Source organism: Mesorhizobium sp. CO1-1-8 (genome assembly GCF_020164875.1).
GTDB lineage: Bacteria > Pseudomonadota > Alphaproteobacteria > Rhizobiales > Rhizobiaceae > Mesorhizobium.
Genome location: NZ_JAIUGZ010000013.1, coordinates 112,968 through 170,324 on the forward strand (window position 1 = coordinate 112,968; position 57,357 = coordinate 170,324).

General features: G+C 63.0%; 51 protein-coding genes (2 of these 51 running past the window's edge). 24 read left to right on the forward strand and 27 right to left on the reverse strand.

From position 1 onward, the window contains the following. Positions 1–233 carry the final stretch of a N(2)-acetyl-L-2,4-diaminobutanoate deacetylase DoeB gene (gene doeB / locus LB558_RS24010; protein WP_224699820.1) on the forward strand. It extends 766 nt beyond the left edge of the window, so the window shows 233 of its 999 coding nt (coding positions 767–999); the start codon falls outside the window, past its left edge; its stop codon occupies positions 231–233. A gap of 307 nt (positions 234–540) precedes the next feature. Here the strand turns inward: doeB and LB558_RS24015 are convergent, their stop codons facing one another. The 4 genes from LB558_RS24015 to LB558_RS24030 all read right to left on the reverse strand — a co-directional run bounded on the left by LB558_RS24015 (position 541) and on the right by LB558_RS24030 (position 4,801). Next, on the reverse strand, positions 541–1,017 hold the full coding sequence (locus tag LB558_RS24015) for a hypothetical protein (protein ID WP_224699821.1): 477 nt from the start codon (positions 1,015–1,017) through the stop codon (positions 541–543). Continuing rightward, positions 1,010–2,125, reverse strand: coding sequence for a P1 family peptidase (locus LB558_RS24020; protein WP_224699822.1), 1,116 nt, complete (start codon positions 2,123–2,125; stop codon positions 1,010–1,012). Before LB558_RS24020 ends, LB558_RS24015 begins: the two co-directional genes overlap by 8 nt. A gap of 4 nt (positions 2,126–2,129) precedes the next feature. After that, on the reverse strand, positions 2,130–3,761 hold the full coding sequence (gene xseA / locus LB558_RS24025) for an exodeoxyribonuclease VII large subunit (RefSeq protein ID WP_224699823.1): 1,632 nt from the start codon (positions 3,759–3,761) through the stop codon (positions 2,130–2,132). An 83-nt stretch (positions 3,762–3,844) separates the two neighbouring features. Next, on the reverse strand, positions 3,845–4,801 hold the full coding sequence (locus LB558_RS24030; protein WP_013530338.1) for a LysR substrate-binding domain-containing protein: 957 nt from the start codon (positions 4,799–4,801) through the stop codon (positions 3,845–3,847). A 178-nt stretch (positions 4,802–4,979) separates the two neighbouring features. On the opposite strand from LB558_RS24030, the gene LB558_RS24035 reads away from it, so the two are divergent. Next, positions 4,980–5,270: a DUF1127 domain-containing protein gene (locus LB558_RS24035; protein WP_023809037.1), complete on the forward strand. Its 291-nt coding sequence runs from the start codon at positions 4,980–4,982 to the stop codon at positions 5,268–5,270. 172 nt (positions 5,271–5,442) lie between these two features. On the opposite strand, the gene LB558_RS24040 is transcribed toward LB558_RS24035, so the two are convergent. From LB558_RS24040 to LB558_RS24055, 4 genes are all read right to left on the reverse strand, one after another. Next, positions 5,443–6,486 carry a DUF937 domain-containing protein gene (locus LB558_RS24040; protein WP_224699824.1) on the reverse strand — a complete coding sequence of 348 codons (1,044 nt, stop codon included), beginning with the start codon at positions 6,484–6,486 and terminating at the stop codon, positions 5,443–5,445. A gap of 100 nt (positions 6,487–6,586) precedes the next feature. Beyond that, positions 6,587–7,960, reverse strand: coding sequence for a glutamate--cysteine ligase (locus LB558_RS24045; protein WP_224699825.1), 1,374 nt, complete (start codon positions 7,958–7,960; stop codon positions 6,587–6,589). A gap of 245 nt (positions 7,961–8,205) precedes the next feature. After that, complete coding sequence (locus LB558_RS24050) at positions 8,206–8,940, reverse strand: 16S rRNA (uracil(1498)-N(3))-methyltransferase (protein ID WP_224699877.1); 735 nt, start codon at positions 8,938–8,940, stop codon at positions 8,206–8,208. A gap of 31 nt (positions 8,941–8,971) precedes the next feature. Then, a complete protein-coding gene (locus LB558_RS24055; protein ID WP_224699826.1) occupies positions 8,972–9,619 on the reverse strand; it encodes a hypothetical protein in 648 nt (215 codons plus the stop codon). 87 nt (positions 9,620–9,706) lie between these two features. On the opposite strand from LB558_RS24055, the gene LB558_RS24060 reads away from it, so the two are divergent. Next, positions 9,707–10,405, forward strand: coding sequence for a type 1 glutamine amidotransferase (locus tag LB558_RS24060; protein WP_224699878.1), 699 nt, complete (start codon positions 9,707–9,709; stop codon positions 10,403–10,405). 293 nt (positions 10,406–10,698) lie between these two features. Continuing rightward, the gene (locus LB558_RS32960; protein WP_013893872.1) at positions 10,699–10,830 is read left to right on the forward strand and encodes a hypothetical protein; all 132 of its coding nucleotides are present in this window, start codon (positions 10,699–10,701) and stop codon (positions 10,828–10,830) included. 38 nt (positions 10,831–10,868) lie between these two features. On the opposite strand, the gene LB558_RS24065 is transcribed toward LB558_RS32960, so the two are convergent. Genes LB558_RS24065 through LB558_RS24075 form a run of 3 tightly spaced genes read right to left on the reverse strand, consistent with a single transcriptional unit; the run spans position 10,869 to position 13,638 of the window. Next, entirely contained in the window at positions 10,869–11,642 is a 774-nt protein-coding gene (locus tag LB558_RS24065) for a metallophosphoesterase (RefSeq protein ID WP_224699827.1), read from the reverse strand. Positions 11,643–11,678: 36 nt separating this feature from the next. Next, positions 11,679–12,815, reverse strand: a complete 1,137-nt coding sequence (locus tag LB558_RS24070; protein WP_224699828.1) for an alpha-hydroxy acid oxidase — start codon at positions 12,813–12,815, stop codon at positions 11,679–11,681. A gap of 19 nt (positions 12,816–12,834) precedes the next feature. Beyond that, entirely contained in the window at positions 12,835–13,638 is an 804-nt protein-coding gene (locus LB558_RS24075) for an FCD domain-containing protein (protein ID WP_224699829.1), read from the reverse strand. A gap of 202 nt (positions 13,639–13,840) precedes the next feature. Between LB558_RS24075 and LB558_RS24080 the strand changes: the two genes are divergently transcribed. The 4 genes from LB558_RS24080 to glcF all read left to right on the forward strand — a co-directional run bounded on the left by LB558_RS24080 (position 13,841) and on the right by glcF (position 19,635). Further along, positions 13,841–15,163 carry a DUF3422 family protein gene (locus LB558_RS24080; protein ID WP_224699830.1) on the forward strand — a complete coding sequence of 441 codons (1,323 nt, stop codon included), beginning with the start codon at positions 13,841–13,843 and terminating at the stop codon, positions 15,161–15,163. 207 nt (positions 15,164–15,370) lie between these two features. Beyond that, positions 15,371–16,867 (forward strand): FAD-linked oxidase C-terminal domain-containing protein, encoded by a 1,497-nt coding sequence (locus LB558_RS24085; protein ID WP_224699831.1) that lies wholly within the window; start codon positions 15,371–15,373, stop codon positions 16,865–16,867. Positions 16,868–17,093: 226 nt separating this feature from the next. After that, complete coding sequence (gene glcE / locus LB558_RS24090; protein WP_224699832.1) at positions 17,094–18,299, forward strand: glycolate oxidase subunit GlcE; 1,206 nt, start codon at positions 17,094–17,096, stop codon at positions 18,297–18,299. Positions 18,300–18,309: 10 nt separating this feature from the next. Next, positions 18,310–19,635 carry a glycolate oxidase subunit GlcF gene (gene glcF, locus LB558_RS24095; RefSeq protein ID WP_224699833.1) on the forward strand — a complete coding sequence of 442 codons (1,326 nt, stop codon included), beginning with the start codon at positions 18,310–18,312 and terminating at the stop codon, positions 19,633–19,635. Positions 19,636–19,649: 14 nt separating this feature from the next. Here glcF and LB558_RS24100 read toward each other — a convergent pair whose 3' ends face one another. Together LB558_RS24100 and LB558_RS24105 are read right to left on the reverse strand one after the other, a co-directional pair. Continuing rightward, positions 19,650–20,570 carry a bifunctional 5,10-methylenetetrahydrofolate dehydrogenase/5,10-methenyltetrahydrofolate cyclohydrolase gene (locus LB558_RS24100; RefSeq protein WP_224699834.1) on the reverse strand — a complete coding sequence of 307 codons (921 nt, stop codon included), beginning with the start codon at positions 20,568–20,570 and terminating at the stop codon, positions 19,650–19,652. Positions 20,571–20,842: 272 nt separating this feature from the next. Next, positions 20,843–21,580, reverse strand: coding sequence for a L,D-transpeptidase (locus tag LB558_RS24105; RefSeq protein ID WP_224699835.1), 738 nt, complete (start codon positions 21,578–21,580; stop codon positions 20,843–20,845). Positions 21,581–21,794: 214 nt separating this feature from the next. Here LB558_RS24105 and LB558_RS24110 point away from each other — a divergent pair, with 214 nt between their 5' ends. Continuing rightward, positions 21,795–22,433 (forward strand): DNA-3-methyladenine glycosylase I, encoded by a 639-nt coding sequence (locus LB558_RS24110; protein ID WP_224699836.1) that lies wholly within the window; start codon positions 21,795–21,797, stop codon positions 22,431–22,433. Between the two features lie 2 nt (positions 22,434–22,435). Here LB558_RS24110 and LB558_RS24115 read toward each other — a convergent pair whose 3' ends face one another. Next, on the reverse strand, positions 22,436–22,690 hold the full coding sequence (locus tag LB558_RS24115; protein WP_224699837.1) for a hypothetical protein: 255 nt from the start codon (positions 22,688–22,690) through the stop codon (positions 22,436–22,438). A 247-nt stretch (positions 22,691–22,937) separates the two neighbouring features. Between LB558_RS24115 and hisS the strand changes: the two genes are divergently transcribed. The 5 genes from hisS (at position 22,938) to LB558_RS24140 (ending at position 29,876) form a co-directional block, all read left to right on the forward strand. Next, the gene (gene hisS, locus LB558_RS24120; RefSeq protein WP_224699838.1) at positions 22,938–24,503 is read left to right on the forward strand and encodes a histidine--tRNA ligase; all 1,566 of its coding nucleotides are present in this window, start codon (positions 22,938–22,940) and stop codon (positions 24,501–24,503) included. A gap of 79 nt (positions 24,504–24,582) precedes the next feature. After that, complete coding sequence (locus tag LB558_RS24125) at positions 24,583–25,704, forward strand: ATP phosphoribosyltransferase regulatory subunit (protein WP_224699839.1); 1,122 nt, start codon at positions 24,583–24,585, stop codon at positions 25,702–25,704. After that, positions 25,701–26,399 (forward strand): ATP phosphoribosyltransferase, encoded by a 699-nt coding sequence (hisG, locus tag LB558_RS24130; RefSeq protein WP_224699840.1) that lies wholly within the window; start codon positions 25,701–25,703, stop codon positions 26,397–26,399. The genes LB558_RS24125 and hisG overlap by 4 nt, the downstream gene beginning before the upstream one ends. A 419-nt stretch (positions 26,400–26,818) precedes the next feature. Continuing rightward, positions 26,819–28,591, forward strand: coding sequence for an AMP-binding protein (locus LB558_RS24135; protein ID WP_224699841.1), 1,773 nt, complete (start codon positions 26,819–26,821; stop codon positions 28,589–28,591). Positions 28,592–28,772: 181 nt separating this feature from the next. Beyond that, complete coding sequence (locus LB558_RS24140; protein WP_224699842.1) at positions 28,773–29,876, forward strand: calcium:proton antiporter; 1,104 nt, start codon at positions 28,773–28,775, stop codon at positions 29,874–29,876. Between the two features lie 384 nt (positions 29,877–30,260). On the opposite strand, the gene LB558_RS24145 is transcribed toward LB558_RS24140, so the two are convergent. Together LB558_RS24145 and LB558_RS24150 are read right to left on the reverse strand one after the other, a co-directional pair. Beyond that, positions 30,261–31,313 (reverse strand): sensor histidine kinase, encoded by a 1,053-nt coding sequence (locus LB558_RS24145; protein WP_224699843.1) that lies wholly within the window; start codon positions 31,311–31,313, stop codon positions 30,261–30,263. Next, on the reverse strand, positions 31,310–32,749 hold the full coding sequence (locus LB558_RS24150) for an ATPase domain-containing protein (RefSeq protein WP_224699844.1): 1,440 nt from the start codon (positions 32,747–32,749) through the stop codon (positions 31,310–31,312). Before LB558_RS24150 ends, LB558_RS24145 begins: the two co-directional genes overlap by 4 nt. A gap of 296 nt (positions 32,750–33,045) precedes the next feature. Between LB558_RS24150 and LB558_RS24155 the strand changes: the two genes are divergently transcribed. Then, positions 33,046–34,956, forward strand: coding sequence for a PAS domain-containing sensor histidine kinase (locus LB558_RS24155; RefSeq protein WP_224699879.1), 1,911 nt, complete (start codon positions 33,046–33,048; stop codon positions 34,954–34,956). Here LB558_RS24155 and LB558_RS24160 read toward each other — a convergent pair. After that, entirely contained in the window at positions 34,927–35,130 is a 204-nt protein-coding gene (locus LB558_RS24160) for a hypothetical protein (RefSeq protein ID WP_224699845.1), read from the reverse strand. The two genes, LB558_RS24155 and LB558_RS24160, sit on opposite strands and share 30 nt — an antisense overlap. A gap of 19 nt (positions 35,131–35,149) precedes the next feature. Continuing rightward, complete coding sequence (locus LB558_RS24165) at positions 35,150–35,827, reverse strand: MIP family channel protein (protein ID WP_013530368.1); 678 nt, start codon at positions 35,825–35,827, stop codon at positions 35,150–35,152. 318 nt (positions 35,828–36,145) lie between these two features. Here LB558_RS24165 and LB558_RS24170 point away from each other — a divergent pair, with 318 nt between their 5' ends. The 4 genes from LB558_RS24170 to guaA all read left to right on the forward strand — a co-directional run bounded on the left by LB558_RS24170 (position 36,146) and on the right by guaA (position 40,457). Then, on the forward strand, positions 36,146–37,435 hold the full coding sequence (locus LB558_RS24170; RefSeq protein WP_224699846.1) for an RsmB/NOP family class I SAM-dependent RNA methyltransferase: 1,290 nt from the start codon (positions 36,146–36,148) through the stop codon (positions 37,433–37,435). A 140-nt stretch (positions 37,436–37,575) separates the two neighbouring features. Further along, positions 37,576–38,034: a PaaI family thioesterase gene (locus LB558_RS24175; RefSeq protein WP_013530371.1), complete on the forward strand. Its 459-nt coding sequence runs from the start codon at positions 37,576–37,578 to the stop codon at positions 38,032–38,034. A gap of 136 nt (positions 38,035–38,170) precedes the next feature. After that, positions 38,171–38,839, forward strand: a complete 669-nt coding sequence (locus LB558_RS24180) for a 5'-methylthioadenosine/S-adenosylhomocysteine nucleosidase (protein WP_224699847.1) — start codon at positions 38,171–38,173, stop codon at positions 38,837–38,839. A 55-nt stretch (positions 38,840–38,894) separates the two neighbouring features. Further along, positions 38,895–40,457, forward strand: a complete 1,563-nt coding sequence (gene guaA / locus LB558_RS24185) for a glutamine-hydrolyzing GMP synthase (protein WP_027035553.1) — start codon at positions 38,895–38,897, stop codon at positions 40,455–40,457. Positions 40,458–40,642: 185 nt separating this feature from the next. Here the strand turns inward: guaA and LB558_RS24190 are convergent, their stop codons facing one another. From LB558_RS24190 to LB558_RS24230, 8 genes are all read right to left on the reverse strand, one after another. Further along, positions 40,643–41,719: an ABC transporter ATP-binding protein gene (locus LB558_RS24190; RefSeq protein ID WP_224699848.1), complete on the reverse strand. Its 1,077-nt coding sequence runs from the start codon at positions 41,717–41,719 to the stop codon at positions 40,643–40,645. Beyond that, positions 41,716–42,516, reverse strand: coding sequence for an ABC transporter permease (locus LB558_RS24195; RefSeq protein WP_224699849.1), 801 nt, complete (start codon positions 42,514–42,516; stop codon positions 41,716–41,718). The genes LB558_RS24190 and LB558_RS24195 overlap by 4 nt, the downstream gene beginning before the upstream one ends. Before the next feature lies 1 nt (position 42,517). Then, positions 42,518–43,378, reverse strand: a complete 861-nt coding sequence (locus tag LB558_RS24200; protein ID WP_412033496.1) for an ABC transporter permease — start codon at positions 43,376–43,378, stop codon at positions 42,518–42,520. A gap of 68 nt (positions 43,379–43,446) precedes the next feature. Further along, positions 43,447–44,451: an ABC transporter substrate-binding protein gene (locus LB558_RS24205; RefSeq protein WP_224699851.1), complete on the reverse strand. Its 1,005-nt coding sequence runs from the start codon at positions 44,449–44,451 to the stop codon at positions 43,447–43,449. Positions 44,452–44,533: 82 nt separating this feature from the next. After that, positions 44,534–46,009 carry an aldehyde dehydrogenase gene (locus LB558_RS24210; protein ID WP_224699852.1) on the reverse strand — a complete coding sequence of 492 codons (1,476 nt, stop codon included), beginning with the start codon at positions 46,007–46,009 and terminating at the stop codon, positions 44,534–44,536. Next, a complete protein-coding gene (locus tag LB558_RS24215) occupies positions 46,009–47,058 on the reverse strand; it encodes an LLM class flavin-dependent oxidoreductase (protein WP_224699853.1) in 1,050 nt (349 codons plus the stop codon). The genes LB558_RS24210 and LB558_RS24215 overlap by 1 nt, the downstream gene beginning before the upstream one ends. Before the next feature lie 5 nt (positions 47,059–47,063). Next, complete coding sequence (locus tag LB558_RS33070) at positions 47,064–48,860, reverse strand: alpha/beta fold hydrolase (protein ID WP_318011671.1); 1,797 nt, start codon at positions 48,858–48,860, stop codon at positions 47,064–47,066. Further along, on the reverse strand, positions 48,853–49,440 hold the full coding sequence (locus LB558_RS24230; RefSeq protein WP_224699854.1) for an amino acid synthesis family protein: 588 nt from the start codon (positions 49,438–49,440) through the stop codon (positions 48,853–48,855). Before LB558_RS24230 ends, LB558_RS33070 begins: the two co-directional genes overlap by 8 nt. Before the next feature lie 138 nt (positions 49,441–49,578). Here LB558_RS24230 and LB558_RS24235 point away from each other — a divergent pair, with 138 nt between their 5' ends. The 3 genes from LB558_RS24235 to LB558_RS24245 all read left to right on the forward strand — a co-directional run bounded on the left by LB558_RS24235 (position 49,579) and on the right by LB558_RS24245 (position 53,751). Further along, on the forward strand, positions 49,579–50,250 hold the full coding sequence (locus LB558_RS24235) for a GntR family transcriptional regulator (protein WP_224699855.1): 672 nt from the start codon (positions 49,579–49,581) through the stop codon (positions 50,248–50,250). Between the two features lie 176 nt (positions 50,251–50,426). Then, complete coding sequence (locus LB558_RS24240) at positions 50,427–51,191, forward strand: DeoR/GlpR family DNA-binding transcription regulator (protein WP_224699856.1); 765 nt, start codon at positions 50,427–50,429, stop codon at positions 51,189–51,191. Positions 51,192–51,273: 82 nt separating this feature from the next. Next, positions 51,274–53,751: a GcvT family protein gene (locus LB558_RS24245; protein WP_224699857.1), complete on the forward strand. Its 2,478-nt coding sequence runs from the start codon at positions 51,274–51,276 to the stop codon at positions 53,749–53,751. On the opposite strand, the gene LB558_RS24250 is transcribed toward LB558_RS24245, so the two are convergent. Then, positions 53,748–54,617 (reverse strand): LysR substrate-binding domain-containing protein, encoded by an 870-nt coding sequence (locus tag LB558_RS24250; protein ID WP_224699858.1) that lies wholly within the window; start codon positions 54,615–54,617, stop codon positions 53,748–53,750. The two genes, LB558_RS24245 and LB558_RS24250, sit on opposite strands and share 4 nt — an antisense overlap. 150 nt (positions 54,618–54,767) lie before the next feature. Here LB558_RS24250 and LB558_RS24255 point away from each other — a divergent pair, with 150 nt between their 5' ends. Then, complete coding sequence (locus LB558_RS24255) at positions 54,768–56,468, forward strand: Na/Pi cotransporter family protein (protein ID WP_224699859.1); 1,701 nt, start codon at positions 54,768–54,770, stop codon at positions 56,466–56,468. 136 nt (positions 56,469–56,604) lie between these two features. After that, positions 56,605–57,357 carry the 5' portion of a 2-aminoethylphosphonate--pyruvate transaminase gene (locus LB558_RS24260; protein ID WP_224699860.1) on the forward strand. 447 nt of this gene lie beyond the right edge of the window, so 753 of the gene's 1,200 nt are visible here — the first part of the coding sequence; its start codon is at positions 56,605–56,607; the stop codon falls past the right edge of the window.

Here is a 57,357-nt window from a genome sequence, read left to right on the forward strand (position 1 = left end):
CGTCGGGCGATTGTTTCTCGTTCGCCGAAGATGACGGCATGATCGAAACCATGGTCGACCTCGGCGAGCCCGTCGAAGAAGGCGCGGTGCTGGCACGCATTCACTCCACCGGCCGCACCGGCATCGCCCCGCAGGAAATCCGGGCAAAGATGTCTGGCATGCTGGCGGCGCGGCATTTCCCCGGGCTGGTCAAGGCCGGCGACTGCGCGGCGGTGGTGGCTGTGCACGTCTGAGCGGTTCCGCCGAAGCTTGCTCCACCCGGCTCGGTCCCTTCGTCACTTGCTCTGCGTCCGTTGCGGCCCCTTCGGCGCGGCGCAAAGAAGCAGGATGGCGAGCGGAGTCGACATTGCAGGAGGATGTCACTATATAGCGGCGGCTTCGACCTGCGCGCCCGAGGGCAGCACCTCGAAGCAACTGTGAATGTGTAGTGTGTTGTGCCATCTATTGTGACGGAAATCGGCTCGGAAACCGGAAAAAGCAAATAGAAACAGTGGCGCAGCGCTGGGTGTGACCCAGCCAACGGTACCGACCCCTCCAGAATCAGAAAATGCTCTTGACCCCTCGATTTCCTATGGCTCTGTGGACCTTGGACGGCATTGGCTTGCCGGCTGACCGCGACTCGGCTGGAATGGGGACATGCATCCTTTGCGGGATGTCGACGTTTATGATTACCAACCGGCTTTGCGGCCAGGGAACAGCAGTATGAGTGAACACGCCATCGAATTCTTGCGGGGATGGATCGGCGAAAAGGTCCATTGCCAGTCCTCCCAGGCAAGGATCGACAAGCAGGCCGAGACCTTGGCCAAGGAGTGCGCCGCCGAGGCGGCCGAGGTCGGCATTCCGTTGGAGGATATCCAGGAAGAAGTCGGCGATATCCAGGAACTTATCGCATCCCGGCTTGAGGAAGCGGCCGAGGCCGAGGAAAGCCAGCAGGCCCCCAGAAAAGCCGCGGAATGATCGCATAGCGGCGACGTTGTTCAGCGCGGGCTTCTGGCCCGCGTTTTTGTCTTCAGCCAAACTTCTCCTTCAGCCACGTCTTCGGCAGCGCCGGCACGAAATTCCCGTCGCGTCCGGTCATATCGTCATTGGCGACCAGTGCGTTGAGGATTGCTTCCTCCACGGTCTGGATCACCGCATCGAAAAACGGATCGATGTCGGTGTCCGGAATAAAATCGGCGTTCGCGATGCGGCCGGATGGCGCCAGCGCCGCGCTCGCATTGGCGGTCGAGAAGGCGATGAAAATGTCGCCCGAGCTGTGATAGCCGAAGCCGCCGGTCATAGCGACGCCAAGCGGCACCCGTCGGGCCAGTCGCTTCATCTGATGCGGCAGGAACGGTGCGTCGGTGGCGACGACGGCAATGATTGAACCCTTTTCTGCACGCGGTGTGCCTTCGCGGACCGCCGGTTCGACGAGTTCCGGCCCGGCGCGCAGGCCGCGAATGATAATATTGCGCCGTTTTCCAAAATTGGACTGCACGAAGGCGCCGACGGTGTAGGCATGGCCTTGCCATTCGACGATGCGCGATGCCGTGCCGGAGCCGGCCTTGAAGCCGAAGGTGATCATGCCGGTACCGCCACCGACGCTGCCTTCTTCGATCGGTCCGGCGGCGGCACCGTCGAGGGCCTGCGCAACATGCTCTGACGTCAAATGGTGGCCGTTGATGTCGTTGAGGAAACCGTCATAGGTCTCCGCCGCCACCGGCAGCCCCCAGCCGCTGTCGAGCGCCGCCGGCAGCACGCTTTGCATCCAGCGCAGCGTGCCGTCGCGTGAGACACCGCAGGAATGTGTGTTGGTGATGGTGATCGGGAAGTTGAAAGCGCCGGTTTCCTCGACGATGTGCGAGCCGGTCAGTTCGCCGTTTCCGTTCTGGCTGAAGATGCCGGCGAAGACCGGGGTGGCGAGGTCGGCGAGCGGTCTGGGCAGGATCGCGGTCACGCCGGTGCGCACCGGTCCCTCGCCGACGACAAGCGCGCCATCGCCCGAAATCAGAGTCGCATAGCCGACCGCGACGCCGGGCACATCGGTGATCGCGTTAAACGGTCCGGGCCGCCCATCGAAGCCGATGCCGAAATTTCGCGCGCGCGGTTTGCCTGAGGGCGTTGTCAGATGCGGATTGTCGGTCATGATGTCAAAATAGGGATCCCTGATTGCCAGGCTCTTTGGCCTTGGCCGTCGGCTTGGCCACGGCTTTCGGTTTTGCCGTGCCGCTGATTGCCACCGCATCGGCGGTGCCGTCGGCGAACTCGAGCGAAAGCGCCATTCCCGACGCCACGTCGGCAGCCTGCTTGACGACGGCGCCATCCGCATCTCTCACCAGCGCAAAGCCGCGGGCCAGGACGGCCTTGTGCGACAGCGACGCCATCAACCTGTCGGACTGGACGACGCGGCCGCGCAGGCGCTCCAGCCTGAGCACCACTGCTTGCGTGCCGCGTCTTGTCAAAGCTGTCAGCAAATCCCTCTGCACGCGTTGCCGCCGTGCCGTCGGCTCGATCGTGATGCGGCCTTGCAGCATGGCCAGTTGCTGCTTGTGCCGCTGCAGCGATGCCTTGGCACATTTTGGCAATTGATCCGCCGCTCGGTTAAGCTCCGCACGCCGGGCTCTTGCCAACGCGCGCAGTGCCCCTTGTGCTCGCAAAAGATTGCGTTCGTTGGTGCGCCGCGCCTCTGCAATGCGCTGCGACAGCATTGCTGGTGTCAGTTTTACGGCAAAAAACCTTGCACGCTTGCGTTCGGTGGAGACCAACAGGCCCCTGCCGAGCCTGGATGTCGCCTCATCGAGACGCCGGCGCGGCAGCGCCAGCAATTGATCGGGCGAGGGCAGAGCCCGGGCGGCGGCACGGGCGGCCTGCCGCTTGCGTTCGAAATTGCGCACGACCGCCGCTTTCAGCCGCGCACCGAGGCTGGCCAGCGTTGCTTCGAGGTCCGCCTTCACCGGCACGGCAATTTCGGCCGCACCCGTCGGCGTCGGCGCCCGCACGTCGGCAACGAGGTCGATCAGCGTCCAGTCGGTCTCGTGGCCGACAGCCGAGATCACCGGAATGCCGGAAGCGGCAACCGCGCGGGCGAGCGCCTCGTCGTCGAACCCCCAGAGGTCTTCGAGGCTGCCGCCGCCACGCGCCACGATCAGCAGATCGGGACGCTGGATGGCGCCATCCCATGCCAGCGCGTTGAAGCCGTTGACCGCCGCAGCCACTTCCGTGCCTGACGTCTCGCCCTGAACACGCACCGGCCAGACCAGGATGTGCAGCGGAAAGCGGTCCTTGATACGGTGGATGATGTCGCGGATGACGGACCCTGTCGGCGAGGTAACGACGCCGATGACGCGCGGCATGAATGGCAGCAACCGCTTGCGGCCGGTATCGAACAGCCCCTCGGCCTGTAGCCGCCGCTTGCGCTCTTCCAGCAGCGCCATCAGGGCGCCGGCGCCGGCAGGCTCCAGATTGTCGATGACGATCTGGTAGTTGGACTTGCCGGGATAGGTGGTGAGCTTGCCGGTGGCGATCACCTCCATGCCCTCTTCGGGACGGAATTTCAGCCGGCTCATCGTGCCTTTCCACACGACGGCGTCGAGCCGCGCGCGGTCGTCCTTCAGCGCGAAATAGGCATGACCTGAGGAATGCGGCCCGCGATAGCCTGATATTTCGCCGCGCACCCGCACATTGCCGAAAACGTCCTCGACCGTGCGCTTCAGCGCGCCGGAAATCTCGCTAACCGTATATTCGGCGGCGTTGGTGCGTGATTCGGATGCTGCTTCGCTCATCGGTCGATTGGGGAACGGTTGGGCGCCCGCGTCAAGGCGGTTGGGTCGGACCAGCCGTTCATAATCCGCATACCTGACGCTGCCTACCAGCCGGGCAGAATCTGGTTTGGCTTGGTTCGCCGCAGCTTGGTGAAGGCGAGTGCCGCGAAATCGAATGTCCCGGGGTCTTCGCCGACCGGCACGGAGATATTGTCCAGGCTTTCCGAAATATGGCGGGCGAGCGCATCGACGATCTCCGGCCGCGACGTCTGGCCGCGCATGATGCCAATGCGGCAATCGGGAAGGGCGCCAAAGCCGTCGGCTTCGCCCAGCACCCGCATACCGGGCCGCAGCGCGCATTCCGGCAGCACCGAGATCGCCAGGCCGGAAAGCACCGCGGCGGTGATGACGGTGGCCGAGAAACTGGTGAACAGGATACGATAGTCGCGATTCTGCTGGTCGAGCACATCGACGGCGGCGCGCCGCCAGATGCAGTTCGGCCGGCCAAAGGCCATTGGCAGCGTTTCCTGCTCGTGCGTCGCGTGGTTGGCCGAGGTGACCCACAGCAGCGGTTCGCGCCGCACCACCTCCGACTGGCCGCGTACGTCGTTGTGCGTCACCAGCGCCAGGTCGAGATTGCCGCGCTTGATATGTTCGACCAGCCCCGGCGTCGGTTCGCAGATGACGGTGAGTTCGACGCGCGGATTGGAGCGCGTGAACCGCGCCATGATCTCGGGCAGGAAACGGTCGGCATAGTCGTCGGGCGTGCCGATACGGATCGTGCCTTCGAGCCGCCGGTCATCGAAGGCGGCCAGGGTCTCGCGGTTGAGATAGAGCAGCCGACGCGCATAGGAAAGCAGCTTGTCGCCTTCCTCGGTCAGCCTGTTGGTGCGCCCGTCCTTTTCGAACAGCGGCTTGCCGATCCGTTCTTCGAGCCGGCGCATCTGCATCGAAACCGCCGACTGGGTCCGGTGCACCTCTTCGGCCGCCCTGGTGAAGCTGCCGGTATCGGCAATCGAGATGAAAGTCTGCAATTGATCGAGATCGAGCGGCGATTTCATCGACATGATCCATCACTAGTGTTGATGGTAAAGATTAGAAACATTCGTTGGATTAATCAATCGGCCGCTGGCAAATTGGCATTGTCCACATGAAGGCATGTGAATCGAAGCCGGAACGGCCGCTGTCGCCAGCGCCGATCGCAAGGCTTTGTTCGTTCGAGTCTGAAGGAGACCGACAATGACCACGTTTGATTTCGCCACCGAGACCTCGCGCATCACCTCGCGTCCGGCCGTTGCGACTCGCGTGGCCAACACTGTCTCCAACGTCTACCGTGCCTGGAAAAACCGCCGCGCCTTCTACCGCCTTGGCGAGATGTCGGACGCTGAACTCGCCGACATCGGCCTGACGCGCGCCGACCTGCACGTCGCCATCGACGTGCCGTTTGGCCGCGACCCGACGGCGATGCTGCGCGAAATCGCCAGCGATCGCGTCGAAACGATCGAGGACATCGCCCGCAAGGTGGCCTGATCTGTCGCTTGTCGTTCGTTCAGGTTGTCGTGAACCTTTTCGGGGTTCGACGCGACTGACGAGTATGCAGGCTCCCACTCCCTGCCGGATCCCCCCGGCCCGCCTGCACTCTGCCCGGTCCTCCCAGGACCGGGCCTTTCTTTTCTTGGCCGGGATGGCGCTTGTTGTCGGCCTAGCGCCGGTCCATGTCCCGCTTGAACTGGTCGAAGATCGTCTCCACGCCCTTCTGGTAGTCGTCACGCTGCTGGGCGCCGGTCTCGAACATCTTGCCGAACAGGTCGTCGAACGGGTTTTTCGGCCTGCCGCTCGGATTGGCCTGTGGCTGAGGTGCCTGACGCTGCTGTGGGGGCGCTTGAGGCTGTTGCGGCGCCGGCTGTCCGCCAGGGATGCCGCCTAATCCACCGCCACCTTGCCGCAGCATCTCCTCGAAGATTTTCCCCAGCGGATTGTTTCCGTAGGGGCTTTGTGTCTGCTGAGGCTGCGGCTGCGCCCGCCCTTGCGGCTGCGGCGCGCCACCGCCGAACATGTCCTGCAGCACCTTGCCGAGCGGGTTGTCGCCGTAGGGATTGGGCGCCGGTTGCGGCTGGCTTTGCGGCTGTGGCTGAGCAGCGCCGCCGCCGAATATGTCCTGCAACACCTTGCCGAGCGGGTTGTCCGTCGGGTTCTGGGGCTGCGGCGCCTGGCGCGGCTGCGGCGCCGGAGCCTGCATGCCGCCGCCTTGCCGCATCATCTGCTCGATGATCTCGCCGAGCGGATTGTTGCCGCCGCCGCCAAACCCGCCGGCGGCCTGCATCTGATTTGTCGTCTGCTTGAACAGTCCGCCCATGACCATCGAGGCGATCGCCGGCAGCATCTGCTGCAGGATCTGCTGATTGACGCCGCTGGCTTGCGCCGCCTGGCTGGCCACGGCGCGCGACAGGTCCTTCGAACCGAACAGGTGCCCGAGGATGCCGTTGCCCTCATCAACGCCCTGCGGCGAGAAGGCCCGGGTTGCGTCCTCGAAATACTTGGCGTGCTGGCCGCTGGCCATCGCCGTCATGAAGGCACCGAGCCCGTAAGGGTCGGCGGTGTTGCGCTGCAGCCCTTGCGAAAAGGCCGGCAGCAATGCGGCGACCGCGGCTTGCGTCTGCTGCATCGAAAGCCCGTATTGTTGGGCAAGGGCCTGCATGCCATTGCCGTTCTGGGCCTGTGTCAGCATGTCGAACAAGGTGGGCATCGGCGTCTCCTCCGGAAATCCTCGCCGAAGAAGCCTAGTTTGTTTCCACCTCCGATTGAAGCGACTTTTGCCGGCCGGTCAGCTTTGCCAAATCCGAGGGTCAATAGGCGTATTCCATGAAAACCGGCTCGATCGAACCGCCCCAGCGTGTGTGATAGGCCGACAGCATCTCCTCGGCGCTGGTGGTGCCGCGCGCCACGACTTCGTCTAATGTGTTGAGGAAGGAGGTCTCGTCGTAGCCGTCGCGGTTCTTCTTGCCACGGTTCTTTAGCCCCATGCGCGAAATGACCAGCACGTCACGGGCGATTTCGCGCAATGTGGTGTTGCGGAAGGGCGCGGAAATGCCTTGTTCCGGCACCGCGTTGCGCATCGCCAGCGTTTCTTCATAGGTCCAGCTCGACGTCAGTGCCTCGGCGGCATCGAGTGCGGCCTCATCATAAAGCAATCCGACCCAGAAGGCCGGCAGCGCGCAGATGCGCCGCCATGGCCCGCCATCGGCGCCGCGCATCTCAAGGAAGCGCTTCAGCCGCACGTCCGGGAACAGCGTCGACAGATGGTTCGCCCAGTCGCCCATTGTCGGCAGCCCGTCGGGTACTTCATTGCGCGCGGCCCCGGCCATGAACTGGCGGAAGGTGATGTGCGTCATGTCGTGATAGCGGTCGTCGCGGATGACGAAATACATCGGCACGTCGAGCGCCCATTCGACATAATCGGCGAAGCCGAAATCGGGCGAAAAGCAGAATTCGAGCAGGCCCGAGCGCTGGTTGTCGGTGTCGCGCCAGATGTCGCCGCGCCAGCTCTGCAAGCCGTTCGGGTGGCTTTCGGTGAAAGGCGAATTGGCGAACAATGCCGTCGACAGCGGCTGCAGCTTCAACGACACCTGCATCTTGCGGCGCATGTCGGCCTCGCTCTCGAAGTCGAGGTTCACCTGGATCGTGCAGGTGCGGTACATCATGTCGAGGCCCTTGGTGCCGACCTTGGGCATGTAGCGCGTCATGATCTCGTAGCGCGATTTCGGCATCTTCGGCGTCTCGGCCAGCGACCATTTCGGGCTGCCGCCGAGGCCGAGGAAACGGATGCCCATCGGCTCGGCGATCTCGCGCACCTGCGCAAGGTGGGCGTTGCCCTCGCGGCAGGTCTGGTGGATCGTCTCCAGCGGTGCGCCGGAAAGCTCGAACTGGCCGCCGGGTTCCAGCGAAATCGCACCTTGGCCGGTCGGTTCGACCAGGCCGATAATGCGGCCGTCATCGACGATCGGATCCCAGCCGAGCTTTGACTGCATGCCTTCGAGAATGGCGCGGATGCCGCGTTCGCCGCCATAGGGGACCGGTGCATTGCCGTCGACATAGAAGGGGAATTTCTCGTGCTCGGTGCCGATGCGCCATTTGTCGCGCGGCTTGTTGCCTTCGGCCAGGTGCTCGACGAGTTCGTCGACACCTTCGATCGGGCGGAAATCGGTCGTATCGCGCGCCATCTATGAACCCTCTGCACATGACCCCGAAAATCGGCTTTCGACTTTCGCTGGGGATCATGCGCCCCAATGGAATGCTACAGTGTCCCTTGCACGTGCGAAAGGCGGCGGGCGCTGTAGGACGATCGGACGATCGCCGGCGCTAAATGGACGAAATGTCAGCAGACGATCAAGCGAAAAATCCTGAGCCACAGGTCAACAGGAATTGAACGTGGCAGCGCTGCCCATTCCTTGCAAGAGGCCAGGTCTTACCAGTCGCCGACTGTCGCCTGCATCACCGCGAGCGCGGCCACCGCCGCCGTATCGGCGCGCAGGATACGCGGGCCGAGCGGAATGGCGGTGACGAAGGGCAGGGCGCGCAGCATCTTGCGCTCGTCGTCGGAAAAGCCGCCCTCCGGCCCGACCAGCAGCCCAAGCTTCTTTTCCTTCACCGCCTGCAGCGCGGCCAGCGGATTGTTGGTCGAGGCGTCCTCGTCGCAGAAGATCAGCCGCCGCTCCTTGTCCCAGCCGGTCAGCAGGCGGTCGAATTTTTCCGCTTCGCGCACCTCCGGCACCGCCAGTATGCCGCATTGCTCGGCGGCTTCTACGACATTGGCGCGCAGGCGATCGATCGAAGGCTTGGCCACTTGCGTGTGCTGGGTGATGACCGGCTGCAGGATGCCGGCGCCCATCTCGACCGCCTTCTGCACGAGATAGTCGAGCCGGCCCTGCTTCAGCGGCGCAAAGCAGTAGACGAGATCGGGCAGCGGTGGCTGCGGCCGTTGCAGCGCCGACACCTTCAGCCGCACCGCCCTTTTTGTCTTCGCCGCAATGGCCGCCGACCACTCGCCGTCGCGGCCATTGAAAACCAGGATTTCGGCGCCTTCGCCAAGCCGCAGCACATGCAGGAGATAGTGGCTCTGCTGTTGGCCGGCGTCGAACTCGACATCCGGCGCGAGATCGTCGGGCACGAACAGACGTTGCATCTTGTAATTGGCGCGCATCGCCGAGGAATGAGCGAGCCTGCCGCCGGCGTCAAGCCTCGGCGGTCGGATGCCACACCGGCCGAAAGCCATGCCGCAGCGCGGCAAGCGTTGTGGCCGGCGTCAGCAGCGACAGCGTCTTGCCATTGGGCATGCCGAAATCGTTGGGTTGCTCATATCCGGCAAACGACCAGCGCAGCGTCTTGCCCCGACGCAGAGCATAGACGGTGCCACCATCCGCAACCATGGCGCCGTCGGGCAGGCCGGCAAGGTCTTCAAGAGCAACCCTTGGCGGCCTGCCGCCCGACGCCAGCCGCTCCTTGTGCAGCCGCTTGTCGACCTGCGGCGCGCGCGGTTCGGCAATGTCGAAAGCTTCGCCGAAGCAGCTGACGAACTCCCTGGCCCGTTCGCGCTGGCAAAAGAAGCAGGGGCGATGCCCGGCAGCCAATGCGGTCACCTCATCGAGGAAGAACAGTTCGGTCCAGCCCGCTTTGCCGCCCGTCCGGTTGCGGCCCATCGGTTCGCGCCGCACATCGCGGAATTGGCAGACGCAGATGATCCAGGCCTGAAGCGCCCAGCGCTTTTTCTTGAGTGTCTTCGTCTCGGGATCGTGGAGGATGCCGCGATTGCCGGTGAACAGCCCGCGCTCGGGCACGGCGTGGATGGCGCCGAACGGATCGACCCGGTTCTGCAGTGGCATAGCTTTCTCTCCGAACGCGCATCTTGGCTGCAATGCTGACGACATGGTATCGCTCGTCGCATCATTTTCATGTCAGCAGGGTTTTTCATGCGGGTGCTGGTGGTCCAGAACTACGACAATACCGGCCTTGGCCAAGTCGGCGCAGCACTTGCGGAAGCGGGTGCCGATCTCGACCTGCGCCTCCCTTACAAAGGCGATCCCCTGCCGGATGACGCGACCGGGCATGATGCCATGATCGTGCTCGGCGGCGGCCAGAACGCGCTGGCCGACGATGAGTACCCCTATTTCCCGGCCCTGCTCGAATTGACCCGCGATTTCGCCGGCAAGGATCGCGCCGTGCTCGGCATCTGCCTGGGCAGCCAGCTAGTCGCCCGTGCCTTCGGCGGCGAGAACCGCATTGGCGGCGCCAATGAGTTCGGCTGGCACGGCGTGTCGCTGACGGCGGACGCCAAGGCCGATCCGGTGCTGGGCGCGCTGCCGGAGAAATTCCCGATCTTCCAGTGGCATGACGACACCTTCGTGCTGCCCGAGGCCGCCGTGCGGCTTGCCGGCAACGATGTCGCCGAGAACCAGGCATTTCGCGTCGGCCGCGCCGTCTACGGTTTCCAGTTTCACTTCGAGGCCGACCGGCCGATGGTCAAGGATTGGAGCACATCCTTTGCCCCGACCATCGCCGCTCGCCATCCCGACTGGGCCGGCAAGCTCGATGGCGAAATGGCCCGCAACGGGCCCGATGCGGATGCCGTTGGCCTCGCCATTGCCCGTGCATGGGTAGCAACCATCTGAGCGTTGGTCTCTCCGTGTCCTTCAGCGTGACATAATTGGCACGCGGCGGTGAAACCGCCTGGGAAAAACCGTTTCATTCTTGGCTTGTGTCCGCCCGCCATCCTAGAAGGCTCGCGCTCTGCATCTTCCATGCAACGGCTATGAACCTTTTGTGTGACCCGCGCGACACACCGTTGATACAGAACATGCCTAGAAGCGCAAAATCGTCGAAACTTTGAAGCGAATTCTCCGTTTCAACGCATTGGTAACCGCCTGGTGCACAGATGCAGAAAGCTCAACAAGAGATGACCTCCGTGAAAGCAGCGCTTCTGTCCTTTGCCATGTTGTCCGCCATCGTGCTGTGCGGTCTCGGCATCTATGCCGCCGACGCAGCCAACAACCACAACGCCGTCGACGGTTACGGCGTCACCGCCTCGCTGCGCTAAAGCGGGAAGCGTCTTTCGCGTCCTCCGACGCGCGACGCTCAAGCTTCCTTGATCGTCATTGTCAGGATGCGTTTGTCCGCGCCGTCGACCACGAGCGCGCTCAGCATGCCTGATTGCCAGGCAAGCGTGTCGACATTGACGCGGTTGGCCATCACTTCCGCCTCGGGCACTGGCGTGTGGCCGTGCACCACGATCTTCGGATAGAGGTCGGGGTGGTTGTGGAAGACGTCGCGGATCCAGATCAGGTCCTGCGGGTTTTGCTTCTCCAGGGGAGTGCCCGGCCTGATGCCAGCATGGCAGAACAAGAAGTCCCCGAAAGTCACGGAGAACGGCAGCGATCGCAGGAAGTCGATGTGGCTTTGCGGCACGGCCTCGACCAGGGCCTGATGTCCTTTGCGCACGGCCGATTCGGCCTTGCCGAACCACACGCTTGTGCCTTCACTGATCGCCACGCCGTAAGACTGTGCCGTCTGGATGCCGCCGAACCGGATGAAAAGCCCTTCCGGGTCAGGGATCTTGAGAAAATCGAGAAAGCCGATGTCGTGGTTGCCGGCCAGCATCAGGTGGCGAGGGTCGCGCTCTCGCGCTTCGATCAGGAAATCGATGACGCCCTTTGAGTCCGGCCCGCGGTCGACATAGTCGCCAAGATGGATGACGCGCCAGTCGGCAGGCGCCTCCTGCTCGATCTCGGCCCTGATGCGCCGATGCATGGCGGCCAGCAGGTCGAGCCGGCCGTGGACGTCGCCGATCGCGTAAAGACGCACACCTTCCGGCCCATGCGCATCGAGAAAATGGATGCCGGGTTCTGCCAATTTTTTGGTGCCTCCCTGGTCAGGCGGTCACGGGACTTAGCGCCGGAGCTGGTCCTTGCCCATGTCGGTGACAAGACGCTTTCCGCACAGCGCCAGCGTGATGTCCATCTCCTTGCGGATGATTTCCAACGCCTTGGTAACCCCTTCCTTGCCAAGCGCACCCAGGCCGTAAAGAAATGGCCGGCCGATATAGGTTCCCTTGGCACCGAGGCAAAGCGCCTTCAGCACATCCTGGCCGGAGCGGATGCCGCCATCCATATGCACTTCGATCGTGTCGCCGACCGCGTCGGCAATCTCTTCCAGCACACCGATCGACGACGACGCACCATCGAGCTGGCGCCCGCCATGGTTGGAAACGATGATCGCGTCGGCGCCGGTCTTGGCCGCCATCAGCGCGTCCTCCTTGTCGAGAATGCCCTTCAGGATCAGCTTGCCGCCCCAGCGCTCCTTTATCCAGGCGACGTCCTTCCACGACAGATGCGGGTCGAACTGCTCCGTCGTCCACGATGCCAGCGAGGCCATGTTGCCGACGCCCTTGGCGTGGCCGACAATGTTGCGGAAGGTCCGCCGCTTCGTGCCGGCCATGGCGGCGCACCAGCGCGGGCGGATGGCCATGTCGACGATGTTCGTCAGCGTCAGCTTGGGCGGCGCCGAAAGCCCGTTGCGGATGTCCTTGTGGCGCTGACCGAGAATCTGCAGGTCGAGCGTCAGCACGAGCGCCGAGCACTTGGCCGCCTTTGCCCTGTCGATCAGGTTGAGCACGAAATCCTTGTCACGCAGCACATAGAGCTGAAACCAGAACGGCTTCGTGGTTACCGAGGCGACATCCTCGATCGAGCAGATGCTCATCGTCGACAAGGTAAACGGCACCCCGAATTCCTCCGCCGCCTGCGCCGCCAGCATCTCGCCATTGGCGTGCTGCATGCCGGTCATGCCGGTTGGCGCCAATGCCACCGGCATCGACACGTTTTCGCCGATCATCGTCGATGCCAGCGAACGGTTGTCCATGTCGACGAGGACGCGCTGGCGGAACTTGATCTTCTGGAAATCCTCTTCGTTGGCCCGATACGTGCCTTCGGTCCACGAACCGGAATCGGCATAGTCGAAGAACATCTTCGGCACGCGCCGGCGTGCGAGGTCCTTGAGGTCGGCGATGGTCAGGATCTGGCTCATGGGCTTCCCGTTTCGATAGCTAGGAGCGTTTGCGTGCAGGTTCTGTATCGGTGGCGTCAACGCGCTGTTTCAACCTCAGTCGCGAGACGCGCTGCCAGTCGCCGCTGCGCTCGGCCTCCGCCATCGACCGTTCGACATAGGTGATATGGTCCATCGCCGCTTGGCGGGCGGTGGCCGGGTCGCCGGCCTTCACCGCCGCATGGATCGCCCGGTGCTGCGCGAGCAGGGCGTCGCGCGCGCCGGGCACGGTGAACACCAGCAGCCGGTTCTGGAACACGCCCTCAGACAACAGCCGATAACAGGAGCGCAGCGTGTGCAAAAGGATGATGTTGTGCGCGCATTCGCAGATCGCGTGGTGGAACTCGACATCGATCTCGGCTTCATGGTCGAAGTCGCCGGTCCGGTGCGCATCGTCCATGCGGGCCATGATCTTGTCGAGCAGCGCCATGTCTTCCGGAGTGGCGCGCCGTGCCGCGTATTCAGCCGCGACCCCTTCGATCTCGCGGCGGTATTCCAGATAATCGGTCACTGCCTTGCGGTGCATCGAGATCAGGTCCGTCACCGGTTTGGTGAAGAGCTGGCCGATGACATCGGCGACATGCGTGCCGCCGCCGGGCCTTGTCGTCAAAAGGCCGCGTCCTTCCAGCGCCTTCAGGGCATCACGCAGGATCGGCCGGGATACGTCGAACTGGCGTGCAAGCTCGCGCTCGCCCGGCAGCCGGTCGCCGGTGCGCAGCACGCCTTCGAGGATGAGGCTCTCGATCTGCTGCACCACCTCGTCGGCGGTGCGCGAATGCTCGATCCTGGAAAAAATGTCGCTCAACAGAATGCCTGGAAGGTGAACCGGTGTCGCAGAATAGAGCCTGCCTCGCCAACTGGTCAAATTATTTATCCAATTGACAAAAGCGGGCCGTTTTCCGCCCGATGCCGCCATCTTCGGCTAACTTTGCTGTTTGCGTCTTTCGGCCATTGGCACTAGACGGACGCGAGTGCAAGAGGGTTCAAGGAAACCCGGGGAACAAGCCGTGTCAGACGACCCGTCCGATCTCGAATTCCAGCCGCGCGCCAAGGGCAGCGTCATGGGCTTTCCCGCGCATGAGGGCCGGCCCGGCGCACTCGGCGAGGTTCATGCCCGGCCGCATCCGCTGATCGAAAAGCCACGCGTCCTGATGCAGCTCGCCTTCATGACGGAGGGTGGCTCCGGCGTCGACCACGCGGTGCTTTCCGAACTGTCGCGGCGCCTCGGCATCGCCGCGCCCGACCGCCAGGCCCGCCACCATGCCATGAAATGGGGCAAGGGCTCGCTGCGCTGGGAGCGGCACACCGAATTCTCGACCTATTTGTGGGAAGGGCCTCTTTCCGAAAGCGGCAGGACGCAGGAGGACTCACCTTTCGGCAACGGGTTTTCCCCGCCGGGAACCTGTATCTCCGGCATCAGGCTCGAGATCCGCAAATGGACGCAAGCGAGCGAGCAACTGATAGCCGGTTTCGATCCGACCAGCCTGTGCTACTCGCTGGTCGAGCGCGGAAACGCCGCCATCGTCACCGATTTTCGCCAGGATGGCGATGGCCTGACGCGCATGCTGGTGCTCGATCGCGGCTTGACCCCGGCGCGCACCGGCGCGTTGTCGCAGCGGCTTATTGACATCGAAACCTATCGGACGCTGGCCATGCTCGGCCTGCCGCTGGCGTTGACCTTGTCCGGTCGCGCCCGCCGTATCGAGGACCGGCTGGCGCAGACCACGCTGGAGATGAAGGTCGCCGAGACTCGCGACAGCCAGACCTTGCTGGCCGATCTGACCGAACTTGCGGCGGAGCTGGAGGCGGACGCGGCGTCGAGCCTTTACCGTTTCGGCGCCAGCCGCGCCTATGACGGCATCGTCGGCGAACGGCTGGAGGCGCTCGAGGAAGAGCCTGTGCCCGGCTATGACACATGGCGCGGGTTCCTGCAGCGCCGTGTGGCACCCGCAATGCGCACCTGCCGCTCGGTCGAGGAGCGGCAGGAAAATCTATCGCGAAAACTGACCCGCGCCACGACGCTGCTGCGCACCTGGGTCGATGTCGAGGTCGAGAAGCAGAACCGCGACCTGCTTGCCTCGATGAACAACCGCGCCCGCCTGCAACTGCGCCTGCAGCAGACCGTCGAGGGGCTCTCGGTCGCCGCCGTCTCCTATTATGTTGTCGGCCTTGTCGGCTATGTCGCCAAGGGTGCCTCGATCTTCGGCCATGCCTTCGCGCCGGAGATCATTACCGCTGCTTCGGTGCCTGTCGCCATCCTGCTGGTCTGGTGGGGCGTACGCCGCGTGCGCCGGATGCACTCCGAACCCGGCAAGCCGCCCGGCGAATAGAGGGTCCTCGTAGAGCGCTGCGCTGACCCCCACCCCGCTCACTTCGTTCGCGACCCTCCCCACAAGGGGGAGGGTAAGGCAGCGGCAGATTGCCGCTGCGGAAGCCTGTCTCGTCCGTGCGGCTGGATTTCCCACCAAGGCAGCATTTGCACCCAACGCACTTCACTGGTAAAAGATTTTGACCAGTCAAGCGAAATGAGGCTGCTGATGTCCGGCCTGGCCATGCCGAAACCAGACGACGCCACGATGCGCCGGCGCGACGAGATCGTCGCCGACATGCGCATCATCGTGCCGGGTGAGGGCGTCGTCGATGCCGCCAATTCCATGCGCGCCTTCGAGAGCGACGGCCTGACCGCTTATCGGCAGCTGCCGCTGGTTGTCGTGCTGCCGCAAACGGTGGCGCAGGTTTCGCGCGTGCTGAAATACTGCAACGACCGCAACATCCGCGTCGTGCCGCGCGGCTCCGGCACCTCGCTGTCGGGCGGCGCGCTGCCGCTCGAGGACGCGGTGCTTTTGGTGATGAGCCGCTTCAACCGTATCCTCAGGATCGATTTTCCCAATCGCGTCGTCGTTGCCCAGCCGGGCGTCACCAATCTCGGCATCACCACCGCCGTCGAGCAGGAGGGCTTTTACTATGCCCCCGATCCATCCTCCCAGATCGCCTGCTCGATCGGCGGCAATGTCGCGGAGAATTCCGGCGGCGTGCACTGCCTGAAATACGGCCTCACAGCCAACAATGTGCTCGGCATCGAGATGGTGCTGATGAATGGCGAGGTGGTGCGGCTGGGCGGCAGTCACCTCGATGCGGAAGGCTACGACCTGCTCGGCGTCATGACCGGCTCCGAAGGGCTGCTCGGCGTCGTCACCGAGGTAACCGTGCGCATCCTGAAGAAGCCGGAGACGGCACGTGCACTGCTGATCGGCTTCCCGACCAGCGAGCAGGGCGGCCAGTGCGTTGCCGACATCATCGGCGCCGGCATCATCCCGGGCGGCATGGAAATGATGGACCGGCCGGCGATCCACGCGGCGGAAGATTTCGTCCATGCCGGCTATCCCCTCGATGTCGAGGCGCTGCTGATCGTCGAGCTCGACGGCCCCGGCGTCGAAGTCGATCATCTGATCGGTCTGGTGGAGGCGATCGCCTACAAGAACGGCTCGACCACCTGCCGCATTTCGCAGTCCGAACAGGAACGGCTGAGCTTCTGGGCCGGCCGCAAGGCGGCGTTCCCGGCCGTCGGCCGCATCTCGCCCGATTACTACTGCATGGACGGCACCATCCCGCGCAAGGAGCTGCCGCGCGTGCTCGCCGGCATGCGCGAGCTGTCGGAAAAATACGGTCTCGGCGTCGCCAATGTCTTTCATGCCGGCGACGGCAATCTGCATCCGCTGATCCTCTACGATGCCAACGTACCGGGCGAACTCGACAAGGCCGAAAGCTTCGGCGCCGACATATTGCGGCTTTGCGTCAAGGTCGGCGGCGTCTTGACCGGCGAACACGGTGTGGGCGTGGAAAAACGCGACCTGATGCCGGAAATGTTCACCCAGATCGATCTCGACCAGCAGATGCGGGTCAAATGCGCCTTCGATCCCAACCATCTGCTCAATCCAGGAAAAGTGTTCCCGCAGCTGCGGCGATGCGCCGAACTCGGCCGCATGCACATTTCCGGCGGCAAGCTGCCGTTTCCGGACATTCCGAGGTTTTGAGGGACATGTCGGCGCTTGAACACCCCCCTCTGTCCTACCGGACATCTCCCCCGCAAGGGGGGAGATTGGCTGGCCGCAATGTTGGTGCTTTTCCTTCAACCAGTGGAATTGGCGAAAGCCGCGATGACAAGTTGATCTCCCCCCTTGCGGGGGAGATGTCCGGCAGGACAGAGGGGGGTGCGAAGGATCGCGGCATCTCGGTACTCGCGACTGGCGCGTTCTCCTCATGACCACTTTCACGCCAACCACTTCAGCCGAAGTCCTGTCCAGCGTCGCCTGGGCCGTTGCCGAAGAGTCGCCGCTGGAAATCCTCGGCCATGGGTCCAAGCGTGGCATCGGCCGGCCGCTGCAAACCGAACACACGCTCGACCTGTCGAAGCTTTCAGGCGTCACGCTCTACGAACCGGCTGAACTGGTGCTGTCGGCCAAGGCAGGCACACCGCTGGCCGAGATCGAAAAGCTGCTGGCGGAAAACGGCCAGCAACTCGCCTTCGAGCCGATGGACTTCGGCCCACTGCTCGGCGGCGAACCGGGCAAAGGCACGATCGGCGGTGTTCTCGCCGCGAACCTCTCCGGTCCGCGCCGGCTCAAGGCAGGGGCCGCACGCGATCATGTCCTGGGCATCAATGTGGTGTCCGGTCGTGGCGAGGCCTTCAAGTCGGGCGGCCGCGTGGTCAAGAACGTCACCGGCTATGACATGTCCAAGCTGATGGCCAACAGCTGGGGCACGCTGGCCGTATTCACCGACGTCACCTTCAAGGTGCTGCCGGCCGCCGAGACCGAAGTCACGCTCGCAATCCGAGGTTTGCTCGACGATGCCGCCGCCGCAGCCATGGCCCTGGCGCTTGGCTCGAGTGCTGAAGTGTCGAGTGCCGCCCACCTGCCGGAGCGGATCGCCGCACGCGTCGCCAGCGGCAGTCTCGGCAGTGAGGCCGCCACGCTGCTGCGTGTCGAAGGCTTCGGCCCGTCCGTCGCCTACCGTATCGCCGCGCTGAAAGCGCTGCTGGGCAATGCCGGGCCGCTGCAGGAGATTGCCGGCGAGGCTTCATCGCTGATCTGGCGCGATGTGCGCGATTGCAGGCCCTTCGCCGACAATAGCGAGAAACCGGTGTGGCGTGTCTCGATGACGCCGGGACAGTGCCACCAGATGGTCCTGACGCTGCGCATGCAAGCCGCCGTCAGCGCCTTTTACGACTGGCAGGGCGGGCTGGTGTGGTTGCGTATGGAAGAGGGCGACCCGGAAGCCGCCCTGCTGCGTGGCCTGTTGAGGAAACATGGCGGCGGCCATGCGACGCTGGTGCGCGCCGCACCCTCGCATCGCGCCGCTGTGCCGGTGTTCGAGCCGCAGCCGCCCGCACTTGCCGCATTAGCGGCGCGCCTGAAACAGCAATTCGACCCGAAGCACATCCTCAATCCCGGCCGCATGGCCTAGGACATTAGCGATGCAGACCAATTTTTCGCTTGCCCAGCTTGCCGATCCGCATGTCGCGGAATCGGAAAAGATCCTGCGCAAATGCGTGCATTGCGGCTTCTGCACCGCGACATGCCCGACCTATGTGACACTCGGCAACGAGCTCGATTCACCGCGCGGGCGCATCTACCTGATCAAGGACATGCTGGAGAACGGCCGTCCCGCTGACAAGGAGATCGTCACCCATATCGATCGCTGCCTGTCGTGCCTTGCCTGCATGACCACCTGCCCGTCGGGCGTCAACTACATGCATCTGGTCGACCATGCCCGCGCCCATATCCAGGAAACCTACAAGAGGCCGCTGCTCGACCGCCTGACCCGCGCCCTGCTGGCCTTCGTGCTGCCCTATCCCGCACGTTTTCGCGCGGCACTCAGGCTGGCAAAGGTGGGCAAACCGTTTATGGGCCTGTTCGAAAAGGTCCCGGCGCTGAAACCGCTTGGCGCCATGCTCAAGCTCGCGCCGGCGTCGATCCCGGCAGCTTCGCCGATGGCTTCGCCAGGCATCCATGCCGGGCAAGGAACCAAAAGAGGTCGCATCGCCATCCTCACCGGCTGCGCGCAGTCCGTGCTTGATCCCGCCATCAACGAGGCGACGATTTCGCTGCTGAAGCGGCTCGGCGTCGAGGTCGTGGTGCCGCCGGGCGAGGGCTGCTGCGGCGCGCTGGTCCACCATATGGGCCGTGAGGCAGCCGCGCTTGCCTCGGCAAGGCAGAATGTCGATGCCTGGACGCGCGCGATCGACCAGGGGCGGCTCGATGCCATCGTCATCACCGCCTCCGGCTGCGGCACGACGATCAAGGACTACGGTTTCATGCTGCGGCTCGACCCGGCCTATGCCGACAAGGCCGGGCGCGTTTCGGCGCTGGCCAAGGACATCACCGAATATCTGACTGAGCTCGACCTGCCCGAACCGGTTCGCAAGCCGAGCACTGTCGTCGCCTATCACTCGGCCTGCTCGATGCAGCACGGCCAGAAGATCACTCGCCAGCCAAAGGAGCTGCTGGCCAAGGCCGGGTTCATCGTGCGCGAGCCGCGTGAGGGACATCTCTGCTGCGGCTCCGCCGGCACCTACAACATCCTGCAGCCCGAGATTTCGGCCAAGCTGCGCGATCGCAAGGTGAAAAACATCGAGGCGACGGGGGCTTCGATCGTTGCCACAGGCAACATCGGCTGCATCACGCAGATCGCTTCCGCCGCGAAGCTGCCGGTGGTGCACACGATAAAACTGCTCGACTGGGCGTATGGCGGGCCGAAGCCGGAAGGTGTTCTGGAAGAGAGCCCGATCGCCGCGGAATAGGGCGCCCGTTGTAGCTACTCCGCCGCAAGCCTGTCGGCCGTACCGTAGGTCGCCTCGTAAAGCGCACGCTGGCGGCTGAGCGCCACCATCGTGTTGCGCAGCAGGATGGCGACCGTGATCGGGCCGACGCCGCCCGGCACGGGGGTGATCCACGAGGCGACCTCGCGCACGCTTTCGGTGTCGACGTCGCCGACGATGCGGCTTGAGCCGTCAGGCCCGATTTCGGAATTGATGCCGATGTCGATGACGGCAGCGCCCGGCTTGACCATGTCGGCCTTGATCAGCCTGGGCTTGCCGACGGCGACGAACAGCGCGTCGGCGCGCCGCGCATGTGCGGCAACCGATCGCGTCATGTGGTGGCAGACCGTCACCGTCGCGCCTTCGCTCATCAGCAGGAAGGCGATCGGCTTGCCGACGATTTCCGAGTGGCCGACGATGACGACTTCCAGTCCCTTGAGGTCGAGCCCGGTTTCCTTGAGCATCTCGACTGAGGCGGCCGCCGTACAAGGCGCGAGGTCGAGCTGGTTGTAGACGATGTTGCCGATCGAGGCCGGATGCATGCCTTCGACATCCTTGAGCGGATGCACCGCCGCCTGCAGCGTCCTGATCGGGATATGCGCTGGGACCGGCCGCTGGATGATGATGCCGGTGACGCGCGGATCGGCATTCAGGCCGTGGATCGCCGCTTCCAACTCGCCTGACGTGATGGTGGCGGGAAAGCGCCGCTCCTCGAAATCGATACCGGCGAGTTGTGCCTTGGCGCGCTGGTTGCGCACATAAACATCCACCGCGTCGGTGTCGCCGACGGTGATCGAGATCAGCTTGGGCGGAAAACCCTCGGCTTTGGCGATCGCTGCGTCCTCGCGCACGGCGGCGATGATGCGCTGGGCTACCGGGCCGCCCTTGAGGTAACGGCTGTCTTCGGACAGGGGCATGGGTGAACTCTTTTGTGGAACTTGGCACCCAGATAGCAAAAGAATGCGGCAAGGGGCAGCATGAAAGCGAACCGCTATGCCCCTGGCGCGACGTTCAGGCGACGTCTTGCCTCGCTATCAGCCCGATTTCTGCTCAGAAACGGAAAGGGCAGCGCGGTTTCCCGTGCTGCCCTTCCTGACCGGCCGCATCCCCATACGGCCCGTCCCCCGTTGTCCCTAAACTGGCCTCGAAAAGCGGACTGCTTTGCAGGCCAAGTGATTCGCAAGACCTACTATATCACCTCAACCGTGGTTCCGACATTGACCCGTTCATAGAGGTCGACGACGTCCTCGTTGCGCATGCGGATACAGCCCGATGACACCGCGCCGCCGATCGTCCACGGCTGATTGGTGCCGTGGATGCGGTACTCGGTCGTGCCGAGATAGAGCGCGCGGGCACCAAGCGGGTTCTCCATGCCGCCCGCAAGATAGGTCGGCAGATAGCGGCCCTTGGCGGCTTCACGCTTGATCATCTGCGCCGGCGGGCGCCAGTCCGGCCACTCGCGCTTGTTGGTGATCTTGTGCGTACCCGACCATTCGAAGCCCGGCTTGCCGGTGCCGACGCCATAGCGCCTTGCCTTGCCGTTCTTCTCGACCAGGAAGAGGAAATTCTGCGTGGTGTCGATGACGATCGTGCCCGGCTTCTGGCCTCCGTCATAATCGACTTCCTGCGGCAGGTAGATCGGATTGATCTGAGGACGCGCGACCATGCGCTTGGCTGGCGGCTGCACCGCCGCCGTCTGCACCCGGTCGGGCTGCGCCGGGCGCAGGCGCCGCTGCTGCTGAACCATCTGGCGGTTCTGGCGCACGACGCCGGGCGCATGGCCAAGCTGCAGCACCCAGGGTGCGGAAAGGTCGGGGCTCACCATCACCGGCGGCCTGTCGGCATATCGATCGCCGGCGGCTGAGGGTGTGACGCCGGCGGCCAACACAGCCACGGCGCCGAGCACGGGGAACAACACTGTCTTCATCGTAGCGCACCTTGATCGTCTGATACAAGACGGGTGGAAAGGTCCTCCCGGTTCGGCGATCATTGGCGCGCAAGCAGCAACCGAAACATGAATCGGAATGCGTAAAACGCAGAACTGTCGGTAAACCTTTCGGTGTGGTTACCGCCGGGTTCAGGAATCTGGTAAAGCCGCAGTAAATGCCGCGCAAAAGCGCGTTAACGAACGGATTTTGGTTATGGACAAGGAAAACACCGGCCTGCTCGCCGGTCCCGACGGTGTCGCGCGCTGCTTCTGGCACGGCAATCTGCCCGACTATCTGCACTACCACGATCATGAATGGGGCCGGCCTGTGGCCGACGACCGCAGGCTGTTCGAAAAGATCTGCCTGGAAGGCTTTCAGTCGGGCCTGTCGTGGCTGACCATTTTGCGCAAGCGGGAGAATTTTCGCGAAGCCTTTGCCGATTTCGAATTCGACAAGGTCGCCGCCTTCACCGACAAGGATGTCGAGCGACTGCTCGGCAATGCCGGCGTCATCCGCCATCGCGGCAAGATCGTCTCGACCATCAACAACGCCAAGCGGGCCCGCGAAATGGCCGACGAATTCGGCTCACTGGCCGCCTGGTTCTGGAAGTTCGAACCCGGTAAGGACGAGCGGCCGCAAATCGTCGACCTCGCCCATCTGCGCGCCAACCCGACAACGGCCGTCTCGGTGCGGATTTCGAAGGAGCTGAAGAAGCGCGGCTGGAGCTTTGTCGGCCCGACCACGGTCTACGCCTTCATGCAGGCCATGGGCCTGGTCAACGATCACCTCGAAGGCTGCGTCTGCCGCAAAGAGGTCGAGAAGGAGCGGAAGGCTTTTAGGCGGCCGGAATAGGCTCAGGTGCCGTTGGCGCCGGCCAGCACCAGGCCGGCGACGATCGCCACCACCGTGGCCACGGTCGGATAGATCACCAGCAGGCCGGTCATCAACGCGTCGCGCATCGAAGTCCCCTTGCCGGTGTCGGCGGGTACTTCGAACGGGCCGGCAGACTGGCTGACCATTTTCGGAGCGTGAATGTCGGCCGGGCGCAAGCGTGCGGGCATTTCGCCGGCTTCGCCATCAATAGCGTGAAATCTTGCTGTGCTGACCATGGCCCCGAGCCCTCATTTGCCCGGCCTTATCGGCTGCGATTGTGTCGGCACGATGCCGCACTGGTGGCGGGATTGTTTCATTTTCGGCGCGGTTTTGTTTCAAGGATTTCGGTTTCGCGTTCTCCTATCAGGAGAGGCCAGAGGGCTGACCCTTGCCGCATCCAGCCTCTTCGGTTAGGACACCCGCGTTGCGAAAATCGCAACATTGCGGACCTTCAAGCACCACAAAACACCGAGCAAACACCCCATGGCCGATAAATCGGAAAAGACGAAAGCGCGACTGCCGCGCGGTTTTGCCGACCGCAGCGCCGAGGACATCCGCGCCGTCGAGAAGATGATGGCGACGATCCGCTCGGTCTATGAGCTTTACGGTTTCGAACCGGCCGACCAGCCGCTGATCGAATACACCGACGCGCTCGGAAAATTCCTACCCGACCAGGACCGGCCGAACGAAGGCGTGTTCTCCTTCCAGGATGACGACGACCAGTGGCTGTCACTGCGCTATGATTTGACCGCGCCGACGGCTCGCTTTGTCGCCGAGAATTACGAGCGCCTGCCCAAACCTTACCGCAGCTATCGCTCCGGCTGGGTGTTCCGCAACGAGAAGCCAGGCCCCGGCCGCTTCCGCCAGTTCATGCAGTTCGATGCCGATACGATCGGCACGCCGGGCGTCGCTGCCGACGCTGAAATGGCCATGATGATGGCCGACGTCATGGAAGCGCTCGGCATCAAGCGCGGCGACTACGTCATCCGCGTCAACAACCGCAAGGTGCTGGACGGCGTATTGGAAGCGATCGGCCTCGGCGGCGAGGAGAATGCCGGCCGCCGGCTGACGGTACTGCGCGCGATCGACAAGCTCGACAAAATCGGCGCAGACGGCGTGCGCAACCTCCTGGGCAAAGGCCGTCTGGACGAGAGCGGCGATTTCACCAAGGGCGCGGGGCTGGATGAGGCTGAGGTTGATTTGGTCCTTGCCATCGTGCACGCCACTGTCGCAATTGAAGGGAAGGCCGGAGATGGCGAAGCGTACGGGGATGGGGCAGCTTTCACGCCGGATCCTCGCTTTCCCTTCAATCAGCTGTTTGGCCGCACCGGCAACACGGCCTTTGCCGAAGGTACAGCAGAGTTAGCTCAAATCAAACGGCTCGTTCTTGCTGCAGGCTATGGTCCCGATCGCGTCCGCATAGACCCCTCCGTCGTCCGCGGCCTCGAATACTACACTGGCCCGGTCTTCGAGGCCGAACTGCTGGCCGAGATCCCCAACGAGGACGGCCAGATTGTCCGCTTCGGCTCGGTCGGCGGCGGCGGTCGCTATGATGGTCTGGTTTCGCGCTTTCGCGGCGAGCCGGTGCCGGCAACCGGTTTTTCCATAGGCGTTTCCAGGCTGATGACCGCGCTGAAGAACCTCGGCAAACTCGACGCCTCGGACGTGATCGCGCCGGTCGTCGTGCTGGTGATGGACAAGGACACCGACAGCCTCGGCCGCTACCAGAAGATGGTGGCGGAGCTGCGCGCCGCCGGCATCCGCTCCGAAATGTATCTCGGCGGCGCGGGTATGAAGGCGCAGCTCAAATATGCCGACCGCCGCGGCTGCCCGGTCGCCATCATCCAGGGCGGCGACGAGCGCGCCAAGGGTGAGCTGCAGATCAAGGACCTGATCGAGGGCGCGCGCATGTCGGCCGAGATCGCCGACAACGCCGAATGGCGCGCCGCGCGCCCGGCGCAGGTGACGGTGGCGGAGGGCGAGCTGGTCGCCGAGGTGAAGAAGATCCTGGCGGCGCAAGCGGCGGATCGCGGGAAAGGTGGCGCTTGAACACCCCCCTCTGGCCTGCCGGCCATCTCCCCCGCAAGGCCGGCAGGCCAGAGGGGGGTGCCTCGCGCCCATCTATCCAATGACCTCCCGCTACCCCGCCATATCGGCCGACATCACCAACCTCTTCGCGGCATGCAACACGCACGCCGTCGAGGTCGCCATACTGCAGCCTGCCGACCCCTTCCTCGACATGGCCGGCGAGGATTTGCGCCGCCGCATCTTCCTGACCGAAAGCGAGACCGGCCAGACGCTATGCCTGCGGCCGGAATTCACCATTCCCGTCTGCCTCGACCACATAAGCTCGCAGGCCGGCACGCCGCGCCGTTATTCCTATCTGGGCGAGGTGTTTCGCCAGCGCCGCGAGGGCGGCAACGAGTTCTTCCAGGCCGGCATCGAGGATCTCGGCGACCGCGACACCGCCGAGGCCGATGCCCGCTCGGTGGCCGATGCGCATGCGTTGCTGTCGCTGGTGCTGCCCGGCCAGGCATTGGCGATCACGCTCGGCGACCAGACGATTTTCGAGGCGGTGCTGGCGGCCCTCGGGCTGCCGCGCGGCTGGCGCATGCGCCTTGCCCGTGCGTTCGGCTCGGCGCCGATGCTTGAGGCGGCTCTCGCCGATCTCGCCAACCCGCCGCGCAACAGCCAGCTCTCCGGCCCGGTCGCGGCCCTTGTGCTAGACGGTGATCTGGACGGTCTTTCCGCCCATATCGCGACCGGCATGGAAGAGGCGGGCCTGTCGGCGTCCGCCGGACGCGCGCCGTCCGACATTGCCCGGCGGCTGATCGAGAAGGCCGAATTGCGCAGCGTTCGGCTGTCGAGCGAGGCTTTTTCCGCGCTGAAGGATTTTCTGGCGATCGACGTGCCGCTTGATCGTGCGGCCCAGGCACTGGAGACCTTCGCCACCGGCGCCGGGCTGTCGCTCGATGTGGCGCTGGAAAAGTTCGCTGCCCGCGCCAAGGCGATCGAAGCGCATGGCTTGCCGGCCGAAAAAATCCGCTACGACGCCGCTTTCGGCCGCCCGCTCGACTACTACACCGGTCTTGTTTTCGAAATCGCGGCCGACAATGGCGACCGGCCGCTGGTCGGCGGCGGCCGCTATGACCGGCTGCTGACCCTGCTTGGCGCGAAGACGCCTATCCCCGGCGTCGGCTTTTCGGTCTGGCTCGATCGCATCGAGGCATTGCGGGAGACGGCCCCATGATCACGCTGGCGATCCCGTCCAAAGGCCGCCTGAAAGAACAGGCGCTGGACGTGCTGGCCAAAGCCGGCCTCGCCGTCAGCCTGCCCGACGACGAGCGCAAGTACCACGCCCGCGTCGGGGGCCTGGACGATGTCGAGGTGGTGTTCCTGTCGGCTTCCGAAATATCGGGCGAGATCGGCCATGGAGCCGTCGATCTCGGCATCACCGGCGAGGACCTGGTGCGTGAAAACCTCGCCGACTGGGAGAGCCGCGCCGAAATCGTCGCTCGTCTCGGCTTCGGCAATGCCGATGTCGTGGTGGCTGTGCCGGACATCTGGCTCGACGTCGACACCATGGCCGATCTCGACGACGTCGCCGCCGATTTTCGCCAGCGCCATGGCCGGCGGCTGCGTATCGCCACCAAATACTGGCGGCTGACCCAGCAATTCTTCTCGCAGAAGCACGGCATCCAGGTCTATCGCATCGTCGAGAGCCTAGGGGCTACCGAAGGCGCGCCGGCGGCCGGTCTGGCCGATGTCATCGTCGACATCACAACCACCGGCTCGACGCTGCGCGCCAATCATCTCAAGGTGCTGGGCGATGGCCTCGTCCTGCGTTCGCAGGCCTGTCTGGTGGCGTCGAAGAAGACACGGGCGGCGGCGGATGAGGCGCTGTTGCGCGACATTGCCGCGAACATGGCGGCTGCGGCCGGATAGCGGCGGGGCCCACTACCCTTAGAGCCCCGAACCCAGCTTAAAAACCCTGACGGCGGCCCAGCGGTGTCGGTAGCGTTTGCGCCGAGGTTTTCATGTGATAGGAATTTTTTCTTGACCCGTGAGGGCAGCTATGCTACATTTCTGCCCATGGTGCTGATTTGCGCCAGTGACCCGCCGCCCAGGCGGGTTTTTGCGTTTTGACGCTTCGTCAGCTAACGCGAAGCTTCGAAGCACCGTTGACCGGATCGTTGCCCTGCCTCGACCATCGGCGGGATTTCCTCCACCCCGGCAGGCTGATAGGCTCGGCTAATGCATGTCGCCCAAAAGTGATCTCGGTTTTGGGAGAACGACATGCATAAAAACAACGTCGCATGATTCCGTTTCAGCGCGACGCGCTTTAGTCCCGGGAGGAGAGAGCGATGCCGGTCAATCTCGACGAGCTGAAGAACGCCACCAATCTGCGCGGACGCGGCGCGCGTGCTGGCGGTGTCTTCGTCGCACCCGTCGACAACAGGGCGCATGTCTCTGGCGAACGCAGCGTGCCGCTGCTCGACAAGACCATTCCCGCGCTGTTTTCCGACACCGTCAGCAAATACGGCACACTCGACGCCGCTGTCTTCGTCGACCAGGACAAGCGCTTCACCTGGAGCGAACTGTCGGACACGGTGGACGCGCTGGCCGCCGGCTTCCTGGCACTGGGGTTGGCAAAGGGCGATCGCGTCGGCATCTGGTCGCCCAACCGCTGGGAATGGCTGGTGACGCAGTTCGCCACCGCCCGCATCGGCCTGATCCTGGTCAACATCAACCCGGCCTATCGGTTGACCGAGCTCGACTATGCGCTGAACAAGGTCGGCTGCAAGGCGCTGGTCACCGCTGCCAAGTTCAAGACGTCCGACTATCTCGGCATGATCGAGACGTTGGCACCCGAGATCGCCAAGGCCACGCCGGGCAAGCTCAAGGCGCAAAAACTGCCGGCGTTGAAGATCGTCATCCGCATGGGTGATGAGAACTCGCCCGGCATGTTCAATTTCGGTGATGTGCTGGCCATGGCCGGGCGTGACGAGCATGACAGCCTCGACCGCATCTCGGAGAAGCTGAAGCCGGGCGAGGCCATCAACATCCAGTTCACCTCAGGCACCACCGGAGCCCCCAAGGGCGCGACGCTGACCCACAGCAACATCGTCAACAACGGCAATTTCGTCACGTCGGCGATCAAGCTGACCGTCGACGACCGGCTGTGCATCCCGGTGCCGCTCTACCACTGCTTCGGCATGTCGATGGGCACGATGGGCTGCGTCTCGAAAGGCGCCACCATGGTTTTCCCCGGCGAGGGGTTCGACGCCGGCGCCACGCTGAAGGCGGTGGCTCAGGAACGCTGCACCGGGCTCTATGGCGTGCCGACCATGTTCGTCGCCTTGCTGGATCATCCGGATTTTCCCGCCTTCGATCTCTCCAGCCTGCGCACCGGAATCATGGCCGGTTCGCCATGCCCGATCGAGGTGATGAAGAAGGTGGTGTCGCTGATGCATATGGAACAGGTGACCATCGCCTACGGCATGACCGAGACCAGCCCGGTCTCGTTCCAGAGCGGCGTCGACGATCCGCTGGAAAAGCGGGTCTCGACCGTCGGGCGCATCCACCCCCATGTCGAGGTCAAGGCGGTCGATGCCGATGGCGCTACCGTTGCGGTCGGCGTACCGGGTGAGCTTTGCACGCGCGGCTATTCGGTGATGAAGGGTTACTGGGACGACGACGACAAGACCCGCGAGGCGATCGACAGCGACGGCTGGATGCACACCGGCGACCTCGCCACCATCGACGCCGAGGGCTATTGCAACATCGTCGGCCGGGTCAAGGACATGGTCATCCGCGGTGGCGAGAACGTCTATCCCAGGGAGGTCGAGGAATTCCTCTACCGCCATCCAAAGGTCAAAGAGGTGCAGGTGTTCGGCATTCCCGACGCCAAATATGGCGAGGAGCTGTGCGCCTGGATCGTGCTCAAGCCCGGCCAGATCGCCACCGAGCAGGAGGTCAAGAACTTCTGCGCCGGCCAGATCGCCCATTACAAGATCCCCCGCCACATACGCTTCCGCACCGAATTGCCGATGACGGTGACCGGCAAGCCGCAGAAGTTTTTGATGCGCGAGGCGATGGTGGAGGAACTGGGGCTGGTGACGCAGAAGACGGCGTGAGCGAAGGCGCTTCGATTTGTCCGGGGCGCTGGGTGCAGTCAGGTCGCGATCCTGCTGCATCATTTGGAGCGCGTTGTTTGAGGGGGCGAACGCCGGCCGTCGGGGCCTGCCGGATATTGTCTAAGGTGCTCCACTCCACACGGGTTTTCGGCAAGGTTCGCAGAAGCGCACAGGGGCTCGAATGAGTGGTTTCAAACGATCGGTGGTTTCCTATGCGATGCCCTTGGCCGCCTTGGTGATGGCTGTTGCAGTCAGGGCCGGCGGGCTGTCGGCAGACGAAGGTTCGCTGAGCGTCAGGATACTCGTCGGAGCGCTTTCGAGTGCGATTATGTTCATCACCATTTTCGTGGTGCTCGACCACGCCGAGGCGGTGGCTCGGCGTGTAGGAGAGCCCTACGGCACGTTGGTGCTGACTTTTGCCGTGACGGCAATCGAGGTGTCGATCATCGTTTCCATGATGCTGCATGGAGAGAACAACCCTACGCTTGCACGTGAGTCCGTCTTTTCAACAGTGATGATTACATCTACCGGCGTTGTCGGCACGTGTCTTGCATTTGGCGGCTGGCGTCATCGCAAACAGGCAATTGTTCGACAAGGGACAAGCGCATATTTGGCGGTTCTGATCGCACTGACCATCATGACGCTTATTCTGCCAACCTACACACAAGCTACGGGGCCGGGCACATTTTCGGCAGCTCAACTTGGCTTTGTGAGCGTGCTTTCGGTGCTGCTTTATGCAAGTTTTGTGTTCGCGCAGACTGTCCGCCACCGAGAAGACTTTATCGAAGGGCAGGCCCACGGCGTTTCGCTGCGGACTAGCCCTCACGAAAGCGTCTTTGCCGGCACATTGCTGCTCTTGATCGGGCTGATTGGCATTGTCATGCTCGCCGAGCAGGTCGCCGCAAGTGTTGAAAATACGCTCGTTGCCTATCAGGTGACACAGGCTGACAGCATTGTGGGGGCATTGATCGCCGGGCTGGTTTTGATGCCAGAGGCCATTTCGGCGGTTCGCGCTTCACTCAACAATGAGCTGCAACGCGGTTTGAATGTCGCGATGGGCTCCGCGTGCGCAACAATTGGTTTGACAATACCGGCGGTCGCAGCCGCCAGCCTGCTGACGGGCAGAGGGCTAACCCTGGGGCTTCCGGCGACTGATACAGTGCTTTTGATTTTAGCGCTGTTCATATGCAACGTGAGCTTTAGCACTGAAAGAACAACATTCTTGACAGGTGCTGTCCACATCGTGGTATTTCTTACTTATTTATTTCTTATATTTGTACCGTGAAAATTTTGGTCCAGGCAGGCAATTAGATGCGGCGATGAGACGGCCGTCAACGGACGGCTTGGGTTCTTCAGTCTGGAAGCCGACAGCGAACTGCAGACGACCGCCCTTTGCCTGAGATGGCGTTCCGCTTCCGCACCGAATTGGCGATGACCGGCAAGCCGCAGAAGTTTTTAATGCGCGAGGCATGGTGGAGGAACTGGGCTGGTGGCGCTTGAGGGTCGACGAACAGCAACGAGGCTCAATGAACGTCTCAATCTTGACTATTTCGGGACGAGACGCTGGCTTCGTTCAAGGCATCGCCGGTCGGTACGACGCCTGGTCGACGGGTCTACTTCCTGTTCCCGAAGCCTCAAGAAGGCGGAAATAAGCCGAGGCGAGGCTAGGCTACTCGGTTGACTCGGCCGTAAGGCGGGACAGTAGGCCGCGAATCGAGAAACGCAGGCCATCCGACGCGAAAATGAGATCCGGAGCCTCTCCAAACAGGCTGGTCAATGCGGCGCGCATATAGCGTGTTCCATACCCTACTCGGGAGGGTTGGACTACCGACGGCCCTCCTGATTCGATCCATCTCAGCGTCAGCATTGATTCCGAACTCGACGCTATGTTCCATTCCAAACGTATCCTACCTTCGGGGCGGGACAAGCTGCCATATTTAATGGCGTTTGTTGCTAGTTCATGAAGTGAGAGGGCGAGAGTTGTACCGGCATCGCGCGAAAGCAGCACCTCAGGTCCTTCGATCGTGATGGCAGTTTGTCCGTTGGAAAGGTATGGCGCGAGGACCGATTTTGCGACATCCGTTAAGGCCACGGTCTCGCCACCGGCAGCAAAAACTGCAGAATGAACATCCGACAAGGCTCTTAATCGCCCTTTGAAGTCTTCTGCAAGTCCTTCTGCCGAGATCGCGCCGCGCCTGGTCATCTCGAAGATGGATATGACCGTCGCCAGGATGTTTTTTACTCGATGATTGAGCTCGAGGCGCAGCTCGGTTTCCCGCTCAAGGTAATCACGTACGTCGCGCTGGCGGGCTCTGGTGAGGAGTGCCGACTGTATCCCGCTGATCAGTTCCAACGCGGCCACGGGACGTTGGTAAAAAATCTGGCGTGAACGTGGCCAGGCAACGTTCAGGGCCGCCTGGACGCGCACTTGCGGTGCCGCTCGGTCGAGGAGGATCACGATGGGTATTTCCGACCAGTTCGGCTGATGCTGCAGGAAACTGGCAACAGTTGCGATGGCCGTGGGGTCCAAGGCTTCATGCGTAACGACCAGCACCCCGGGAGATAATGCAAGCAGGTTGTTCAAATCCGCGGGGTCGGCCGCTTGAGCCCGAACACCGCGCTCCTGCAGCAGGGAGGTCGTGTAAGCAGCGTCCTTGCGGTAGGGGGCCAAAACGAGCACCCAATCGAGCGTTCCCAGACCATTGGAATCGGTGCCGCTCACGTCTCAGGCAGAGGATTGTACGCAACGACGGAAACGCCGGAGCTCGCGATGAACAGTTCCCGGACATCGAGATCGTGCGGGCCGTGGCGCTTTTTGACCACTGTAATGTTGCGCCTCAGGCGGCCCTCATGCTCGGACATGCGCAGCAGAAGCACGGTATCCCCGAGAAAGCTGACATCGACGTCAATCCCGACATTCTGCCCGAGCAATCCATGCTGCGCGACAATGAGCATTGTCAGCACGTCCGCACGCGCGAGATGTTTCAGGAGAGATTGGATGTCGAGCACCGCCTTTTCGCGGTGGGGAAGTGAATTCAGATAGCCCGTGAAGCTGTCAATCACCACCACACGTGTATTGTTGCGGCTGACGACTTGCTGCACGATCTGGCCGAACTCGCCTGGCGAGATTTCGTTCGGGCTAAAATCGTAGATGACCAGTTGGCCATCCTTGTGGAACTGCCGCAGGTCCATCCCGAGCCCTTCGGAGCGGCGAAAGAAGGTCTCCAACCGCTCCTCGAACAGGAAGAGGGCAACGCTCTCGCCGCGCTTGAGAGAAGCCGTCGCGTAAAGAGACGACATCGTTGACTTGCCGGTTCCGGACTGACCGATAACCAGTGTTATTGTTCCTGACTCCTGACCGCCGCCAAACATCTCGTCGAGAGCCTCGACTCCCGATTTGATCAGTTGCGGCTTGGTCACCTCGGGAGGCGAGCCCGGCACAATCCTTGGAAACACAACGACGCCGTCACCCTCGCGAATGGCCATGTCATGATAACCGTCGGCGTAAGGCACGCCACGCATCTTGCTGACTTCGATCCGCCGGCGCACCGCACCATAGTCCTCGAGCGATTTATCGAGGCGGATGACGCCGTGGGCGATGCCCTCGATTTCCTCGCCATTGTGATCGCCGCCACTGGTTTGGGTATCGAGCAAAACAGCTACAATGCCCCGCCTGGCCAGGAAGGCTTTGAAGCCAATCAGTTCCCGCCTAAACCTTGGCGTATCGCCGGTGATCAGCCGGATTTCAAGCAAGGAGTCGTAGACCAGTCTGTGTGGTTTGTATTCTTCGATCGCACGTTCGATCGCCTTGCGCGTCTCATCCAAGCGAAGGTCGGCGGTCTGGAAAATCGTCTGATCGGCTGCGCCACTCACGGCTTCGGAGGCCGAAAGCTCTTCGACGCGAATTCCATCGAGCGTCCAGCCGTGTGAAGAGGCAATCGCCTGCAGTTCGGAAGCGGTTTGCGAAAGGCTGACGTAGATGCAGCGTTCACCGGCCGCCACGCCGGCACGCAGAAACTGCAAGGCAGCCGTGGTTTTGCCTGCGCCGGGATCGCCCTGCACGATATAAAAGTTCGAGGCAGGCAGTCCACCGCGAAGAATTTCGTCCAAGCCGGCGATACCGGAACTTACAACGGGCTGTTTTTTTCGCTCGGCCATTCCGCCCCTCGTCTCCAACAGAAACTGTCAGCCCGTCATTGGGCATCAACAATGTAGAACGGTTGGACCGCTTGGCCACCTGGCCCAGGGAAATATCGATCTCCTGGAGCTAATTCTAGTAATCGGCGCGTTGCCGGGAGGCAAGTAAATCTCCTTGAAATGCGGGACGAAGTTCGGATGCACACTGGTGCGAGGTCCACCGCATGCCCGTCGGCACCAATTCATTTGATTTGGCGTGGAACCATAAGGGGACGGCGGCGGTTTTCTCCCGTTGCAACGAAATAAATGGATGGGGAATGATTCAAGGGACCGTCAATCCAGCCGATGAGGATCGCTATCGCGTTCTCGTCGAGGCCGTTACCGACTACGCAATCTATATGCTGGATCGCTCGGGAACCGTCACAAGCTGGAACGCAGGCGCCAAGCGGCTCAAAGGCTATTCTTCCAGCGAGATCATCGGTCAGCATTTCTCTTGTCTCTACACGGAAGAGGATCGTGAATCTGGTCTCCCTTCGGGGGCTTTGGAGGCAGCAGCCCGCGAAGGCAAGTTTGAGAACGAAGGCTGGCAGGTCCGCCGCGATGGGACCCGTTTCTGGGCTCACGTGGTGATTGACCCGATCCGCGATCCAGGCGGCAAACTGACGGGGTTCGCCAAGGTCACCCGTGATCTTACCGGGCGGAAGGAAGCGGTGGAGGAAATCCGAAAAAACCAGGAGCAGTTTCAACGTCTGGTTCAGGGCGTAACGGACTACGCTATCTATATGCTCGACCCTGAAGGAATAATTACGAGCTGGAACTCGGGCGCGGAACGCATCAAAGGCTATTCGGCAGACGAAATAATCGGGAAGCACTTTTCGCAATTCTACACGCCCGAAGATCGTGAGCGAGGCAGTCCGCAAATTGCCTTGGAGATCGCCGCCCGCGAAGGACGGGTTGAGCGGGAAGGCTGGCGGATACGCAAAGACGGAACGACGTTCTGGTCCCATGTGGTCATCGACGCCATTCGGCACGAGGATGGCGAACTGCTGGGGTTCGCGAAGGTCACGCGCGACATCACGGAGCGGAAGAATGCGCAGGAGTCATTGGATCAGGCACGTGAGGCCCTTTTCCACTCCCAAAAAATGGATGCGATCGGCAAGCTGACGGGCGGAGTTGCCCACGATTTTAACAATTTGCTGATGGCGGTTCTGGGTAGTCTTGAGCTGCTCCGCAAACGGCTACCCGACGACCCACAGTTGCTGCGTCTTCTCGACAACGCGGTGCTCGGGGCGCGACGGGGAGCGTCGTTGACGCAGCGGATGCTGGCTTTTGCCCGACGGCAGCAACTCGATCCAAAACCTGTCGATTTAATAAAGCTCATACAGGGAATGAAAGAGCTGTTGGAGCGTTCGCTGGGCTCAAGGGCGATTATCGAGACAAAATTCCCGCTGTCTCTCGATCATGTGATGGTTGATGAGAGTCAAATCGAGCTCGCATTGCTCAATCTTTGTGTCAACGCCAGGGACGCCATGCCTGACGGTGGGACGATCGTCATTTCCGCTCGGATGGAACAGGTTGGCGGCAGCAAAGATGCTGGCCTGGCGCCGGGCCAATATGTCTGCCTCGGGGTAGCAGACAATGGCGAAGGGATGGATGGCGAGACGCTGGCTCGCGCCACGGAACCGTTCTTCACCACAAAAGGGGTCGGCAAGGGAACCGGCCTCGGGCTGTCTATGGTGCATGGAATGACAGAACAGATGGGCGGGCGCCTGGCCCTTCGGAGCCGCAAGGGAGCAGGAACGACAGCGGAGCTGTGGCTACCAGTCGCAACCGCGACCTCGGAAGTCGCGCGCGGGCCCGATGTCCTCGCCGAGGAAGTCGTTGAAGCGGTCCCGCTGCGGATCCTGGCAGTGGATGACGATGCTCTGGTACTCTTGAATACTGCGGCGATGCTCGAGGATCTCGGCCATACTGTCGCGGAGGCGCATTCTGCGGCGGCAGCCCTCGGGCTGTTGGAGGAGCAGCGGTTCGACCTCGTAATAACGGATCACGCGATGCCGAAGATGACTGGCCTACAGCTATCGGATATAATCAAAGACAGGTGGCCGAACACCCTTGTCATTATAGCAACGGGCTACGCCGAACTCCCGGGCGCCCGCGACATGAGAATTCTCAGCAAGCCCTTCACAGAAGAAGAATTAGCGAGCGCGATAGCTAATGTTGCATAAGGTCGCCTGCGAGATCATGCCCTCGTTGAATTTCTCCGCCACTTCAAGCTGAGATTCATCATCTAACCTCCTTCGGAAGGCGATGCGATCAACACCGATTTGCGGCGCAATGCTGCCATTCACTTCGAGGTAGAGGTGGTCGCTCAGGCGCGGGCCATGGCCCGCGCCTCTCATATTCAGCTCCCCAAAGAGCTCAGTCCTTCTCGAAGATGCGCGCCTTGGCGACAACACCCGCAATGGCGCCGCCGATCAGCGGTGCAACGATGAACAGCCAGAGCTGGCCGATCGCGGCAGTTCCCGAAAACAGCGCCGGGCCGATCGAGCGGGCCGGGTTGAGCGACGTGCCGGTCACCGGGATGATGGCGAAGTGCAATCCTGCCAGCGTCAGGCCGATGACCAGTCCGGCGAACGCCGTCGAGTGTTTTTCAGCCGTGACGCCAAGGATCACGGTGACGAAGGTGAAGGTGCCGATCACTTCCCACAGGAATGCCGAGCTGACGCCCCATTTCGTCACATCCCAGCCATTGGCGCCGAAGCCGGTGGTGTGTCCGCCAACCTGGCCGGAAACGATGATCCACAATGCCAGCGAAGCAAGGACGCCGCCGATGACCTGCGCGATCCAGTAGGGGATGACATCCTTGGCCGGCAGCCGGCCGGCAAGGAAGACACCCAGCGTCACCGCAGGGTTGAGATGCGCGCCCGAAATAGGACCGATTGCATAGGCCGCCGCGATGAGGCCGATGCCGAACGCCAGACCGATGCCTTCCTGGCCGAGCGGCAGCGCACCGCCGAAGCCGCCCGTCACCACAGAAGCCGTACCGATGAACACCAATAGAAATGTGCCTAGAACTTCCGCCAGATAAGTCTTCATTGCCCTCTCCTCGTGTCGATCCGCCGGTCCACCTTTTCCGCGCCGCGAATCATGTCGGCAAGAGTATTCCCTGGCGAAAAACTTGGAAAGCAGCGCAGCTGCGCCAGATTGCGTGCTTGTAGTCGCCAGTTGCGAACATTAGAGACCCATCATCTATTGATCGATCTGCTGTTACGGGTCGAGGGCATTTACTGGTCGGGTCGGTTTTTTGGCCGGTTAGGCCTCATCATCGGGGGGACGGAAGCGGGGTTCAATCCAGACCTAAAAGGCTCTAAGAGCAGGCTCGGAGATCACGTGCTCGATTTGATGGAATGACGAATGCGACTGGGCGGACGGCTGGCTGCGGCCATCGAAGTGCTGGAAGACATCGGCCGGCGCCACCGGCCGGTGGCGGACGCGCTGAAGGATTGGGGCCTGTCGCATCGCTTCGCCGGCGGCGGTGACCGTGCAGCGATCGGCAACATCGTCTATGACGCCTTGCGCCACAAGCGGTCCGCGGGCTGGCTGCTGGGCGAGGACACGCCGCGCGCCATCGGCTTCGGCGCGCTGCTGCTCGAATGGGGCCAGACGGCACAATCGCTCAACGACGCGCTGGATGGTGACAAGTTCGCACCGCCGCTGCTGACCGCTGCCGAGCTTCAGGCCATCGCCGACCATCGGCTCGCCGATGCGCCGGACGCGGTGCGGGCGGATGTTCCGGACTGGTGCGCGCCGCTTTTCGAGCGAGCCTTTGGCCCGACCTGGGCTGACGAGGGCGCGGCGCTGGCAACGCGCCCGCCGCTCGACCTCAGGGTCAACACCTTGCAGGCCAACCGCGACAAGGTGCTGGCCGAACTGACGGGAACCGGCGCGAAACCCGCCGCCATCGCGCCACACGGCATCCGCATCCCGCCGATCGACGGCGACGGCCGGCACCCGAACGTGCAGGCCGAGCCGGCTTTCCAGAAGGGCTGGTTCGAGGTCCAGGACGAAGGCTCGCAGATCGCGGCCGCCCTTGCCGGGGCCGAAGCCGGCATGCAGGTGCTGGATTTCTGCGCCGGCGCCGGCGGCAAGACGCTGGCGCTGTCGGCTTCGATGGAAAATCGTGGCCAGATCTTTGCCCACGATGCCGAAAAAGCACGGCTGGCGCCGATCTTCGACCGCATCCGTCGTTCGGAAAACCGCAATGTGCAGGTGGTCACCAAGCCCACAGAACTCGCGCCGCTCGGCAATCACATGGACATCGTGCTGGTCGACGCCCCCTGCACCGGCAGCGGCACATGGCGCCGCCGTCCCGACGCCAAATGGCGGCTGACGCAAAGACAGCTCGATGCCCGCAAGGGCGAGCAATCGGCGATCCTCGATGCGGCCAAGGCCTATGTCAAACCGGGCGGCCTGCTGGTCTACATCACCTGCTCGGTCTTCGATGAAGAGAATGGCGAGCAGGTCGCGGCCTTCCGGGACCGTAACAGCGCTTTTGCCCCGGTCGATCATCGCGTGCTCTGGGACAGCCGTTTTCCCGGCCATCAGGCGGCCGCGCGCATCGGCGCCAAAGGCGACATCTCGCTGTCGCCGGCGCTGAGCGGCACCGATGGGTTTTACTTCTGCGCGTTGCGCAGGTCGGCTTGAACCCATTGGATATCGCCAATCCCTGACAGATGCGTGTCGCCAACCGGAAGACGGAGCCGATTGCTGCAGTGCAGCAAAAGCATTTGCCTGCCGCCCATGCCTCTGCAATAAGCTTATCCGCATAAAGGAAGGCAGCGGCCATGGCAGCAAAGATCGTACCCGCCCCGGACTATGAAGATCGCGTCAGGACCTCCTTCGCCCGCCAGAAGGCGATGGCCACGATCGGCGCCGAACTGACGCTGGTGACGCCCGGCATCATCGAGATTGAGATGCCCTATTCGGCGGCACTCACCCAGCAGCACGGCTTCCTGCACGCCGGCGTCATTTCGACGGCGCTGGATTCGGCCTGCGGCTATGCCGCTTTCTCGCTGATGCCGGAAAACTCCGGCGTGCTGACCATCGAGTTCAAGGTCAATCTGCTGGCGCCCGGCCGCGGCGAGCGCTTCCTGTTCCGCGGCTCGGTGACCAAGCCCGGCCGCACCATCATCGTTGCCGACGGCCAGGCCTACGCCTTTGCAGCCGACGGCGAGGCCAAGCTGATCGCCACCATGACCGGCACCATGATGACGGTGGTCGGGCGTGATGGCATCGAAGGGTGAGTGGCCGGTTCGCCGCAGGGCGAATGCATCGTGCCGGTGGCACGATGAAAGGCCACGAACGCCGGGAGCTGCCGGAGGCAGCGGGTACCGGCGAGCGGCGCAGATAAGCATATGACCGGAGCAGGAACAGCTTGTCATGACTAATAAAATCTCCCGCCTGTCAGGCAAGGACGTCCTCTTCGTCATGGCGGCGCAGGCCGAATACGGTCCGCACCTCAAGCAGCTGTTCACGCCGCTGATGACCGGTGTCGGCCCTGTCGAGGCCGGCGTCAGGCTGGGTGCCGAACTCTCCTGGCTGAAATCGCAAAAAGCACTGCCGGATCTCGTTGTTTCGCTCGGCTCAGCCGGCAGTCGGACGCTGGAGCAGACGGAAATCTACCAAGCGGTTTCGGTCAGCTACCGTGACATCGACGCTTCGCCGCTCGGCTTCGAGAAGGGCGCCACACCCTTCCTCGACCTGCCGGTAACCGTGCCATTGCCCTTCAAGATACCGGACATCAGGCAGGCGACCCTGTCGACCGGCGGCGCGATCATCACCGGCGAAGCCTATGACGCTGTTACCGCCGACATGGTCGACATGGAGACCTTCGCCTGCCTGCGTGCCTGCCAACTGTTCGACATCCCGCTGATCGGTCTGCGCGGCATCTCCGACGGGGCGGCGGATCTCAGGCATGTCGGCGACTGGACCGAATATCTTGAAGTCATCGACGAGAAGCTGGCGGACGCCGTCATGCGGCTTGAACAGGCAATCGGCTCGGGCGCCCTTCGGACGGAACCATCCCATGAAGAGGCCAGACCAGCCTGAAAGTCGGGCTACGCAACCCATTGCGCCGACTCGTTTCTTTCTCTAAACGCTCGCCATGAAAACAGCCAATCATCCCGACACCGTCCTGATTGTCGATTTCGGCAGCCAGTTCACCCAGCTCATCGCCCGCCGCATTCGCGAGGCAGGCGTGTTTTCCGAGATCGTGCCGTTCCAGTCGGCCGAAGCGGCATTCAAGCGTATCAATCCGAAAGCGGTGATTCTGTCCGGCGGTCCGGCTTCGACCGGCGATATCGGCAGCCCGCGCGCGCCGCAGATCGTCTTCGACGCCGGCGTGCCAGTGCTTGGCATCTGCTATGGCCAGATGGCCATGTGCGTGCAGATGGGCGGCGTCGCCGAAAGCTCCGACCATCGCGAGTTCGGCCGCGCCTTCGTCGAGATTCAAAAGGACAGCCCGCTGTTCGAGGGCCTGTGGGCGCCCGGCCAGCGCCACCAGGTGTGGATGAGCCATGGCGACCGCGTCATCTCCTTGCCCAAGGGCTTCGAAGTGTTCGGCAAGTCGGAAGGCTCGCCCTTCGCCATTTTCGGCAACATCGAGCGCAAGATGTACGGCATCATGTTCCATCCCGAGGTGGTGCATACGCCCGACGGCGCCAGGCTGCTAAGGAACTTCGTCCACAACATCGCGGGCATCGAGGGCGACTGGACCATGCGCGCCTACCGCGAGCACGCGGTCGAGACGATCCGCAAGCAGGTCGGCAAGGGCAAGGTCATCTGCGCGCTGTCGGGCGGCGTCGATTCCTCCGTTGCGGCGCTATTGATCCACGAAGCGGTCGGCGACCAGCTGACCTGCATCCTTGTCGACCACGGCCTGATGCGCAAGGACGAGGCCGCTGGCGTGGTGGCGATGTTCCGCGAGCACTACAATTTGCCGCTCATCCTGGTGAACGCGTCGGACCGGTTCATCGACGCCCTCGAGGGCGAGTCGGATCCGGAGAAAAAACGCAAGACCATCGGCCGGCTGTTCATCGAGGTGTTCGAGGAAGAGGCCAAGAAACTCGGCGGCGCCGAATTCCTGGCGCAAGGCACGCTCTATCCCGACGTCATCGAAAGCGTCTCCTTCACCGGCGGCCCGTCGGTGACGATCAAGTCGCACCACAATGTCGGCGGCCTGCCCGCGCGCATGAACATGCAGCTGGTCGAGCCGCTGCGCGAACTATTCAAGGACGAGGTCAGGGCGCTCGGCAAGGAACTCGGCCTGCCCGAAAGCTTTATTGGCCGCCATCCATTCCCCGGCCCGGGCCTCGCCATCCGTTGCCCAGGCGGCATCACCCGCGAAAAGCTGGAGATCCTGCGCGAGGCGGATGCCATCTATCTCGACGAGATCCGCAAGGCCGGCCTCTACGACGCCATCTGGCAGGCCTTCGCCGTGCTGCTGCCGGTGCAGACGGTCGGCGTGATGGGCGATGGCCGCACGTATGAGTTCGTCTGCGCGCTGCGCGCCGTCACCTCGGTCGACGGCATGACGGCGGATTTCTATCACTACGACATGGCCTTCCTCGGCGCCGCCGCCACCCGCATCATCAACGAAGTCCGCGGCATCAACCGCGTCGTCTACGACGTGACGTCGAAGCCGCCTGGAACAATCGAGTGGGAGTGAGGGATTGGCGTTTTTCAGCGTCTTCAAAGCCTTCTTCAGACATCAGAAATAGAAAGTCGGCCTCAACCTCAGCAGACGATCAGTGACAGAACTGTTCGCGATGTCCCGTCCTCCTGTCAGATCCTTCGACGTCGCGCATGGTCGCAACCACCGTATGACGTACAGTTAGCCGGTTCTGACTTCGCTCAGGCGGGGAACAGAAACGCGGCGGCCGGATCGAAAAACACCTGCCGGCGCGACTGCGCTGCATCATGTGCTTGCATGGCGGCAGACGTCGGCCTGATGTCGATCTCCTGTCCTGAGGCGGTGCGCGCAACGATGCGCCGGCGTTCGCCATAGAAGGCGACATCGACGATCTCGACATTGAGTTCCGCGCTCGCCGGCTTTCGCTCCATGCCAAACGCTTCCGGCCGGATCATCAGCCTGGTTTTTTGGCCCTTCTCGAAAGCGCCGTTGATGCTCACGCCGGAGACGAGCGAACCGTCAGCGAGGCGGATCGTTGCCGTCCCGTCGACGGTTTCGAGATGTTCGGCGGCAAGGAAATTCGAATTGCCGATGAAGCCGGCAACGAAGTCCGTCGCGGGCCGGAGATAGAGGTCCTCGCCGGTGCCGGTCTGCTCGATGCGGCCGTCCTTGAACAGGGCGATCCGGTCCGAGAGATGCAGCGCTTCCTCCTGGTCATGCGTGACGTAGAGGATGGTGACGCCCGTCTCGCGGTGGATGCGGCGAATCTCGGCCTGGATTTCCTCACGCAGTTTCTTGTCGAGCGCCGAAAGCGGCTCGTCCATCAAAAGAATCGGCGGATCATAGGCCAGCGCTCGCGCCAGCGCGACGCGTTGCTGCTGGCCGCCCGACAGCGCGCCGGGCAGTCTCGCGGCGAAGGCCTCCAGCCTTACCAGAGCCAGCATGTCGGCGACCTTCGTCTTCACCTCGGCATCAGGCCGGCGGCGAACCCGTAGCGGAAACGCAATGTTTTCGGCGACCGTCAGGTGCGGAAACAGCGTGTAGCGCTGGAAAACCATGCCGATGTTGCGTTTGTGCGACGGCACGGCGAGTAGCGACTTTCCTTCCAGCTGTACGTCGCCGGAGCTCGGATCCTGGAAACCGGCGATGGCATAGAGCGTTGTCGATTTTCCTGAGCCCGAAGGTCCGAGAAAGGTTAGGAACTCGCCCTTGGGGATCTCAAGCGTGACGTCATGCACGGCAGTGAATGCGCCGAACGCCTTGCGCAATTTGCGAATAGAAAGGAAGGGCTGGGTCATGTCCGGAACTTTCGGCGCAGCATTGCCGTCACCACCATCAGGGCAAGGGTGAGGCCGACGAGCAGGCTGGAGGCGGCGGCGATGACCGGGCTCAGATCCGACCGCAAGCTGCCCCAGATCTTGACCGGTAAGGTCTGCAAGGTCGGGCTGGCCATGAAGATGGCGACGACGACTTCATCCCAGGAGGCGAGGAAGGCGAAGATCGCTGCGGAAAAGATGCCGATCCGGATCGACGGCAAGGTGATCCTGAGCTTCGCCTCGAGCGGGCTGGCGCCGCAGACGATCGCTGCGTCCTCGATCGACTTATCGAAGCCTTCCAGCGCTGTGGCGATCGGGATGATGGCGAAGGGCAGCGCCAGCACCGTGTGGGCGATGACGAAGCCGATCGTGGTGCCGCCAAGGCCAAGGCGCAAAAAGAAGGCGTAGATGGCGATGGCGAAGACGACGACGGGCAGGACCATCGGCGTCAGCAGCAGGCCGCGCAGGATTTCACGGCCGCGGAACTGGCCGCGAACCAGGGCAAAGGAGGCGAGAAGGCCAATGACCACGGCAAGGATCGCCGTTATTGTGGCGATACGAGCGCTGGTCAGTGCCGCCTCCAGCCAGGACGGGTCGGCAAACAGTTCCTGGTACCATTTCAGCGTCCAGCCGGGTGGTGGAAAGGCCAGCCAGCGCGACGATCCGAACGACAGCAGAACGATGAAAACCACCGGCAGGAGCAGAAAGGCGGCGACCAGAGCTGTGAAGCCGAGCAGCGCAATTTTCAGCCAACCCATGCGGTCGTAGTCGAGCAGCATCTCAGACGCCTCCCGTCACGCGACGGGCGCCGACAAGGCGCAGCTGCAGCGCGTAGAGCGCCATGGTAACGACAAGCAGGATGAAGGCGGCGGCGCTGCCGAGGCCCCAATTGAGCAGCGACTGGATCATCTGCGCGATCATTTCGGCCAGCATCATGTTGGACGTGCCGCCGAGCAGTGCCGGCGTGACGAAGTAGCCGAGCGACATGACGAACACCATAAGGCCGCCGGCAGCGATGCCGGGCAGCGACAGCGGCAAGAGGATGCGGCGGAAGGCCTGGAAAGGGCTAGCGCCGCACAGGGCCGCGGCACGCAGCGTCATCGGATCGATCGCCCGCAAGGTACCGACCAGCGGCAGGATCATGAAGGGCAGCATGATGTAGACCATGCCGATGGTGACGCCGGTGAGATTGTTGATGAGCGGCAGCGGCTGGTCGATGATACCGATGGCCATCAGCGTCCGGTTGATGACGCCGGTGCGCTGCAGCAGCACCATCCAGGCATAGGTGCGGGTGAGCAAATTGGTCCACATCGACAGTATGATGACGCCGAAGAGGATGGAAGCGAGGGCCGCCGGGATGATTGCCAGCATCCAGGCGACCGGAAAGGCGACAAGGACGGTGACGATGGTGACGACCGCCGCGACCAGGAAGGTGTTGAAGAACACCCGTGCATAGGTGCCGTCACCCAGCAGCGTCGCGTAGTTCTGCAGGCCGGGTTCGGGTTCGGTGATGCTGCGCAGCAGCAAAGCCAGCACCGGAATGACGAAGAAAAGCGCAATCAGGATCAGTGCCGGCAGCAGGCCACCGAAGCCTGCCGGCATCCTGAAAGTTCCAAAGCTCTGACGCGTTTCAACCGACATGGCGGGAACCTGTTTGTGGGACGAGACAGCCTGCGCCGTCTCGTCCGGTTCTGTTGCGGCTGCAGGCGTTACTTCGCCTGCCAGGCGTACCAGCGCTTAGCGATGTCGTCGCGATTCTGCGCCCAATAGTTCATGTCGAGATTGATCTGTCCGTCGACATGGGCGTCCGGCAGCGACTTCACGACATCCGCAGCCATCTCGGCCCTGGCCTTCGTATTGATCGGCGCATAGCCGCTGGCTGCGGCAAACTTCGCCTGGCCGGCCGGGCTGCTCGCCGCGGCCAGGAACTTCATCGCAGCATCCTTGTTCTTGGCGCCCTTCGGCACCACCAGAACGTCGGCCGCCGTCAGGTTCTGGGCCCAGGATACGCCGACATCGGCTTCGTCATGCTGAAGCGCAAAGACGCGGCCGTTCCAGAGCTGGCCGAACGCCGCTTCGCCGGAGGCGATCAACTGCTGCGATTCCGCGCCGCCACCCCACCAGACGATGTCCGACTTGATGGTGTCGAGCTTCTTGAAGGCGCGGTCGAGATCGAGCGGATAGAGCTTGTCGGCGGGAACACCATCTGCGAGCAGGGCGATCTCGATGACGCCGGGCGCCGACCATTTGTAGAAGGTGCGCTTGCCCGGGAACTTCTTGGTGTCGAACATATCGGCCCAGCCGGCAGGTTCGCCCGAAACGGCGCCCTTGTTCCAGGCGAGCACGAAGGAATAGTAGAAGCTGCCGACGGCATGGTCGGTGGTGAAGCGCGGATCGAGATCGGCCTTCGGCACCGCCTTGAAATCGATCGGTTCCAGCAGACCGTCCTCGGCCGCCTTGATGGCGAAATCCATCTCGACGTCGACGACATCCCAGTTGACGCTACCGGCGTCGACCATGGCCTTCAGCTTGCCGTAGTCGGTCGGACCGTCCTGCAGGACCTTGATGCCGGATGCGGCGGTGAAGGGCTCGGCCCAGGATTTGGTCTGCGCTTCCTGAGTCGTTCCGCCCCAGCTGGTGAAGACCATTTCCTCCGCCTTGGCGGCCGTCGTCGCCAGAAGTCCGGCTAGGATGCCGGTGAAAATCAGTTTCATGTCGTTCTCCTCTGTTTATTTTCGTTGTTGCTGTTCGCTATCGGCGTTTTCGCCTTGATCGCGAATCCCCGGCCTGCGGCGGCTACCGCATGACAAAAGGATCGGGAATTGGGTCGTCCGAGGTGCGTATCCAGACCGATTTCGAGCGGGTGTAGTCGCGGATCGCGTCCATGCCGCCTTCGCGGCCGAGGCCGGACTGGCCGTAGCCGCCAAACGGCACCAGCGGCGAGACGGCGCGGTAGGTGTTGATCCAGACCACGCCGGCATGGATGCCGCGCGCCATGCGGTGCGCCTTGGCAAGGTTGATGGTGAACACGCCGGACGCCAGGCCGAACTTCGTGTCGTTGGCAAGCGCCAGTGCTTCAGCCTCGCTGTCGAAGGCGAGCGCGCTCAGCACCGGACCGAAAAGTTCTTCGCGCACGCAAGCCAGAGTCTGGTCGGGCGCTTCGATGATCGTCGGGGCATAGTAGAAGCCGTCCGCCTCACCCTCGGGGCGCTTGCCGCCAGTGACCAGAAGGCCGCCGGCGGCGAGGCTTTCGGCGACGGTCTTTTCGATCCACTCGCGCTGGCGCGACGTGGCGAGCGGGCCCATTTCGGTTTCAGTGTCTTGCGGGTCGCCGATCCGGATCGCTTCGGCCTTGCCCTTGAGCCGGGCAAGAAACTCGTCCTTCACCGGACGCTCGACCAGCAGCCGCGAGCCGGCGACGCAGCTCTGGCCGGTTGCCGCAAAAATGCCGGCCACCACCGCATTGGCGGCACTGTCCAGATCGGCATCGGCAAACACCACGACCGGGCTTTTGCCGCCAAGTTCGAGCGTCGTGTAGGCAAGATTTTCCGCCGTGTTCCTGACGATCTGACGGGCCGTCGCCGGGCCACCGGTGAAGGCGACGCGGGCGACCAGCGGATGGCTGGTCAGGCGGTGGCCGCAATCATGGCCGAAGCCGGTCAGGATGTTGACGCTGCCGGCGGGAAATCCGGCTTCGTGGACGAGTTCGGCGAAAGCCAGCAGCGGGGCAGGGCCATCCTCGGAAGCCTTGAGGACGACGGTGCAGCCGGCCGCCAGCGCCGGCCCGAGTTTGACGGCCGATAAGAAGAGCTGCGAATTCCACGGCACGACCGCAGCAACGACGCCGATCGGTTCCGGCCGGATCGTCACCTCCATATCCGCCTTGTCGATGGGAACGAACGAGCCTTCGTGCTTGTCGGCCAGCCCACCATAGTAGCGGTAATAGTCGCCGACATAAGCGATCTGAGCGCGGGTCTCGCGGATGATCTTGCCGGTGTCGCGTGTCTCGAGTTCCGCCAGCCGATCGGCATTGGCGACGACTAGATCGCCGAGCCGCACCAAAAGCTTGCCGCGCGCCGTTGCCGTCATCGATGCCCACGGGCCGGAGCGCAGTGCACGGTGGGCGGCCTCGACGGCGCGATCGACGTCGGCGGCTGAAGCAGCGGGCATTTTTGCCCATGCCGCGCCAGTCGACGGGTCGATGCTGTCGAAGGTTGCGGCGGCCTCCACGAACTGGCCGTCTATGTAGTTCCTGAATTCGCCGGTGCTCATCACGTATGCGGTCCCTGGAAGGCCGGCATCACCCTGTCGATGAACAGCTGCAGCGATTTCTTCTTGCGCTCGTGCGAAAGGCCGCTGTCGATCCAGATCGAATACTGGTCGTAGCCGAGCGCCTCATAGGCCCTCAGCCTGGCGATCACCGCGTCGGCTTCGCCGATAACCAGATTCTCCCGGATCTTGTCCGGTGCATATTGCGGCATGGCCGCGATCTCGGCCTCCGTCAGTGTCTCCAGCACGCCCTGGCGCACCGGCTTCTTGTTCTGGAACCAGGCGCCGAACTGGCAGTAGAATTGGGACAGATCCTGCGTCAGGCGATCGGCATCGGCGGCGTCCTCGGCCACGAATGTATGCATCAAGAGCATGATTTCCGGCCGTGGCGTTTCAGGGTGGGCGGCGCAGGCGGTGTTGAAACGCTCCATGAGGCTCGCCACTTCGCCATCGCCGGAAGCGAGCGGCGTCACCTGCACATTGCACTTGTTGGCCACCGCAAAGTCGTGCGAGTTGGGGTCGCGCGCCGCCACCCAGATCGGCGGATAGGGTTTTTGCAGCGGCTTGGGCGACGAGGTGGTCGACGGGAACGACCAGAACTCGCCGGAGAGTTCGAAATCGCCGTCCCACAGGCCACGGATCGCCGGCACCATTTCGCGCATACGCTGACCGGCGCCCCAAGCCTCGAGCCCGGGGAAAAGCCGCTGGTATTCGTAGGAATAGGCGCCGCGCGCAATGCCGATGTCGAGCCGTCCGCCGGTAATGACGTCAGCCATCGCCGCTTCGCCCGCGAGCTTGATCGGGTGCCAGAACGGCGCAACGATGGTTCCGGTGCCGAGCCGGATCTTGCTGGTCTTTGCCCCGAGATAGGCGATGTTGATGAACGGGTTGGGCGAGATGGTGAATTCCATCCCGTGATGCTCACCGATCCAGGCCGTCTCGAAGCCTGCCGCCTCGGCCTGCAGGACCAGATCCTCCAGCTCGGCAACAAGCTCGGAATGCGCCTTCGTCAGATCCGCGCGCTCCATATGGACGAACAGCGAAAATTTCATCGGCTTCACCTGCCACCAGTAAGAGCTTGGGAAGACGCAGTCCTGGCGAGCGGCCGGACCTCGCCTTCGACCTCGTTGCCGACGTAGACACCGAAGGCATCTTCCGTGCGTTCGCGGACATAGCGGGCAAGCATCGACCGCAGCGCCGGATCGGCGATCTTCAGATCGGCGATCTGCTCAATATCGACCAGCCTGATCCGGCGGTCGTCGGAATAGGGGCCCTCGACCGTTCCGCGATAGTAGACATGCGTGCGCGAAGGGGCGGCGGCATCGTCCCAGACGGCGAACAGGAAGCCGAGCTGCGCGTCGATGGCCCTGGCGGCAAGACGCCCCTTAAGGCTCCGCGCATCATTCGGTGTACCCAGTCCGCGTCCGGCCGGCAGTTCGTGAAACCCGTCAGGCGTTTCGAAGAACAGCACGCGGCCCTCATTCTCGAGGATAGCGCCGACTTCCGTCTCGGGGGCCCCCGCCGCAAGGGCCTCCTGGCTGAGGCCGGGTGTGACGTAGGTGCCTCTGCAATAGCCGAGCGGCTGAGCGCCATTGTGGGTGAAGTCGCGAACGCGGCCAATCAGGATCGAGTGGTCGCCGGCGTCGACCAGTTGCTCCATGCCGCAATCGAATACGGCGACGGAACCATCGATCAGGGGGTTGCCGGTCTGCCCGGACTGCCAGGCGACGGACGCGAACTTGTCCGTGACCTTGGAGGCGAAAATGCCGGACTCGGCCTTCTGGCTCTCGGACAGAATGTTGATCGCGAAGCCTCTGGAGGTCGAGAAGGCGCTGTGTCCCAACGCCTTCTTGGCGATGCAAACAAGGACGAGCGGCGGCTCAAGCGAGACCGAGGTGAAGGAATTGGCGGTGAAGCCGCGCGGCTCGCCTTCCGCGCCGATCGTGGTGACGATGGTGACACCGGTCAGGAACGAGCCCAGCGCCCGCCTGAATTCGCCGGCATCAAATGCAGGAGCCGTCTCCTGTCTGGCGGCGGCGTCTTTCTCCGCATCGAGAAAAGCCATGATGTGTGGAGTCACTTTTTCAGGCGAAGCGATTGTCATCATGTGTCTTTCACCGCTCAGTACGAGGCATTGGCCGCGTGGTGCAAGCCGCGCCATGGCCGCCGACATGGCGGGCGTGGAATTCCTGTCCTCGGATCCAGTCATGAACAGCGCCGGCGCTGCAAGCTCGGCCATGCGATCGACGTGCTGGGTATCGGCGTGGGCAAAGAGGCGATATGTGCGCGCGTAGCCCTCGGGGTCAACGCTTTCGAGCGCCAGGCGCGCGGTCTCGCCCGCGTCGGCGAGCTTGGCCGGGATCGGGTCGCCGAACCAGCGGGCAAGCGTTGCGGCGATGGCAGAAGGGTCGCCATGACCGCCGAGTGCTGCCGCGCGTTCGCGCACTGCCTGCGCCAGTGCCTCAGGGCGACGGAACACGCCGTTGAGGCAGATGACGGAGCGAACACGAGAAGGGGCGCGCAGGGCGATTTCCAGGGCCACCAGCGCCCCCATGGAATGACCGACGATCGATACCGAGGCGAGACCTAGGTGATCGAGCAGGCGAAGCGCCTGATTTGCAAAATCCGACAGTGCGGCATTTTCCGGCGGCAGCGGCGAATTGCCATGTCCGAGCATATCGATGGCGATCAGATCGTGGCGATCCTGCATCAGCTCGATCTGCGCTTGCCAGATTGCGGCATTCATGCCGACGCCGTGGATCAGCAGAACTGGCGCGCCGGAGCCAGCACGGATGAAGCGGGTGCCGTCCGGAGCCGTGTCCCGGACCCATTGAGGGGCGGCGACGTCAGCCATGCAGATCACCCACCTCCTTCAGATCTTGATAGCGGTCGCCGATGCGATGGTGCGGGCGCCCGCCGATGGAGGCGCCGAGCGCCACCACCAGTTCGTCCGGCGCCGGCGCATCGCCGATCTGGAAATGCACCGTCAGATAGTGGGAGCGGCGGCCTTCGTCGTTCTTGTCCATCAGCGGTATCATGATCGGCGAGTTCGGCCCGCCGCGCAGATTGGTGAAGGCGAGATAGGTCTTGGCGCCGACGGCACGACGATAGTGATTGCCGAAATGGAGCGTGTGGATCAGCGCCGAGGCGTGCTCGATCTCACCTGAAGTGCCGCAGATGGCCGCCTTGCCATAACCTTCGATCGCCTCGCCCGAACCGGCGACGGCGAGGATCTCGCGGGTCAGCATTTCGCCGAGGATGGGGGCGATGGCACGGATCCCGGGAGACAGATCCTCGGTGAAGCCTCGACCAGCCCAGGGGTTGGTCAGCACCGCCGCGACGCCGATCAGACGCAGCGGCTGGGGTGCCGCCTTGCCGCCTTCGATCAGTGTGTTCTCGATGTAGGTGACGATCTTTCGAATAGCCGGTTTCATCAAAATCCTCGGTCGGATGCGCGGTTCAGCGCCGTCACCTCGATATCATCTTATGGTATACCATGCTATGGAGCGCCAAGAACCTTGTCAATGGGCCATGGAATCTGTTTTGTGGCCGTATCAGGGAGGCAGAAAAAAATGTCAGACGATACGCTGCGGATCGACCGCTCCGCCAAGACGCTGCGGACGCTGTCGCTGGAGCGCTTGCGCGAGGCGATCATGGATTTTCATTTCCAGCCCGGCGAAAGACTGGTCGAACGGCCGCTTTGCGATCAGCTCGGGGTCAGCCGTTCGGTCGTGCGCGAGGTCCTGCGGCAGTTGGAGGCCGAAGGTCTGGTGCAGATGATACCCGGCCATGGACCCGCCGTAGCCAAGCCGGATCTCGGACGCACTGACGAAATCTACGAATTGAGGGCGTTGCTGGAGGGCATCGCGGCACGAGCTTGCGCCATGTCGGCCACCAGTGCGCAGATTGCTTTGCTCGATGGCGCTTTGACTGACCTTTTGGAAGCCTGGGCGTCCGGCGTGCCGGTCGCGGTGATGCGGGCTACAACCAAATTCTACGAGGCGCTGTTCGAAGTGGCCGACAAGCGTATTGCCTGGGAAATCGTCACCGGGCTGAATGTGCGTATCAACCAACTACGTTCGATGACCATCGCGTCGGAGAACCGTCGCGAGCCGGCGATCGCCGAAATGACCGCGATAATGGACGCAATCAAGTTGCGCGACCCTGATAAAGCTGAAGCCGCCGCCCGACATCATGTCGAACAAGCTAGGTTTATCGCGCAGCGGTTGTTGCGCCCGAGGTGACGACGCGTTTGGCGCGAAGGAGACATAGGGGGCTATGTTCGACTGTCTGGCTGTCGCGGAACCACACGGAACGGCACGAGAAGATTTCTGGCAGTTGCCTCGGCTCTCGGCCACTGCCACATATTACAACATCAAGGTCACGTGAGGGTCCAGTGTCTCCCGAGGGCAGTCAGCAGATGCGCGTGCTCGCCACGCGGCGACACGATGAGATCCTGAAGCGCCTCAGCGCCCAAGGTTCCGTTAGCATTGCCGAACTTGCCGGGTTCTTCGATGTCTCGCGCGAAACCATCCGCCGCGACCTGAAGCTGCTGTCGGATAAGGGGCAGCTCGGCATCGTGCATGGCGGCGCCGCCCGTTTCGAGCCGAGTGAGCCGGCAATGAACTTGCGCAGCCGAGAAAATGCCCGGGGCAAGGCCGCGATCGGCAGGGCGGCCGCAGGGCTCGTCCACAACGGTATGGTGATTTTCCTCGATTCAGGCACTACGACGCTGGCCGTTGCGCAAGCCATGAGCGACCTGCGCGATCTCACCATCTGTACGGCCAGCCTGCCGATTGCGCTCCTGCTGTGCCACATTTCAGGCATGCGGGTGCATATGCTGGGTGGCGAAATCGATCCGGGCGAGGAAGCGGCCTCCGGCATCGACATGCTCGAAGCCATGTCGCGCTTTCGCGTCGACATCGCCTTCCTCGGTGGTGGCGCGCTGTCGCCCGACGGCGAGGTCACCGATTTCACGCGCGCCGGCGCCGAACAGCGCGGACGGATGATCGCACTTGCCGCCAAAACCTACTTCGTTCTCGACAGCAGCAAGTTCGCAAAGCTGACGCCACTCAGGATCCCGAATTTCCAGCGCGCCGCCGGCTTGATCGTCGATGCGAAGCCGCAGGCTGATATCGCTGAAGCGGTGGTGCGCAAAGGACCTGAACTGATGGTCGCATCTTGATGTGATATTTTGTGGCATTTTGTGTTGATATTTGGGATTCGCCTGCTATGATCCAGGCGGTGTCAAAACGGCAGGATGTCCCATGGCAAACCAATTCCCCACGCAAGCGCGCGTCGTCATCGTCGGCGGCGGCATTATCGGCTGTTCGGTCGCCTATCATCTCACCAAGCTCGGCTGGACCGATGTGGTGCTGCTCGAGCAAGGCCAGCTCAGCGGCGGCACCACCTGGCACGCCGCCGGCCTTGTCGGGCAGTTGCGCGCCCACTCCAACATGACCAGCCTGATCAAATACTCCACGCAACTCTACGGCGAGCTGGAGGCAGAGACGGGGCTCGCCACCGGCTGGAAGAATTGCGGCTCGCTATCCGTGGCGCGCACATCAGACCGTATGACAGTGCTGAAGCGTACGGCCGCATCGGCGCGTGCTCAAGGGGTGGAGATCGATGTTATTTCGCCAAAAGAGGCGGCCGATCTGTGGCCGGTGATGGCGACGGACGATCTGGTCGGCGCCGTCTGGCTGCCGGGAGACGGCAAGGCCAATCCGACGGACTTGACACAGTCGCTCGCCAAGGGCGCGCGCAACGGCGGTGCGAAAGTTTTCGAGCGGGTGAAGGTCACCGGGATCACGGTGAAAAACGGCGTTGCCTGCGGCGTTGAGACGGACCGTGGCGACATCGCCGCCGAGATCGTCGTCAACTGCGCCGGCCAATGGGCGCGGAGGGTCGGGCTGATGTGCGGCGTCTCGGTGCCGCTGCATTCGGCCGAGCACATGTACATCGTCACCGGCAGGATCGAGGGTGTGCATCCTGACCTGCCGGTGATGCGCGACCCCGACGGTTTCATCTACTTCAAGGAAGAGGTCGGCGGCCTGGTGATGGGCGGCTTCGAGCCGCATGCCAAGCCGTGGGGCATGAACGGCATCCCGGAAAATTTCGAGTTCGCGCTGCTGCCCGACGATTGGGACCAGTTCGAGATACTGATGGAAAACGCGCTGGTCCGCGTACCGCAATTGGCGCAGGCCGAGGTCAAGAAATTCTACAACGGTCCCGAGAGCTTCACGCCGGACAACAATTTTCTCCTTGGCGAGGCGCCGGAGCTGAAGAATTTCTATGTCGGCGCCGGCTTCAACTCGATGGGCATCGCCAGCGCCGGCGGCGCGGGCAGGGCGCTGGCGGAATGGATCGTCAACGCCGCGCCGACCATGGATCTATGGCCGGTCGATATCAGGCGTTTCGCCTCCTTCAACAACAATCCGCGCTGGCTGCATGACCGTGTCAAGGAAACGCTCGGCCTGCACTACGCCATGCCGTGGCCGAACCGCGAACTGGACACCGCACGGCCGTTCCGCCGGTCGCCGCTCTACGACCGGCTCGCCGCCAAGGGCGCCTGCTTCGGCTCCAAAATGGGCTGGGAGCGCGCCAACTGGTTCGCCGCACCGGGAGAAAAAGCTAAAAACGACTATGCCTTCGCCCGCCAGAACTGGCACGAGGCGGTCAAGCGCGAGATGAAGGCAACACGCGAAGCCGTCGCCATCTTCGACCAGACGTCTTTCGCCAAGCTCCTCGTGCAAGGCCGCGATGCCTGCGCCGCGCTCAACTGGATCTGCGCCGGAAATGTCGACGTACCGGTCGGTACGTCTGTTTATACGGGCGTGCTCAATGCACGTGGCGGCTATGAAAGCGATCTTACCGTGATGCGGCTTGGCACGGAGAAATTCCTCATCGTCACCGGTTCGGCGCAAGCTGTCCACGATGCCGACTGGATGGTCAAAAACATCCCATCCGACGCCCAGGCAATCTTGACCGACGTCACCTCATCCTACGCGGTGCTGGCTGTGATGGGGCCGCGCTCACGCGATCTCCTGGGCAAACTCTCCTCGGCCGATCTCTCCAACGCCGGCTTTCCCTTCGCCACCATCCGCGAGATCGATATCGGCTATGCCACCGCCTATGCCAACCGCATGACCTATGTCGGCGAACTGGGCTGGGAACTGATCGTGCCGACCGAATTCGCCGTCGGCGTCTATGAGGCACTGCATGAGGCTGGCAGCGAATTCGGCCTGGTCGATGCCGGTTACTACGCGCTCGACGCCTTGCGCATCGAAAAGGGTTTTCGCGCCTGGGGTCGTGAACTGACGCCAGATATCAGCCCCTGGCAGGCTGGGCTTGGCTTCGCCGTGGCCACGGACAAGCCAGGTGGCTTTATCGGCCGCGACGCGCTGGTTGAGACGAAGCCATCGGCAGCACCGGCAAGACGCGTCGTGCTGTTCACGCTCGATGATGCCGAGCCGATGCTGTGGGGCGGCGAACTGATCCTGCGCGACGGCAAGCCGATCGGCGAAGTCCGCTCGGCCGCCTACGGCCACACGCTTGGCCGCTCGGTGGCGCTCGGGCTGATCGAGAACGAGGCGGGAGTCGACGCTGCGTTTCTCACCGGTGGTCGTTTTGAGATCGACCTTGCCGGCGTTCGCCATGCCGCGACAGCACATCTGCGCAGCCCCTACGATCCGAAGTCGGAGCGGGTGAAGGCCGATGTGGTGGAGGTTCGCACTGCCGCCTAATCCGCCGACATCGAGCGCGCCATATCCAGGAAAGCCCGCACCAGTTTGCCGCCGCTGCGTTCACGCAGGCAGATCAACGCCTCGTCCATCAGGGTCTCGGGCGCGTCGATGGTGATCGGCACCAGCCGCGAATCCTGGCCGAATTCGGCCGCCGAGACAAAGCCGATGCCGGCGCCCGAGGCGACGATCTCGCGGACGGCTTCGCGGCCTTCGGCCTCGATCACCGGCCTGAGTTCGATCTTCGAAGCCGCTGCGAGGTCTTCGAGCTTCTGACGCGTCTTCGAGCCGCGCTCGCGCATGACCAGCGATTCCTGCGCGAGCTGCTTGAGGGTGAGTGACTTTTTCGCGGCCAGCGGGTGGTCGACGGATGCAAACGCGATGATCGGCGTCGAGTTGAGTTTCAGCACCTCGAAATCGCGCCCGGTCGGCACCTCGCCCAGAACGCCGATGTCGGCGTCGTAGCTGTAGAGGCTGCTGATCACTGTCTCGGTGTTGCCGGCGCGCACCGAAACCTGCACGCCGGGATAGCGGGCCCGGAAGCTGCCGAGGATGTGCAGCAGATGATGCGCGGCATCGGCAACGATGCGCAGCGTGCCGGAGCGCAAGGCGCGGGACTCCGTCAGAAGTTCGAGCGCCTGCTGCTCGGTATCGAACATGCGGTGGGTTATCTCGAGCAGCTTCTGGCCCGAATGGGTCAGCGTGACCTGCTTCTTGTTGCGGTTGAACAGCAGCACATCATACTCTTCCTCGAGCTTGCGCACCTGATCCGATATCGCCGGCTGTGTCAGGAACAGCGCCTCGGCAGCCCGCGAAAAACCGCCTGAGATGGCCACCTGGTGAAAAGCCCGCAACTGAACGTAGCGCATCTCCATGCCTCCGAAAATGTCGAAATCGTCGGCATCCTATCATAAGGTATGCTAACTAAAAGATAGAAATGAACGATTTGACTTATGTCTGGCCGGCCCTCAGCCTGAGCATGGGTCGACGTCCCTGCCGGCCGTCCCCGGGAGGTCGCCATGCAATTTTCCATCATCCTGCTGCATCTGGCGGGTGCGGTCATGCTGCTGCTCTGGGCTGTGCGCATGGTGCGCACCGGTGTGGAGCGAGCCTGCGGCCCCGCTTTGCGCGATGCCCTGAGGCAGGCGCGGGGTGCACGGCTCAGGTCAGCCTGTGCCGGCACCGTGCTTGCTGTGCTGCTGCAGAGTTCCACCGCCGTCGCCATGCTGTCGGCCGGGTTTGCCGCCGGTGGCATGGTTTCGGTGTCGGTCGGGCTGGCGATCCTGCTTGGCGCCGATTTCGGTTCGGCCCTGGTTGTCCAGGTGCTGTCGTTCGACCTCAGCTGGCTGGTGCCGGCGCTGATCCTGATCGGCGGCGCGATGGCCCTGAAGTTCGAGGCACGCGGCATCAAGCAAGGCGGGCGCATCCTGATGGGTGTCGCATTCGTTCTCCTGTCACTGCACATGATCAGTGAGGCCACCGCGCCGATGCGGCAGAGCACGTTGCTGCCGCTGGTGATTTCCTATCTGCGTGCGGACTATTTCACCGCCTTTGCCGCCGCCGCTTTGTTCACATGGCTGATCCACTCCAGCGTGGCGGCGATCCTGCTGTTCGTCACACTTGCGGCCCAAGGCGTCCTGCCTGTCGAGGTCGGCCTGTTCTTCATCCTCGGCGCCAATTGCGGCGGCGCGCTGATCGCCGTGTGGCTGACGCGCGGCGAGGCCGTCGAGGCGCGCCGTGTTCCGCTCGGCAATCTGATTTTTCGGGGGACGGCCGCGCTCGCCGCCTTGTTCGTGCTTCAGGTCATGGCGTTTCCGGCGCATCTTTTCGGTGCAACCGAAGGCCGCCAGCTGGTCAACCTGCATCTTGCCTTCAATCTGGTACTCGTCATCTGCTGCTCGCCGTTCACTGGCATGATGGAGCGACTGGTCACCTTGCTGATCGCCGACAGGCCGGCGGCAAAGGCAGGGGAGGGCGTGGACCTGATGTCACGCCGCACCAGCGCGCTTGACCGCACCGTCATGCGCACGCCCGGTCTTGCGCTGGCCAGTGCGACGCGCGAGTTGCTGCGCATGGGCGAGGTCGTCGAGGTGATGCTGCGTCCCGTGATGGATTTCTTCGATGCCGGCACCACAGACCAGATCCGCAAGGCGCAGAAGCTCGACGACGACGTCAACCGCGCGCACACCGAAATCAAGCTCTACATCGCGGAAGTCAACCGCGGCAGCATGACTACGGCCGAAGCCCAGCGCGGCATAGAACTCACCGATTTCGCCATCAATCTCGAACGCGCCGGCGATATCGTCGCCAAGAACCTGCTCGTGCTTACTCAGGAGCTGCGCGACAAGAACCTGCGCTTTTCACGCGACGGCTGGAGCGAACTGGCCGGGCTTCACAACCGTGTCATGGCCAACATGCAGCTTGCGCTCAACGTGCTGGTGTCGAGCGATCTCGAGTCGGCGCGCCAACTCGTCATCGAGAAGGAGCGGATGCGCAAGCTGGAACGCATGAGCCATGACCGTCACCTCAAGCGCCTGCAATCGGGAATGCCGCAAAGCATCGACACCAGCGACATCCATCTGGAGGCGGTCAGGGCGCTGAAAGAAATCAACTCGCTGATGGCCTCGGTCGCCTATCCCCTGCTGACGCAAAGCGGCGATCTGCTTGAGAGCCGGCTGGCAGGAGGGGCTGCGGACGTGAGGGCTCCTGCACTGGCCTGAGGGGGATTTCCACCAGCGAGCCCGTCCTTGTGACCATCGTGGGAATCGATACATCGATACAAAATAACGATTTTACAAATACGTCATTCAGGCCAAGAATAAGTCACATCGAAAAGCAGATCGAGCGGAGGACAATATGCTCGCCGAGACGAAATTTGCCGCGGAGCCGCTGGCCGGGCCGGCGCTGGGGGAGCCGTATCTGCTGACCCCGGGACCGTTGACCACGGCCTATTCAGTCAAGCAGGCCATGCTGCGCGACTGGGGATCCTGGGACGGTGATTTCCGCGCCATGACATCAGACATGCGCCGCCGCCTGCTGGCGCTGACCGGTGACACGCAAGGCGAGTTCGACTGCGTGCCGATGCAAGGCAGCGGCTCCTTCTGCGTCGAGGCGATGCTGGGTTCGTTCGTGCCCAGGGACGGCAAGGTTCTGGTTCTGGCCAACGGCGCCTATGGCCTGCGCGCGGCGCAGACCATGCAGTATCTCGGCCGCGCCTACACGCTGATCGACAAGGGCGACTACCTGCCGCCGCGCGGCGATGAGGTGGCGGCAGCACTTGAGGCCGACCGCGCCATCACGCATGTGATCGCCATCCATTGCGAGACAAGTTCCGGCATCCTCAATCCCGTCGCCGAGATTGCTGAAGCCGTATACGCCAAGGGCCGCAAGCTGCTGGTTGATTCCATGAGCGCCTTCGGTGCCATCCCACTCGACGTTAACGAGATCCGTTACGAGGCGATGGTCTCGTCCGCCAACAAATGCATCGAGGGCGTGCCGGGCTTCGGCTTCATCATCGCACGCAAGAGCGAGCTCGAGGCCGCCAAGGGCCGCAGCCACTCGCTGTCGCTCGACGTCAACGCGCAGTGGGCGCACCTGAACAAGACAGGC

Coding starts and splice junctions, on each gene's coding strand:
- LB558_RS24110 (WP_224699836.1), top strand. CDS start 21,795: ATGGACAAGGAAAACACCGGCCTGCTCGCCGGTCCCGACGGTGTCGCG.
- LB558_RS24250 (WP_224699858.1), bottom strand. CDS start 54,617: ATGCGCTACGTTCAGTTGCGGGCTTTTCACCAGGTGGCCATCTCAGGC.
- LB558_RS24140 (WP_224699842.1), top strand. CDS start 28,773: ATGAGTGGTTTCAAACGATCGGTGGTTTCCTATGCGATGCCCTTGGCC.
- LB558_RS24230 (WP_224699854.1), bottom strand. CDS start 49,440: ATGAAACCGGCTATTCGAAAGATCGTCACCTACATCGAGAACACACTG.
- LB558_RS24255 (WP_224699859.1), top strand. CDS start 54,768: ATGCAATTTTCCATCATCCTGCTGCATCTGGCGGGTGCGGTCATGCTG.
- LB558_RS24030 (WP_013530338.1), bottom strand. CDS start 4,801: ATGAAATCGCCGCTCGATCTCGATCAATTGCAGACTTTCATCTCGATT.
- LB558_RS24205 (WP_224699851.1), bottom strand. CDS start 44,451: ATGAAACTGATTTTCACCGGCATCCTAGCCGGACTTCTGGCGACGACG.
- glcE (WP_224699832.1), top strand. CDS start 17,094: ATGACCACTTTCACGCCAACCACTTCAGCCGAAGTCCTGTCCAGCGTC.
- LB558_RS24175 (WP_013530371.1), top strand. CDS start 37,576: ATGGCAGCAAAGATCGTACCCGCCCCGGACTATGAAGATCGCGTCAGG.
- LB558_RS24050 (WP_224699877.1), bottom strand. CDS start 8,940: ATGCGCGCCAATTACAAGATGCAACGTCTGTTCGTGCCCGACGATCTC.
- LB558_RS24115 (WP_224699837.1), bottom strand. CDS start 22,690: ATGGTCAGCACAGCAAGATTTCACGCTATTGATGGCGAAGCCGGCGAA.
- LB558_RS24200 (WP_412033496.1), bottom strand. CDS start 43,378: ATGTCGGTTGAAACGCGTCAGAGCTTTGGAACTTTCAGGATGCCGGCA.
- LB558_RS24215 (WP_224699853.1), bottom strand. CDS start 47,058: ATGAAATTTTCGCTGTTCGTCCATATGGAGCGCGCGGATCTGACGAAG.
- LB558_RS24085 (WP_224699831.1), top strand. CDS start 15,371: ATGTCCGGCCTGGCCATGCCGAAACCAGACGACGCCACGATGCGCCGG.
- LB558_RS24070 (WP_224699828.1), bottom strand. CDS start 12,815: ATGAGCCAGATCCTGACCATCGCCGACCTCAAGGACCTCGCACGCCGG.
- LB558_RS24160 (WP_224699845.1), bottom strand. CDS start 35,130: ATGAGAGGCGCGGGCCATGGCCCGCGCCTGAGCGACCACCTCTACCTC.
- LB558_RS24045 (WP_224699825.1), bottom strand. CDS start 7,960: ATGGCGCGCGATACGACCGATTTCCGCCCGATCGAAGGTGTCGACGAA.
- LB558_RS24245 (WP_224699857.1), top strand. CDS start 51,274: ATGGCAAACCAATTCCCCACGCAAGCGCGCGTCGTCATCGTCGGCGGC.
- LB558_RS24020 (WP_224699822.1), bottom strand. CDS start 2,125: ATGACCGACAATCCGCATCTGACAACGCCCTCAGGCAAACCGCGCGCG.
- LB558_RS24210 (WP_224699852.1), bottom strand. CDS start 46,009: ATGAGCACCGGCGAATTCAGGAACTACATAGACGGCCAGTTCGTGGAG.
- hisS (WP_224699838.1), top strand. CDS start 22,938: ATGGCCGATAAATCGGAAAAGACGAAAGCGCGACTGCCGCGCGGTTTT.
- guaA (WP_027035553.1), top strand. CDS start 38,895: ATGAAAACAGCCAATCATCCCGACACCGTCCTGATTGTCGATTTCGGC.
- LB558_RS24135 (WP_224699841.1), top strand. CDS start 26,819: ATGCCGGTCAATCTCGACGAGCTGAAGAACGCCACCAATCTGCGCGGA.
- hisG (WP_224699840.1), top strand. CDS start 25,701: ATGATCACGCTGGCGATCCCGTCCAAAGGCCGCCTGAAAGAACAGGCG.
- LB558_RS24195 (WP_224699849.1), bottom strand. CDS start 42,516: ATGCTGCTCGACTACGACCGCATGGGTTGGCTGAAAATTGCGCTGCTC.
- LB558_RS24100 (WP_224699834.1), bottom strand. CDS start 20,570: ATGCCCCTGTCCGAAGACAGCCGTTACCTCAAGGGCGGCCCGGTAGCC.
- LB558_RS24235 (WP_224699855.1), top strand. CDS start 49,579: ATGTCAGACGATACGCTGCGGATCGACCGCTCCGCCAAGACGCTGCGG.
- xseA (WP_224699823.1), bottom strand. CDS start 3,761: ATGAGCGAAGCAGCATCCGAATCACGCACCAACGCCGCCGAATATACG.
- LB558_RS24240 (WP_224699856.1), top strand. CDS start 50,427: ATGCGCGTGCTCGCCACGCGGCGACACGATGAGATCCTGAAGCGCCTC.
- LB558_RS24040 (WP_224699824.1), bottom strand. CDS start 6,486: ATGCCCACCTTGTTCGACATGCTGACACAGGCCCAGAACGGCAATGGC.
- glcF (WP_224699833.1), top strand. CDS start 18,310: ATGCAGACCAATTTTTCGCTTGCCCAGCTTGCCGATCCGCATGTCGCG.
- LB558_RS24125 (WP_224699839.1), top strand. CDS start 24,583: ATGACCTCCCGCTACCCCGCCATATCGGCCGACATCACCAACCTCTTC.
- LB558_RS33070 (WP_318011671.1), bottom strand. CDS start 48,860: ATGGCTGACGTCGCCGCCCCTCAATGGGTCCGGGACACGGCTCCGGAC.
- LB558_RS24180 (WP_224699847.1), top strand. CDS start 38,171: ATGACTAATAAAATCTCCCGCCTGTCAGGCAAGGACGTCCTCTTCGTC.
- LB558_RS24155 (WP_224699879.1), top strand. CDS start 33,046: ATGATTCAAGGGACCGTCAATCCAGCCGATGAGGATCGCTATCGCGTT.
- LB558_RS24105 (WP_224699835.1), bottom strand. CDS start 21,580: ATGAAGACAGTGTTGTTCCCCGTGCTCGGCGCCGTGGCTGTGTTGGCC.
- LB558_RS24060 (WP_224699878.1), top strand. CDS start 9,707: ATGCGGGTGCTGGTGGTCCAGAACTACGACAATACCGGCCTTGGCCAA.
- LB558_RS24150 (WP_224699844.1), bottom strand. CDS start 32,749: ATGGCCGAGCGAAAAAAACAGCCCGTTGTAAGTTCCGGTATCGCCGGC.
- LB558_RS24190 (WP_224699848.1), bottom strand. CDS start 41,719: ATGACCCAGCCCTTCCTTTCTATTCGCAAATTGCGCAAGGCGTTCGGC.
- LB558_RS24055 (WP_224699826.1), bottom strand. CDS start 9,619: ATGCCACTGCAGAACCGGGTCGATCCGTTCGGCGCCATCCACGCCGTG.
- LB558_RS24165 (WP_013530368.1), bottom strand. CDS start 35,827: ATGAAGACTTATCTGGCGGAAGTTCTAGGCACATTTCTATTGGTGTTC.
- LB558_RS24170 (WP_224699846.1), top strand. CDS start 36,146: ATGCGACTGGGCGGACGGCTGGCTGCGGCCATCGAAGTGCTGGAAGAC.
- LB558_RS24035 (WP_023809037.1), top strand. CDS start 4,980: ATGACCACGTTTGATTTCGCCACCGAGACCTCGCGCATCACCTCGCGT.